Origin of the sequence: Cellulosilyticum ruminicola JCM 14822 (assembly GCF_001311925.1) — a bacterium.
Taxonomy (GTDB): domain Bacteria; phylum Bacillota; class Clostridia; order Lachnospirales; family Cellulosilyticaceae; genus Cellulosilyticum; species Cellulosilyticum ruminicola.
The window spans coordinates 1-57,671 of the sequence record NZ_BBCG01000006.1 but is presented as its reverse complement, the minus strand read 5'-3'; the positions used below and the strand labels follow the sequence as shown (position 1 = coordinate 57,671).

64 protein-coding genes, 2 pseudogenes, 1 riboswitch and 2 other annotated features (1 of these 69 running past the window's edge) are annotated in these 57,671 nt (G+C 32.6%); of the genes and pseudogenes, 64 read left to right on the top strand and 2 right to left on the bottom strand.

Annotation, left to right across the window (positions count from 1 at the left end; all coding sequences use genetic code 11):
- From JCM14822_RS03475 to rplA, 57 genes and pseudogenes are all read left to right on the top strand, one after another.
- Positions 1 to 948, top strand: the 3' portion of a protein-coding gene (locus tag JCM14822_RS03475; RefSeq protein WP_054739765.1) for a homocysteine S-methyltransferase family protein. The gene continues 1,392 nt to the left of window position 1, outside the view; the window shows 948 of its 2,340 coding nt (coding positions 1,393-2,340); its start codon lies off the left edge, out of view; it ends in the stop codon at positions 946 to 948.
- 108 nt (positions 949 to 1,056) lie between these two features.
- Positions 1,057 to 2,208 (top strand): non-hydrolyzing UDP-N-acetylglucosamine 2-epimerase, encoded by a 1,152-nt coding sequence (wecB, locus tag JCM14822_RS03470; RefSeq protein WP_054739695.1) that lies wholly within the window; start codon positions 1,057 to 1,059, stop codon positions 2,206 to 2,208.
- 274 nt (positions 2,209 to 2,482) lie between these two features.
- Positions 2,483 to 2,716 (top strand): AtpZ/AtpI family protein, encoded by a 234-nt coding sequence (locus JCM14822_RS03465; protein ID WP_054739763.1) that lies wholly within the window; start codon positions 2,483 to 2,485, stop codon positions 2,714 to 2,716.
- A complete protein-coding gene (locus JCM14822_RS03460) occupies positions 2,709 to 3,083 on the top strand; it encodes an ATP synthase subunit I (RefSeq protein WP_054739693.1) in 375 nt (124 codons plus the stop codon). Before JCM14822_RS03465 ends, JCM14822_RS03460 begins: the two co-directional genes overlap by 8 nt.
- Before the next feature lie 79 nt (positions 3,084 to 3,162).
- The gene (gene atpB / locus JCM14822_RS03455) at positions 3,163 to 3,861 is read left to right on the top strand and encodes a F0F1 ATP synthase subunit A (RefSeq protein WP_054739691.1); all 699 of its coding nucleotides are present in this window, start codon (positions 3,163 to 3,165) and stop codon (positions 3,859 to 3,861) included.
- A 50-nt stretch (positions 3,862 to 3,911) separates the two neighbouring features.
- Positions 3,912 to 4,172, top strand: a pseudogene (gene atpE / locus JCM14822_RS24380) (ATP synthase F0 subunit C); the annotation flags it as partial.
- Positions 4,173 to 4,178: 6 nt separating this feature from the next.
- Positions 4,179 to 4,421, top strand: a pseudogene (gene atpE / locus JCM14822_RS24375) (ATP synthase F0 subunit C); the annotation flags it as partial.
- Positions 4,422 to 4,472: 51 nt separating this feature from the next.
- The gene (gene atpE / locus JCM14822_RS24370; RefSeq protein ID WP_242861386.1) at positions 4,473 to 4,664 is read left to right on the top strand and encodes an ATP synthase F0 subunit C; all 192 of its coding nucleotides are present in this window, start codon (positions 4,473 to 4,475) and stop codon (positions 4,662 to 4,664) included.
- A 42-nt stretch (positions 4,665 to 4,706) separates the two neighbouring features.
- Entirely contained in the window at positions 4,707 to 4,994 is a 288-nt protein-coding gene (atpE, locus tag JCM14822_RS03445; protein WP_054739689.1) for an ATP synthase F0 subunit C, read from the top strand.
- A 51-nt stretch (positions 4,995 to 5,045) separates the two neighbouring features.
- Positions 5,046 to 5,597, top strand: coding sequence for a F0F1 ATP synthase subunit B (gene atpF / locus JCM14822_RS03440; RefSeq protein ID WP_054739687.1), 552 nt, complete (start codon positions 5,046 to 5,048; stop codon positions 5,595 to 5,597).
- The gene (gene atpH, locus JCM14822_RS03435) at positions 5,585 to 6,130 is read left to right on the top strand and encodes an ATP synthase F1 subunit delta (protein WP_054739685.1); all 546 of its coding nucleotides are present in this window, start codon (positions 5,585 to 5,587) and stop codon (positions 6,128 to 6,130) included. The genes atpF and atpH overlap by 13 nt, the downstream gene beginning before the upstream one ends.
- A gap of 19 nt (positions 6,131 to 6,149) precedes the next feature.
- A complete protein-coding gene (gene atpA / locus JCM14822_RS03430; RefSeq protein WP_054739683.1) occupies positions 6,150 to 7,658 on the top strand; it encodes a F0F1 ATP synthase subunit alpha in 1,509 nt (502 codons plus the stop codon).
- Between the two features lie 17 nt (positions 7,659 to 7,675).
- On the top strand, positions 7,676 to 8,545 hold the full coding sequence (atpG, locus tag JCM14822_RS03425; RefSeq protein ID WP_054739681.1) for an ATP synthase F1 subunit gamma: 870 nt from the start codon (positions 7,676 to 7,678) through the stop codon (positions 8,543 to 8,545).
- Between the two features lie 23 nt (positions 8,546 to 8,568).
- A complete protein-coding gene (atpD, locus tag JCM14822_RS03420; RefSeq protein WP_054739679.1) occupies positions 8,569 to 9,960 on the top strand; it encodes a F0F1 ATP synthase subunit beta in 1,392 nt (463 codons plus the stop codon).
- A 16-nt stretch (positions 9,961 to 9,976) separates the two neighbouring features.
- Complete coding sequence (locus tag JCM14822_RS03415) at positions 9,977 to 10,381, top strand: F0F1 ATP synthase subunit epsilon (RefSeq protein WP_054739677.1); 405 nt, start codon at positions 9,977 to 9,979, stop codon at positions 10,379 to 10,381.
- Positions 10,382 to 10,548: 167 nt separating this feature from the next.
- Complete coding sequence (locus tag JCM14822_RS03410) at positions 10,549 to 11,610, top strand: YecA family protein (RefSeq protein ID WP_054739675.1); 1,062 nt, start codon at positions 10,549 to 10,551, stop codon at positions 11,608 to 11,610.
- A gap of 94 nt (positions 11,611 to 11,704) precedes the next feature.
- A complete protein-coding gene (locus tag JCM14822_RS03405) occupies positions 11,705 to 12,316 on the top strand; it encodes a hypothetical protein (protein ID WP_172674758.1) in 612 nt (203 codons plus the stop codon).
- Between the two features lie 152 nt (positions 12,317 to 12,468).
- The gene (locus JCM14822_RS03400; RefSeq protein WP_054739671.1) at positions 12,469 to 13,020 is read left to right on the top strand and encodes an A/G-specific adenine glycosylase; all 552 of its coding nucleotides are present in this window, start codon (positions 12,469 to 12,471) and stop codon (positions 13,018 to 13,020) included.
- Complete coding sequence (locus JCM14822_RS03395) at positions 12,966 to 13,496, top strand: NUDIX domain-containing protein (protein WP_054739670.1); 531 nt, start codon at positions 12,966 to 12,968, stop codon at positions 13,494 to 13,496. Before JCM14822_RS03400 ends, JCM14822_RS03395 begins: the two co-directional genes overlap by 55 nt.
- Before the next feature lie 200 nt (positions 13,497 to 13,696).
- On the top strand, positions 13,697 to 18,544 hold the full coding sequence (locus JCM14822_RS03390) for a hypothetical protein (RefSeq protein WP_054739668.1): 4,848 nt from the start codon (positions 13,697 to 13,699) through the stop codon (positions 18,542 to 18,544).
- Between the two features lie 25 nt (positions 18,545 to 18,569).
- A complete protein-coding gene (locus JCM14822_RS03385) occupies positions 18,570 to 22,790 on the top strand; it encodes a fibronectin type III domain-containing protein (protein ID WP_054739666.1) in 4,221 nt (1,406 codons plus the stop codon).
- 59 nt (positions 22,791 to 22,849) lie between these two features.
- Positions 22,850 to 23,554, top strand: coding sequence for a YwmB family TATA-box binding protein (locus tag JCM14822_RS03380; protein ID WP_054739664.1), 705 nt, complete (start codon positions 22,850 to 22,852; stop codon positions 23,552 to 23,554).
- A 73-nt stretch (positions 23,555 to 23,627) separates the two neighbouring features.
- Positions 23,628 to 24,548, top strand: a complete 921-nt coding sequence (locus tag JCM14822_RS03375; RefSeq protein WP_054739662.1) for a SpoIID/LytB domain-containing protein — start codon at positions 23,628 to 23,630, stop codon at positions 24,546 to 24,548.
- Positions 24,549 to 24,614: 66 nt separating this feature from the next.
- Positions 24,615 to 25,505, top strand: coding sequence for a M23 family metallopeptidase (locus tag JCM14822_RS03370; protein ID WP_054739660.1), 891 nt, complete (start codon positions 24,615 to 24,617; stop codon positions 25,503 to 25,505).
- Positions 25,506 to 25,655: 150 nt separating this feature from the next.
- Positions 25,656 to 25,910 (top strand): sporulation transcriptional regulator SpoIIID, encoded by a 255-nt coding sequence (gene spoIIID / locus JCM14822_RS03365; RefSeq protein ID WP_054739658.1) that lies wholly within the window; start codon positions 25,656 to 25,658, stop codon positions 25,908 to 25,910.
- Between the two features lie 207 nt (positions 25,911 to 26,117).
- Complete coding sequence (gene mreB / locus JCM14822_RS03360) at positions 26,118 to 27,116, top strand: rod shape-determining protein (protein WP_054739656.1); 999 nt, start codon at positions 26,118 to 26,120, stop codon at positions 27,114 to 27,116.
- A 28-nt stretch (positions 27,117 to 27,144) separates the two neighbouring features.
- A complete protein-coding gene (gene flgF, locus JCM14822_RS03355) occupies positions 27,145 to 27,912 on the top strand; it encodes a flagellar basal-body rod protein FlgF (protein ID WP_054739654.1) in 768 nt (255 codons plus the stop codon).
- Between the two features lie 26 nt (positions 27,913 to 27,938).
- Entirely contained in the window at positions 27,939 to 28,748 is an 810-nt protein-coding gene (locus tag JCM14822_RS03350) for a flagellar hook-basal body protein (RefSeq protein WP_054739652.1), read from the top strand.
- A 15-nt stretch (positions 28,749 to 28,763) separates the two neighbouring features.
- Positions 28,764 to 29,174: a rod-binding protein gene (locus JCM14822_RS03345; RefSeq protein WP_054739650.1), complete on the top strand. Its 411-nt coding sequence runs from the start codon at positions 28,764 to 28,766 to the stop codon at positions 29,172 to 29,174.
- 74 nt (positions 29,175 to 29,248) lie between these two features.
- Positions 29,249 to 29,349, top strand: a riboswitch (SAM riboswitch).
- A gap of 120 nt (positions 29,350 to 29,469) precedes the next feature.
- On the top strand, positions 29,470 to 30,657 hold the full coding sequence (gene metK / locus JCM14822_RS03340; protein WP_054739649.1) for a methionine adenosyltransferase: 1,188 nt from the start codon (positions 29,470 to 29,472) through the stop codon (positions 30,655 to 30,657).
- A gap of 211 nt (positions 30,658 to 30,868) precedes the next feature.
- Positions 30,869 to 32,074: a hypothetical protein gene (locus JCM14822_RS03335; RefSeq protein ID WP_054739647.1), complete on the top strand. Its 1,206-nt coding sequence runs from the start codon at positions 30,869 to 30,871 to the stop codon at positions 32,072 to 32,074.
- Between the two features lie 149 nt (positions 32,075 to 32,223).
- A complete protein-coding gene (gene recD2, locus JCM14822_RS03330; protein WP_242861381.1) occupies positions 32,224 to 34,485 on the top strand; it encodes an SF1B family DNA helicase RecD2 in 2,262 nt (753 codons plus the stop codon).
- Positions 34,486 to 34,526: 41 nt separating this feature from the next.
- Positions 34,527 to 35,255, top strand: coding sequence for a ComF family protein (locus JCM14822_RS03325; protein WP_054739646.1), 729 nt, complete (start codon positions 34,527 to 34,529; stop codon positions 35,253 to 35,255).
- A gap of 25 nt (positions 35,256 to 35,280) precedes the next feature.
- Positions 35,281 to 35,463 (top strand): hypothetical protein, encoded by a 183-nt coding sequence (locus JCM14822_RS03320; RefSeq protein WP_054739644.1) that lies wholly within the window; start codon positions 35,281 to 35,283, stop codon positions 35,461 to 35,463.
- Between the two features lie 32 nt (positions 35,464 to 35,495).
- Complete coding sequence (locus JCM14822_RS03315) at positions 35,496 to 35,690, top strand: hypothetical protein (protein WP_054739642.1); 195 nt, start codon at positions 35,496 to 35,498, stop codon at positions 35,688 to 35,690.
- Positions 35,691 to 35,867: 177 nt separating this feature from the next.
- Entirely contained in the window at positions 35,868 to 36,143 is a 276-nt protein-coding gene (gene flgM / locus JCM14822_RS03310; RefSeq protein ID WP_054739641.1) for a flagellar biosynthesis anti-sigma factor FlgM, read from the top strand.
- Between the two features lie 6 nt (positions 36,144 to 36,149).
- Positions 36,150 to 36,662, top strand: coding sequence for a flagellar protein FlgN (locus tag JCM14822_RS03305; RefSeq protein ID WP_054739639.1), 513 nt, complete (start codon positions 36,150 to 36,152; stop codon positions 36,660 to 36,662).
- 36 nt (positions 36,663 to 36,698) lie between these two features.
- Positions 36,699 to 38,327, top strand: a complete 1,629-nt coding sequence (gene flgK, locus JCM14822_RS03300; protein ID WP_054739637.1) for a flagellar hook-associated protein FlgK — start codon at positions 36,699 to 36,701, stop codon at positions 38,325 to 38,327.
- Between the two features lie 15 nt (positions 38,328 to 38,342).
- Positions 38,343 to 40,265 carry a flagellar hook-associated protein FlgK gene (flgK, locus tag JCM14822_RS03295; protein ID WP_054739635.1) on the top strand — a complete coding sequence of 641 codons (1,923 nt, stop codon included), beginning with the start codon at positions 38,343 to 38,345 and terminating at the stop codon, positions 40,263 to 40,265.
- Between the two features lie 12 nt (positions 40,266 to 40,277).
- The gene (flgL, locus tag JCM14822_RS03290) at positions 40,278 to 41,549 is read left to right on the top strand and encodes a flagellar hook-associated protein FlgL (protein WP_054739633.1); all 1,272 of its coding nucleotides are present in this window, start codon (positions 40,278 to 40,280) and stop codon (positions 41,547 to 41,549) included.
- 8 nt (positions 41,550 to 41,557) lie between these two features.
- The gene (locus tag JCM14822_RS03285) at positions 41,558 to 41,791 is read left to right on the top strand and encodes a flagellin (protein WP_054739632.1); all 234 of its coding nucleotides are present in this window, start codon (positions 41,558 to 41,560) and stop codon (positions 41,789 to 41,791) included.
- A gap of 137 nt (positions 41,792 to 41,928) precedes the next feature.
- Entirely contained in the window at positions 41,929 to 42,369 is a 441-nt protein-coding gene (fliW, locus tag JCM14822_RS03280; RefSeq protein WP_054739629.1) for a flagellar assembly protein FliW, read from the top strand.
- A gap of 2 nt (positions 42,370 to 42,371) precedes the next feature.
- Positions 42,372 to 42,596, top strand: a complete 225-nt coding sequence (csrA, locus tag JCM14822_RS03275; RefSeq protein ID WP_054739627.1) for a carbon storage regulator CsrA — start codon at positions 42,372 to 42,374, stop codon at positions 42,594 to 42,596.
- 170 nt (positions 42,597 to 42,766) lie between these two features.
- The gene (locus tag JCM14822_RS03270) at positions 42,767 to 43,534 is read left to right on the top strand and encodes a flagellin N-terminal helical domain-containing protein (RefSeq protein WP_054739625.1); all 768 of its coding nucleotides are present in this window, start codon (positions 42,767 to 42,769) and stop codon (positions 43,532 to 43,534) included.
- A 233-nt stretch (positions 43,535 to 43,767) separates the two neighbouring features.
- Positions 43,768 to 44,529 carry a flagellin N-terminal helical domain-containing protein gene (locus JCM14822_RS03265; RefSeq protein WP_054739623.1) on the top strand — a complete coding sequence of 254 codons (762 nt, stop codon included), beginning with the start codon at positions 43,768 to 43,770 and terminating at the stop codon, positions 44,527 to 44,529.
- A gap of 97 nt (positions 44,530 to 44,626) precedes the next feature.
- On the top strand, positions 44,627 to 45,895 hold the full coding sequence (locus tag JCM14822_RS03260) for a tetratricopeptide repeat-containing glycosyltransferase family 2 protein (protein WP_054739620.1): 1,269 nt from the start codon (positions 44,627 to 44,629) through the stop codon (positions 45,893 to 45,895).
- Between the two features lie 90 nt (positions 45,896 to 45,985).
- Positions 45,986 to 46,330, top strand: a complete 345-nt coding sequence (locus JCM14822_RS03255) for a flagellar protein FlaG (protein WP_054739618.1) — start codon at positions 45,986 to 45,988, stop codon at positions 46,328 to 46,330.
- Positions 46,331 to 46,346: 16 nt separating this feature from the next.
- The gene (fliD, locus tag JCM14822_RS03250) at positions 46,347 to 47,795 is read left to right on the top strand and encodes a flagellar filament capping protein FliD (RefSeq protein ID WP_054739616.1); all 1,449 of its coding nucleotides are present in this window, start codon (positions 46,347 to 46,349) and stop codon (positions 47,793 to 47,795) included.
- Between the two features lie 24 nt (positions 47,796 to 47,819).
- On the top strand, positions 47,820 to 48,188 hold the full coding sequence (gene fliS / locus JCM14822_RS03245) for a flagellar export chaperone FliS (RefSeq protein ID WP_054739614.1): 369 nt from the start codon (positions 47,820 to 47,822) through the stop codon (positions 48,186 to 48,188).
- Positions 48,189 to 48,268: 80 nt separating this feature from the next.
- Complete coding sequence (locus JCM14822_RS03240) at positions 48,269 to 48,631, top strand: flagellar protein FliT (RefSeq protein WP_054739612.1); 363 nt, start codon at positions 48,269 to 48,271, stop codon at positions 48,629 to 48,631.
- A 2-nt stretch (positions 48,632 to 48,633) separates the two neighbouring features.
- Positions 48,634 to 49,710 carry a glycosyltransferase family 2 protein gene (locus JCM14822_RS03235; RefSeq protein ID WP_054739610.1) on the top strand — a complete coding sequence of 359 codons (1,077 nt, stop codon included), beginning with the start codon at positions 48,634 to 48,636 and terminating at the stop codon, positions 49,708 to 49,710.
- 42 nt (positions 49,711 to 49,752) lie between these two features.
- The gene (locus JCM14822_RS03230) at positions 49,753 to 50,184 is read left to right on the top strand and encodes a hypothetical protein (RefSeq protein WP_054739608.1); all 432 of its coding nucleotides are present in this window, start codon (positions 49,753 to 49,755) and stop codon (positions 50,182 to 50,184) included.
- A gap of 167 nt (positions 50,185 to 50,351) precedes the next feature.
- Positions 50,352 to 50,504, top strand: coding sequence for a 50S ribosomal protein L33 (gene rpmG, locus JCM14822_RS03225; RefSeq protein ID WP_054739606.1), 153 nt, complete (start codon positions 50,352 to 50,354; stop codon positions 50,502 to 50,504).
- A gap of 35 nt (positions 50,505 to 50,539) precedes the next feature.
- Positions 50,540 to 50,728 carry a preprotein translocase subunit SecE gene (secE, locus tag JCM14822_RS03220; protein WP_054739604.1) on the top strand — a complete coding sequence of 63 codons (189 nt, stop codon included), beginning with the start codon at positions 50,540 to 50,542 and terminating at the stop codon, positions 50,726 to 50,728.
- Between the two features lie 19 nt (positions 50,729 to 50,747).
- Positions 50,748 to 51,266 (top strand): transcription termination/antitermination protein NusG, encoded by a 519-nt coding sequence (nusG, locus tag JCM14822_RS03215; RefSeq protein ID WP_054739759.1) that lies wholly within the window; start codon positions 50,748 to 50,750, stop codon positions 51,264 to 51,266.
- A gap of 130 nt (positions 51,267 to 51,396) precedes the next feature.
- Positions 51,397 to 51,822: a 50S ribosomal protein L11 gene (rplK, locus tag JCM14822_RS03210; RefSeq protein ID WP_054739602.1), complete on the top strand. Its 426-nt coding sequence runs from the start codon at positions 51,397 to 51,399 to the stop codon at positions 51,820 to 51,822.
- 83 nt (positions 51,823 to 51,905) lie between these two features.
- Positions 51,906 to 52,601, top strand: a complete 696-nt coding sequence (rplA, locus tag JCM14822_RS03205; RefSeq protein ID WP_054739599.1) for a 50S ribosomal protein L1 — start codon at positions 51,906 to 51,908, stop codon at positions 52,599 to 52,601.
- Here rplA and JCM14822_RS24365 read toward each other — a convergent pair.
- Both JCM14822_RS24365 and JCM14822_RS19915 read right to left on the bottom strand, forming a co-directional pair.
- A complete protein-coding gene (locus JCM14822_RS24365) occupies positions 52,595 to 52,894 on the bottom strand; it encodes a hypothetical protein (protein ID WP_242861385.1) in 300 nt (99 codons plus the stop codon). The genes rplA and JCM14822_RS24365 overlap by 7 nt on opposite strands.
- Before the next feature lie 56 nt (positions 52,895 to 52,950).
- Entirely contained in the window at positions 52,951 to 53,091 is a 141-nt protein-coding gene (locus JCM14822_RS19915) for a hypothetical protein (protein WP_157047603.1), read from the bottom strand.
- A gap of 106 nt (positions 53,092 to 53,197) precedes the next feature.
- Between JCM14822_RS19915 and JCM14822_RS03200 the strand changes: the two genes are divergently transcribed.
- From JCM14822_RS03200 to JCM14822_RS03170, 7 genes are all read left to right on the top strand, one after another.
- On the top strand, positions 53,198 to 53,542 hold the full coding sequence (locus JCM14822_RS03200) for a hypothetical protein (protein ID WP_054739597.1): 345 nt from the start codon (positions 53,198 to 53,200) through the stop codon (positions 53,540 to 53,542).
- A 126-nt stretch (positions 53,543 to 53,668) separates the two neighbouring features.
- Positions 53,669 to 53,968: a hypothetical protein gene (locus tag JCM14822_RS03195; RefSeq protein WP_054739595.1), complete on the top strand. Its 300-nt coding sequence runs from the start codon at positions 53,669 to 53,671 to the stop codon at positions 53,966 to 53,968.
- Positions 53,969 to 54,025: 57 nt separating this feature from the next.
- Positions 54,026 to 54,164: a sequence feature (ribosomal protein L10 leader region), on the top strand.
- A gap of 15 nt (positions 54,165 to 54,179) precedes the next feature.
- Positions 54,180 to 54,665 (top strand): 50S ribosomal protein L10, encoded by a 486-nt coding sequence (gene rplJ, locus JCM14822_RS03190; RefSeq protein ID WP_054739593.1) that lies wholly within the window; start codon positions 54,180 to 54,182, stop codon positions 54,663 to 54,665.
- 74 nt (positions 54,666 to 54,739) lie between these two features.
- Positions 54,740 to 55,111, top strand: a complete 372-nt coding sequence (rplL, locus tag JCM14822_RS03185) for a 50S ribosomal protein L7/L12 (protein ID WP_054739591.1) — start codon at positions 54,740 to 54,742, stop codon at positions 55,109 to 55,111.
- 601 nt (positions 55,112 to 55,712) lie between these two features.
- Positions 55,713 to 55,844 (top strand) — a sequence feature (ribosomal protein L10 leader region).
- 42 nt (positions 55,845 to 55,886) lie between these two features.
- On the top strand, positions 55,887 to 56,372 hold the full coding sequence (rplJ, locus tag JCM14822_RS03180; protein ID WP_054739589.1) for a 50S ribosomal protein L10: 486 nt from the start codon (positions 55,887 to 55,889) through the stop codon (positions 56,370 to 56,372).
- A 71-nt stretch (positions 56,373 to 56,443) separates the two neighbouring features.
- Entirely contained in the window at positions 56,444 to 56,812 is a 369-nt protein-coding gene (rplL, locus tag JCM14822_RS03175) for a 50S ribosomal protein L7/L12 (protein ID WP_054739587.1), read from the top strand.
- Between the two features lie 234 nt (positions 56,813 to 57,046).
- Complete coding sequence (locus JCM14822_RS03170) at positions 57,047 to 57,454, top strand: hypothetical protein (RefSeq protein WP_054739585.1); 408 nt, start codon at positions 57,047 to 57,049, stop codon at positions 57,452 to 57,454.
- The last annotated feature ends 217 nt before the right edge of the window (positions 57,455 to 57,671 follow it).

The window sequence follows — 57,671 nt, the reverse complement described above, 5'->3', positions numbered from 1 at the left end:
CAACAAGAGTTAGTTAAAGAAACGCTCAAAGCTGTAAGACTTGTAAAAGAAGAGTTAGGTGTAAAAACAGTATTAGGTGTAAGTAATGTTTCATTTGGTCTACCTAACCGTCCAATTATTAATAAAACAATGTTAACAGCTGCTTTAATGCAAGGCTTGGATGCACCAATTATGAACCCTGGTGATACTGGAATGATGGAAGCTATCGCAGCATTTAGAGTATTAATGGGAAAAGATGTGAACTCAAAAAACTATATTGAAAAATATTCAAATGTGGAAACTACTGAAGTCAAAACAGCTCAGAATGGTGGACGTATGTCCATAGAAGAAGCTATTCGTAAAGGACTAAAAGAAGAAGCTAGAGAAGAAGTAAATATACTTCTTGAATCTAAATCAGCTTTAGAAATAATAGAAAAACATATTGTACCAGCTCTTGATGAAGTAGGGAAGCTCTATGAAGCACAAAAGATTTTCTTACCACAACTTATTAAATCAGCGGAATCAGCTAAATCAGCTTTTGAACGTCTCCAAAAAGAGATGGTAGCAGATGCAAATAATAATGAAAAGACATCTAAAACAAAAGTTATTTTAGCCACAGTTTATGGTGACATTCATGATATTGGCAAGAATATTGTTAAAGTTATTATGGAAAACTATAATTTTGAGGTAGTTGATTTAGGAAAAGACGTGCCAACAGAAAAAGTTATAGAAGCAATAGAAAAATGGGATATAAAAATTGTAGGTTTAAGTGCACTAATGACAACAACAGTAGCAAGTATGAAGGAAACAATTGAAGCTATAAGAAAAAACTTTAATGATGTAAAGGTCATTGTAGGTGGTGCAGTTCTTACAGAAGAATTAGCTCAATATGTAGAAGCAGACTTTTATGCGAATGATGCTATGGAAACGGTCAGAATTGCTACAGATTTAGTAGAAAATCAGAAATAACTATAGGTTGTATTTGATTTTAAAGTAGAAGTAGTATAAATTAGTACTATGGCAAATAAATGAAATAAAAGAAAAAATTGCACAAAAAAATAAAGAGGAGCAACACAGATGAAGAAGATAAAAGTAATGAGTGTGTTTGGTACTAGGCCAGAAGCAGTAAAAATGGCACCACTTGTTAAGGAATTGGAAAAAAATGTTAATATAGAAAATGTAGTGTGTGTAACAGCACAACATCGTGAGATGTTAGATCAAGTTTTAGAACTATTTAATATCAAACCAGATTATGATTTAGACATCATGAAACAAAGACAAACACTCACAGGTGTAACGACAAAAGTATTAGAAGGTTTAGATGAAGTATTAGAAGAATCTAAACCAGATATCGTACTTGTTCATGGCGACACAACAACCTCTTTCGCTGCAGCACTTGCAGCCTTCTACAAACAAATTAAAGTAGGACATGTAGAAGCAGGGCTTAGGACATATAATAAATATGAACCATTTCCAGAAGAAATGAATAGAAAACTAACAGGTTCACTTGCGGACCTTCACTTCTCACCAACTGCACTTGCAAAAGAAAACTTATTAAAAGAAGCAGTAGATGAAAATAGCATATTTGTAACAGGTAATACAGTAATTGATGCATTGGCAACAACTGTAGAAGAAGAGTATACATTCACGGTTGACGAACTCAATGATATTGACTACGCCAATAAACGTGTGATTACAATGACTGCACATAGAAGAGAAAACTGGGGCGAACCACTTCAAAATATTTGTGAAGCAGTACGTCAAATTGTACTTGAAAATCAAGATATAGAGTTAGTTTATGCTGTTCATAAAAATCCAATTGTAAAAGATGTCGTATACGATATTCTTGGAAATATGGAACGCGTTCATTTAGTAGAACCACTTGACCTCAAAGATATGCATAACCTGATGAAACGCTCATATCTTGTACTTACAGATTCAGGCGGATTACAAGAAGAAGTACCATCACTTGGCAAACCAGTTCTTGTACTTCGTAATGTAACGGAAAGACCAGAAGGTATAGCAGCAGGAACATTAAAACTTGCAGGTATTGAAAAAGAAACTATTTATAATTTAACAAAAGAACTTTTAACAGATGATGAAATGTATCATCAAATGGCGATTGCTAAAAATCCATTTGGTGATGGAAATGCGTCTAAACGTATTGTAGATGCTATTTGTCATAATTTTGGTAAAGAAGTATCAAGACCTAAAGATTATATTGTATAAAGTGTATAAAATAGTAAAGTTGAGGAAAGATAAGGCTACAAATAATTATATGAGTAGCCTTATCTTTAAATATTTTACAAAAAATATATATAATTGTAGTTTAGATGCATGATAAAAATGCACAAAAACTACTAAAATAAATTTTAAATGTAAAAAAATGATTAATTGTGGTAAAATGGTTAATGCTTGAAATTTTGCATAAAGTGCTATAAAGTAAAAAGTACAAGATATTTATTTAATAATTAGATGATATAAAGGGGTGTAAATTGTGAAAATGGGAGCATGGGCTAGATACATAAGTTTAATTTCTCAATTAGGTTTCACGATGATTACACCTATTTTAATTTGTACAGTAGTCGGGGAACTTTTAGATAAGAAGTTAAACACAGCACCATTGTTTATAATTATTTTTATACTTTTAGGAGTAGCTGGAGCCTTTAGAAATTTATTTTTTCATGTAAGAAAAGAAATTAAAAGACAAAATAAAAAAGAGGATAAACATGAATAAAGTAGCTTTTGAAAAAAAATTTATACCTATGGCTATGATAACATTCTCAGTACTTGTTTATATTATTGGTATATTTATAGTGTCAAATAAGATGAGCTGGACATTAGGGCTTGCCTTCGGATTAATATTTTCTTTGTTAAAATTAAAGCTTATGGAGAAAACTATTGGTAAGGCAATTTTATTATCACCAGCAAAAGCTAAAAATTATATGAATATGCAATACATGTTGAGATATGGTTTAACAGCTATAGTACTTATTATAGCAGCATTAGAATCAAGCATAAGTTTACTAGGTGTATTTTTTGGTCTTTTATCAATGAAAATTGGAGCATATGCTACAATTTGGATGAAAAAGAGGCAAAAATAATTTGAAAAATTTAAATAGGCAATAACAGGCCATTTGGCATGTTTGCAATATATATTTTGATGGAAAGGAGTGTAAGCAGATGGGAGAAAACTTAGACTTTGGTTCACAAACCCTAATACCACTTTTTGAAGTTAATGGACAGACTCTAGGAATTACACAAACACATGTAAACACTTGGGTGATCATGGCTGCACTTATAATTTTTGCACTTGTTGTTAGAGCGAAAATTAAGAATTTCAAAGAAGTTCCAGATACAAAATTACAAAACTTGGTAGAAACACTTGTAGATTCACTTAATAACTTTACAGTGAGTACAATGGGTAAACAAAATAAAGGTTTCGCAACCTTTTACGGACCATTATTTATCTTTATCATAATTTGTAACTTATCTGGCTTAGTAGGGCTTAGACCACCAACAGCTGACTTTGCAACAACATTGGCATTCGCCTTAACAACTTTCTTCATGATTCATGGATTTGGTGTTAAAGCTAAAGGACCTGGATACTTTAAGTTCTTAGTAGAGCCTTTTCCATTCTTATTACCAATTAATATCATCGGTGAGATTGCAACACCAATTTCACTTAGTTTCCGTTTATTTGGTAATATTTTAGGTGGAACAATTATTATGGGCTTAGTATATGCTATGTTTCCTTGGTTCCTCACACTCATAGGTGTTCCAGCAGCATTACACATGTATTTTGATATCTTTGCTGGTTCATTACAAGCATTTATCTTTGTAATGCTTAGTATGACATTTGTGTCAGGCGCTATGGAGTAGAAAGGAAGTGAAGTAAGAAAATGTCATATTTTGACCTATTTTTCGGATGGATGTTCAATGTAGATCCTAAAGCACTCGTATTAGCACTTTCTGCAATTGGTGCAGGGTTCGCAATGATCGCAGGTATTGGACCTGGTATTGGACAAGGATATGCAGCAGGTAAAGCAGCAGAAGCTGCTGGTGCAAATCCAGAAGGAAGTAAATCAGCAACAATCGTTATGTTATTAGGAGCAGCAGTAGCTGAAACATCAGGGATTTTCTCTCTTGTTATCGCTATTATCATGCTCTTTGCTAATCCACTTGTAAGTAAAGAAGGAATTGGAATCGTTCTTGCAGCAAGTGCACTTGGTGCAGGTCTTGCAATGATCGCAGGTATTGGACCTGGTATTGGACAAGGATATGCAGCAGGTAAAGCAGCAGAAGTTACAGGTAAAAATCCAAATGTTCAAGGGACAGCTATCCGTACAATGTTAATCGGTCAAGCTGTAACTCAAACATCAGGGATCTTTGCTTTAGTAATTGGTTTATTATTACTATTTGCTAATCCATTTATTGCTAGAGAAGGTGTAAGCATCGTTCTTGGCGCATGTGGTATAGGTGCAGGTACTGCAATGATTGCAGGTATTGGACCTGGTATTGGACAAGGATATGCAGCAGGTAAAGCAACTGAAGCAGCAGGTAAAAGACCTAAATTACAAGGTGCTATTTTACGTACAATGTTACTTGGTCAAGCTGTTGCACAAACAACAGGTATTTATGCACTTATCATTTCATTACTTTTAATGTTCGTGCAAGTATTCTAAGAAATTATTAATGAGTAAATCAAACTCAAGGAGGAAATTATAATGGATAACAATCAAATTGATGGAAGAGCTCTTATTTTAGCATGTTCTGCAATTGGTGCAGGTCTTGCAATGATCGCAGGTATTGGACCTGGTATTGGACAAGGATATGCAGCAGGTAAAGGTGCTGAAGCTGTAGGTCGTCAACCAGAAGCACAAGGTACAATCATGAGTACAATGCTTTTAGGGGCAGCTGTAGCTGAAACAACAGGTATCTATGGTCTTATTGTAGCTATCATTCTTTTATTCGCTAACCCACTTATTACAAAATACATGTCATTAATCGGTTAATTAATATAAGAATTAGTTTTGACATCGACATAGAAAGGAGGGACTTTCCCTTTGAATACATCATTCATTACTGTATTAGCAGCTGAACCAGGAAGAATTATCGGATTTGATATGCAGTTACTTTGGGACTTAGGATTACAATGGATTTCTACATTAATCATTATTGTGATTTTATCAAAACTCTTATTTAAACCTATGACAGAGTTCCTGGAAAAGAGAAAAAATGGCATTGCAAAAGATATCGATGAAGCTAGAGCTTCAAAAGCAGATGCTGTTAAATTAAAAGGTCAATATGACAAAAAATTAGCAGAAATTCAAGTTGAATCAGATGCAATTCTTAAAGAAGCAAGAGCTAAAGCGCTTGCTAGAGAAGAACAAATCATTGCTGAAGGTAGAGCGGAAGCAGAAGCTATCAAACAAAAAGCTTTAAATGATATGAAACTTGAACAAGAACGTGTTAAAGATGAAATGAAACAACAAATGATTGAGGTGTCTACACTCATGGCTAGTAAATTTGTTGCAGTTTCGCTTGATGAACAAAAACATAATGAAATAATTGATGAAATTATTAAGGAGATGGGGGATGTACAGTGGCTCAATTAGTTGTAAAACGATATGCTACCGCCCTATTTGAAATATCTAAGGAAGCAAATGCTTTAGCTCAGTATGAAGCTGAAGTTAAAACAATTGTAGAAGCTATGAAACAAACACCTGACTTTATCACTCTTTTAGGGGATGCTAAAGTAGGTAAAGAAGAAAAAATCTCCTTAATTGAAAATATTTTTGGAGATAAGGTATCTGATGCAATCGTAGGACTTATGGTTCTTATGGTTCGTAAATCAAGAGAAACTTCTATCTTAGAAGTCCTTGAAGGATTTTTAGATATGGTTAAGAAGGAAGCTGGAATTGTTAAAGCAACAGTTACATCTGCCATTGCACTTAGCCAAAGTCAACTAGAACAAATTCAAAGTAAAATCGAAGCTAGCACAAATAGCAAAGTTGAACTAGAAACAATAATCGACGAAAGTATTATAGCAGGACTAATTATTAAAGTAGCTGACAAAGTTGTAGATGCTAGTATTAAAGGCAAAATGCAGACTTTAAAGAAACAGTTATCTGATATTAGACTTGCATAGAAAGGGGTGTATTCAGTTAATGAATCTGAGACCAGAAGAAATTAGTAGTATTATTAAAGACCAGATTAAAAACTATAAATCACACCTTGAAGCAGAACAAGTAGGTACTGTAATCGCTGTAGGTGACGGTATCGCACGTGTACATGGGCTTGAAAAAGCTATGTCAGGTGAGCTTCTTGAATTCCCAGGTGAAATTTATGGTATGGTTATGAACTTAGAAGAAGACAACATTGGTGCTGTTATTTTAGGTTCAGATCAAAACATCAAAGAAGGTGACTCTGTTAAATCAACAGGACGTGTAGTAGAGGTGCCAGTAGGTGACGCTCTTTCAGGACGTGTTGTTAATGCATTAGGTCAACCTATCGATGGGAAAGGTCCAATCAGTACAGAAAAATATAGACCAGTAGAACGTGTTGCATCAGGGGTTATTGATAGAAAATCTGTAGATACACCACTTCAAACAGGGTTAAAAGCTATTGATGCCATGGTACCAATCGGACGTGGTCAACGTGAGCTTATCATTGGGGATAGACAAACAGGGAAAACTGCAATCGCTATCGATACAATCATTAACCAAAAAGGTAAAGATTGTTTATGTATTTATGTTGCAATTGGTCAAAAAGCCTCAACAATTGCACAGCTTGTAAACAGCTTAGAAAAAGCTGATGCTATGAGTTATACAACAATCGTTGTTGCTACAGCTTCAGAAGCAGCTCCACTTCAATACCTTGCACCATATGCAGGTGTTACAATGGGTGAAGAATGGATGGAACAAGGGAAAGATGTTCTTATCGTATACGATGACTTATCAAAACATGCGGTAGCTTACCGTACAATGTCATTACTTCTTCACAGACCACCAGGTCGTGAAGCTTATCCAGGGGATGTATTCTACTTACATTCACGTCTTCTTGAGAGAGCAGCTAGACTTTCTGATGAGCTTGGTGGAGGTTCAATTACAGCTCTTCCAATCATCGAAACACAAGCAGGGGATATCTCAGCTTATATCCCAACAAATGTAATTTCTATTACAGATGGACAAATCTTCCTTGAGACAGAACTCTTCAATGCTGGTGTTCGTCCTGCGGTTAACCCAGGTCTTTCAGTATCACGTGTTGGTGGGGCAGCTCAAATCAAGGCAATGAAACAAGTAGCAGGTCCTATTCGTACAGAACTTGCACAATATAGATCACTTGCTGCATTCGCACAATTTGGATCAGATCTTGATCCAGCAACTAAAAATGCACTTACACAAGGTGAACGTATTACAGAGATTCTTAAACAACCTCAATACTCACCACTTTCAGTTGCACACCAAGTTGTTATCCTTTATGCAGCAACTAGAAGATTCCTTATGGATGTACCTCTTTCAGAAGTAGCTAGATTCCAAAGTGAACTCTTTGAGTATGTTGAAACAAAACATATTGATATCTTTGATGAAATTGTAAAACCAGCTGGTCTTACAAAAGAGCTTGATGCTAAATTAAATGATATCATTACACAATTCAAACAAGGCTTTAGAGCTTAATTTAAAGGGGTGAGTAGATGGCGTCTTTACAAGATATTAAAGGGCGAATCCGAAGTATTGATAGTACAAAGAAAATCACTAGTGCTATGAATCTTGTTGCTACTTCTAAGCTTAATAAAAGCAAAGAGGCAGCTCTTAGAACAAGACCCTTTTTTAATAAGATACTCTCTACTATGCAGTCTATTGCCCAAAATGCAAAAGGACAAGGCTCTCCTTTCCTAAAACCAAATGGTTCTGATGTTAAAGCATTTATTACTTTAGCATCAGACAAAGGTCTTTGTGGTGGTTACAATGCTAACATTTGTAAGCTTACAATGAGCCACATCGAAGATGCAGCCAAATCACACTTAGTGGTTGTTGGTAAAAAAGGTATAGACCAATTCAAAAGTAGAGGTTACGAAGTAGCTAAAGAAGTAGTTGATATCTCTGAAGAACCAACTTACAGAGATGCAAAAGAAATTGCAGACTACATTACAGATAAATTCTTAAAAGGTGAAATTGGAGAAGTTTATTTATCATATACAAACTTTAAATCGACTATTCAGCAAGAGCCAGAGATGGTTCGCCTTTTACCATTAGATATAAATAATATTGAAACAAAAACTGAAAGTGAATCAAGTCAGCCAAGCGATCTTTTAATTTATGAACCATCACCAGAAGCTGTACTTGGATATGTAATTCCAAGATATGTAGCGGATGTTATTTATGGGGCACTTTGTGAAGCTAGTGCTAGTGAAAACGGAGCAAGAATGACAGCCATGGATTCAGCAACAGAAAATGCACAAGAAATCATGGATAAATTAAGCATTCAATACAACCGTGCTAGACAAGCAGCAATTACACAAGAATTAACAGAAATCGTAGCGGGGGCAGGAGCACTCAAATAAGTAATAAAGGAGTGAACAAATAAATGGCACAAAATGTAGGACATATTGTTCAAATCATCGGTCCTGTACTTGACATTAAGTTTAGTGCAGAAAATATGCCAGCTATTTACAACGCTATTGAAATCAAAGAGCAAGATGGTAAAGTACTTGTAGTAGAAGTTGCACAACATCTTGGAGACGATATCGTACGTTGTATTGCCATGTCAGCTACAGAAGGTTTAGTTCGTGGCATGGAAGCTGTAGACACTGGAGCACCAATTTCAGTTCCAGTAGGTAATGAAACACTTGGACGTATCTTCAACGTTACAGGGAAAGCAGTAGATGGAAAACCAGCTCCAGAAGGTGAAAAATGGCCAATCCATAGAAAAGCACCTTCATTCGAAGAGCAAGCAACATCTGCAGAAATCTTAGAAACAGGTATTAAAGTAGTTGACCTTATCTGTCCATACCTTAAAGGTGGTAAAATCGGTCTTTTCGGTGGTGCGGGTGTAGGTAAAACTGTACTTATTCAAGAATTAATTCGTAACATCGCTACAGAGCACGGTGGTTTCTCTGTATTCGCAGGTGTAGGTGAACGTACTCGTGAGGGTAATGACCTTTACCATGAAATGACAGATTCAGGCGTTATCGCTAAAACTACAATGGTGTTCGGTCAAATGAACGAGCCACCTGGTGCGCGTATGCGTGTTGCTTTAACAGGTCTTACAATGGCGGAATACTTCCGTGATCAATCAGGTCAAGACGTTCTTCTATTCGTAGATAATATCTTCCGTTTTACACAAGCAGGTTCTGAGGTATCAGCCCTTCTTGGACGTACACCTTCTGCTGTAGGTTACCAACCAACACTTGCAACAGAGATGGGTACACTTCAAGAACGTATCACATCAACTAAAAAAGGTTCTATTACATCTGTTCAAGCTGTATACGTTCCTGCCGATGACTTAACTGACCCAGCTCCAGCTACTACTTTCGCTCACCTTGATGCGAAAACAGTACTTTCACGTGCTATCGTAGAACAAGGTATCTACCCAGCAGTAGATCCACTTGAATCTTCATCACGTGTACTTGATCCACAAATCGTTGGGGAAGAACACTATGAAGTAGCTCGTAACGTACAAGCTATCTTACAACGTTACAAAGAACTTCAAGATATTATTGCAATCTTAGGTATGGATGAACTTAGTGAAGCTGATAAAGCTACAGTTAACCGTGCTCGTAAGATTCAAAAATTCCTTTCTCAACCATTCTTCGTTGGGGAAGTATTCACAGGTACTCCAGGTAGATATGTACCAGTTAAAGAAACAGTTCGTAGTTTCAAAGAAATCCTTGAAGGTAAACATGATAGCCTTCCAGAAAATGCTTTCTACATGGTTGGTACAATTGAAGATGCCATTGAAAAAGCTAAAACTCTATAATTAGGAGGAAGAAGCTATGGCAAACAAAATGAGACTTCAAATTATCACACCTATGCGTTCAATTTTAGATGAAGAAGTTGAATCAGTGATCCTTAACACAACAGAAGGGGAAATGGGTGTATTATATGACCACGAACCAGTTGTAGCTCTTCTTGGATACAACAAACTTGTTTATACACAAGATGGTGTTAAAAAGGAAGCAACAACATTAGGTGGTTTTGCAGAAGTAACTATAGATAAAGTTGTTATTTTAACAGATGCATCAGAACTTGCTGATGAAATCGATGTTGAAAGAGCAAGAAAAGCTAAAGAGCGTGCAGAAAAACGTCTTCAAGGGCAAGATGTTAATGTAGATAGAGCTCGTGCAGAAATTGCACTTAAGAAAGCTATCGCACGTATTAACTTAAGCAACATGAAATAATGAAAAACTGTTACAAGGTGTACTGATGTACACTGAGTGACAGTTTTTTAATTTACAGTACAAATATTACGCGTTTTTAATTAGGTACTATTTACCATATATATATATTAATGTTATAGTAAATAGGTACTAGATTAAGGATATTAGTAATAGAATGGGGTAAAATGATGAAATTACAATTAAAGAAGAGAACAAAAGATGAGTTAAAAGAACTCGTAAAACTGTACGGTTTAAAAGGTGTATCAAAATTAAATAAAGATGCATTATGTGATGAATTAATGCCTGTAATTTTACAAGAAATTAAAAGTTGGGTTGTTTTATTTGATGAATCACAATTAGCAATTGTACAAAAGTTAGTAAACGAAGGGCAGATTAAAGATTGTACAAATCCCAAAAGTGTCTATGGGTTCTTAGAAAGTATTGGACATGTTGAGATTTCTAAAGATAATGTAGTAACAATTTCTGAAGAAATCAAAGAAGAATATAAAAGATACTTTGAACAAAAAGAAACTAATGCTCTTGAATCAAAGTATTTACAATATGCTAAATTCCGTAAGTATACATTAGCAGCACTTCACTTATATGGAATGATTGAAATTGATGTATTTAAAGATTTATATGAGAAATATGAAAGTGAAACACTTGATTTACAAGTATACTTTGATTGGTTTAATTTAGATGCAAAATTATCAAGACCATATGATTATGTAGACGGATATCTTGTAGCTGAATGTTTATACTTTTTTGAAATGCAAGGTTTCAATGAACTTATTCAAAATACACAAGGAAAATCATATTATATACCAGCTAAAGAAGAGTTTTTACGTTATAGTGATGAGAATTATTATGAACATACACTTCATATTGAACGACTTAAAACACATATTAAAACAACGTATAAATTAGATGATATAAAAGTAGAAGAAGCTATTTTTGATCTTTCATTAGGGCAACAAATTACAACTAAGTCAGGAGACCAAATATTACAACATACATTAGCACATTGGAATGTAATGGGTATCTCACCAAAGAGCATGGAAGAAGTAAATAAGTTAGTTGGATTAGTTATAAAAGTGATGAATACAACACGTATTTGGTTAAATAAAGGATTTACACCTGATGAAGTAAATGGGGTAAAAAGTGAACCAATTAATAAAATTAAAGTTGGTAGAAATGAAATTTGTCCATGCGGAAGCGGGAAAAAATACAAAAAATGTTGTGGAAGATAACAGGGTCGGGTTGCACGAAGGTGCGCCTGACTTTTTTTGTTTTTAGAATTTATTAAGAGTGGATTATAGAGAGATTAAGTATGAGATGGAAATATTGATTGTTAGAAAAAGTAGTAAAATATTAATTTATCATATTAATAGATATTTAAAAAATCGTGATGAAGTAGCCTCTTTATCAATAGATTTGAAACAACTTGTAAAAGAAGAAAAAGGAATTAAAATTTTAGAAAAAAGTATTTATGATATATATCAGGAATATCCAATTGAAGATAATTATGAAGATATAAAACCTGATAATTTAAAGTATATTGTATCTTTAAATAATGTAGCAGGATTTGGAATTGTAGGTGTAGGTTTTGGTATTCAATATGATAGAAAGGTAGAGGCAGGTAAGCAGAAAAAAGCATTATTATATTTGAGTACGGTAAGTGAAACTTATAAAGATGAAATAGAAAATGAAGCAAATATTTATAGTCTTTATAATGAGAAAACTGGAGAAGAAATAAATTGGATTCAAAGCTCATCTAGTGCAGGAATGGATGATAGAAATTTGGAGGAAGGTATTCAAAAAGAGTTTGATGTGACATATTATGAACTGACTAATACAGATAAGCTTAAGCATATACGACCAATTGTGAATTATACAAAGAGAGAAGTAAAAAGTAAGAGTGAATGGCATTTAGTAGTTAATACAAAACCGGAGTGATTTAAAATAGAGGCAAAAAATAAATTTTCCTAGGAAATATTGGCGAATATGGTTTCATTGTATAAATAATAGTTTTCTATCTAAAAATAATGTAAAATAAAGACAGTTATTTTATAGCAAGGTTTAAAAGCTTTGTTTTGATGGAGGATAAAGTGAACAGTAAATATGCAAAACTAATGTTAGAGTGGTTTGATGAGAATAAGAGAGATATGCCATGGAGAAGAACTTCTGATCCTTATGGAATCTGGGTTTCTGAAGTTATGTTACAACAAACACAAGTAGATACTGTAATCCCTTATTACATAAAGTTTATGGAACGTTTTCCTACGATTCATGATTTGGCAATAGCAAGTTTAGAGGAAGTGCATCATTATTGGCAAGGGCTTGGGTATTATAGAAGGGCAGAGAATTTACAAAAAGGTGCTAAAATGATAGACGAAAAGTGGAACGGCATATTCCCCAATGACCCTAAACTTGTAAAGGATATTTCAAGCATAGGGCCATATACATTAGGGGCTGTATGTAGCATTGCTTTTCATATTCCACTTCCTGCAGTAGATGGAAATGTTATGCGTATCTTAGCAAGACAGTTTCGTATCTCAGATGATATAGGAGTGGCTAAAAATAGGAAATTTTTGAGGAAAAGGTCATGGAGCTTATGCCAGATGATCCTAACCGTTTTAATCAGTCACTTATGGAATTAGGTGCATTAGTATGTACGCCAAAGAATCCTAAATGTGATATTTGTCCGGTACGTACAATTTGTGAAGCACATCGTTATGGTGAAGAAGAAAAGTATCCTATTAAAGAAAAGAAGATAAAAGCAGTTAAAGAGCAATATCAAGTAGTACTTCTCAAAAAAGGTCAAAGATATGGCCTAGAGAAACGTCCAGCAGAAGGATTACTAGCAAATCTGTGGGGAACACCGATGATTGAACACAAAGTGTGGAAGAAATGTGGATTAAATACCTATGAACAACGTGAACTTTCAGAGGTTATCCACATCTTTACACATAAAAAGTGGCAGATGACACCGGTAGTTATTAATTGGTCTCAAAAAGCTGAAATACTTTTAAAAGAGGCTAAGACAAATAGTGAGCCAATACAATATTATGCTTTAGAAGAAATGGAAAATATCCCGGTAGCTACTGCATTTAAAAAGATTTTACAAAAATTATAATTGATAAGAAAAACCCTTAAGAAATTTAAAGCTTAGGGGTTTATTGTTATATATTGCTTTAGCCGATTTTTAGAGTTTATATTACTCATGAATAAGTGGATTTTAGCCGATATCTTAAGAAGGAGATAATGTCTAAATATAAAAATATTCTTGAACAAAATTGTATTTAGTTACATGAAATACAAGAAGGAGGAAAGTGTATGAGGAGAGTGTTAGCGCACATGTTAGTGTGCGTCATGTTATTTACTGTTTTTCAAGATTTAACAATTTTGAAGGCAGCAACTACTAATCCATTAGGTTTTGAATTAATAAGAGAAATGTTAAAAGAAGACTCTACTGGATTAACTAGAGGAGATAGGGAAAAGAATACAGAAGAGACGGCACTTGTTAAGTTTGAAGCTGGAACGGCTGCTATTTATGAGTTGAATTATTATATAGAGGCCTTGCAGGATAGTTCTCAGGATACAGTAACTAGAAAGGTTAACTTAAAATTTGAAAATACAAATACAAAAGATGTTAAATTAAGTGTAACATTATCAGATACATCTACGATAAGTTACGTACCACGTAAATTTAATAACTCTAATTTTACATGGGGAAGCGGAGAGGCTGAGACAGTAACAAGTGAGATTGTTAAAGACTTTAAATTAGGAAATGATCAAAGTCGTGAAAATCAAGAATTTAATATAGAGATTACAAGTATTAGAATGCAACTTAGTAATGGTAGTCAAGAAAATCTTAAGCTTAGAGTGAAAATTGATGGTCAAAACATATTTGTTTATACAACTGGTATTGTCAAAGGGAATATTACACCTTTTACATTAACTTCAGGAAGCATACGCGTTGCAGGTGAAATGTTTAATGGACCTAAGAATTATGCAATCACACCTACTCACTTATATTCAGAATCTGGAGAACTAAAGAACCTAGATTATATTGAAGATATTTCACAAATTAAGCCAGGTGTTGTACCAGGAGTAAAAGTACAATTTGAGCAAGTGAAGAAGATTGATAATGAGAAATTTACGTATGTAGATGATATCACTGGAAATGAAGATGAAATTACATTGCAGATTGGGACAAGATATACATTAGATACTATAACAAATTCCATTCGTTTAGACTTTATCCCAAGGGATAATGCAAAAGTCAGATTGAACTTAGAGGATGTAGAAGAATATAATAGTGGTGTTGTTAAGGTAAAGAATAATATTGTTTCTTTATATTTATCACAAACAAAATTAGAAGGTGTGACTACACGTAAAGTTATTACATGGGATGTGTTAGAGACAAGTACAATCATAGATGGTTCTTTCCAATATGGACGACAAGCTGAAAAGTATTGGCCAGCAAATAAAGGGTATACTTACTTGGGTTATACATTACATAGAACAAATGCAAACCAGGTACAAGTTAATATTCAACCTTATAATATTAAAACAAGTACTACTTATGCTATTTATGTACTTAATAATAAGGATTCAGAACGTGGTAAACCAGCTGTTATTTATGAGTATAATCCAAATGAAACAGAGACAAATAATATTACAGCTATTGTTCCAGCAGGAATTGAAAGTTATTTCCAAGTTGTAGCCATGGTTAATGCAGATAATCCAGATACATTTGAATCACAGATGGTATTCTATAAACCAAGTAGATTCCCAATAACACCAGAGACAACTCAAATTTCATCAATTGATAATGTATATGTAGTACCTAGTGAAAATACAGAAGTATTAGGTGCTAAACCACAAGCTATTGGTTTTGATATGACATGGAACGCACCAGAAGGTGTAGCACGAATATTACAAGGTGGAAATTTATATTATGAATTATTACTTCGTAAGGATCCAAAAGATTATGATCCATTAACAAATACAGGTAATAGTACACAGGATATATATGCGACATATTCTAAAGTATTTGAAGTATCATTAGAAGATGAAAAAGTAGTTGTAAAACCAGTAGCTGGTACGGCGGGTAAAGATAAAAATGCAATGCCAGATGTACGTTATAATGAAATTAATAATACTTTTAGTATGGAAAATATATCAATTTTAAATTTTGGACAAAACAAATGGGAAAAACTTGATATACCTGCTAATCATTTAAGTGTAAAATCAGGTGAGTATTTAGGAAGTATTACAGGAAAAGAATCTGAAATTATAGAAAACCGTCCAGTGCCAGGAACCTATTATCTCTCACTTAGAACAGTATTAGTTTCAGATGATGATACATTACCAGTTGTATATAGTGAAGAGTCTAATATGGTATCTATTGCATTAGATATTACAAATGATATTATTTCAGTACCTAGTAGTATTACAGCTGAAGATATAAGTAATGAAGATAAAACAGTTATTTCAGAAAAAGTTATCATCAATAACGTTGATATTCAAAACTATGTAAATAAAATGTTAGAACCTGCAAATTTATCTCTTTATAAAAATGCTGACAAAACATCAGGACGCTATAGCGGGGAATATGAGGTTTACCTCTATCAAAAATCAGATAAATTGACAAGTACAGTTTCTGATGTAGAAAAAGGAAGAATAACACCTATTAAAGTAGATAGGGAGCATAATAAAATAGTATTAAATGATTCTAATGCATATATTGAAAAGCTTAGAAATGGTGGAGTAGTAGCGATTAATGTGGCTTCTGATTCACTTAGAGGTGAAGGTGAAGAGAACTTTGAACTAATAGGGCTTGATCCTAACGAAGTATATTACATGCAAGTGCGTGTGAAATTAAATCCTTGGAGAAATGATATAAGTGAAGCAGGGACAACGATACCAAATCGTTATTCTCTATTCTCTAAAGAAGTAACATTTACAACAACAACAATGCCAATTCCTCCAACAGATGCAGATAAGGTGCCTCCTACACCAGAAAAAATTTGGGTAGAAGAACAGCCTAACAATACAACAGCAACAATAGGTTGGGCACCGGCAAAATTTGAAGAAGATAAAGATGTTACAAAGACTTACTATGAGTTTATTAGAACAGAATTACAATTAACTCAACAAGAACAAAGTAAAACAGTAGAAGAATTAATAGATGCTGATGATAAGCGCATTGGTTTTAAATCAGATTTACCAGGTGAGACAAATCCATTTATTAGCACTTACACAAGTAAAAATAAAGTATGGACCAATCTAACACCAGCACAAGAATCAAGTAGATTTTTATTAACAGATAATACTTTAAATCCGAATACAGTTTATTACTACTATGCTAGAACGGTATGTATTATTAATGGTAAAGAAATTAAATCAGGTTGGATTATGATACCTGTAACTACAGCACCAGTATTACCACCAATTAATTTAAAAGTAGAGCTTGTAAAAAAATATGATTATGATCCAACTAAAGAAACAGTTATTAGTTTTGATGCGCCGGTACCATCTGATTCACTAGTACCATCAAGCTATAGTTTTGATATTGCAGTTGAGGGTGAAATGGATGAGGAATATTCAATCACTAAATATAGTTCTACAAAATTAACACCAAAAGAAGCTAGTCCAATAACACCGGATGGTTATACACACTTTGTATATAAAATTACAGGTTTAAAACAGAACAAACGATACTATATCAAAGTAAGAGTAGTAGACAAAACAAAGCCTATTTTAGACGGTGGAAGTTATCCAACTTCATTATATTCAGAGAAGGTAATGACACGAACAGAATTCGATGAAAAAGAAGATAACAAAGATAATAAGTATGAAGAGTATCTTAAAAAATATGATACAGAAATAGAGAAACTCAGAAGAAGACCTTATTGGGAAGTAGAAAAAGATTCAGTTTATAAATATCGTGAAACTTATGTTAAGACAGATGTAGGGCTTCAAAATGAATATGATTTAGTAGTTGGTGAAAAGGCGAAAGATGTATATTATTATATGCCAGCAAGCTTATTTACTTATGAAAATGATTCAAAAACAGTATTAAAAATCACGTTAGATGATTATACAGCTCATATTAGACCACATACATTAACAGAGGATAATGAGCAAATTAAAAAAGCTGTTGAGTTAATGGACGAGAATAGTATTGAAGATTATTATGTAGGAATTAGTTTTAAAATTAATAATACAACAGATAGAATTAATGGTGAGTTACCGATTACACCAAAAATGTCAGTAGATATGGAGTTAGTTTATACTAAAGAAGCAGACCGAGATGTGGAAGAAAATATTATGATAGCACTTAACGATATTGCTGACAAAGAAAGAAAAAGTGTTATAACTAAACTTGAAAAGAAAATTTATAATGGTACCATTGCTGATGATGCATTAAATGAAATTATCAATGATGCATTAGATGACATTAAAGATGAACACATGAAAAAGGTTGAAAGAATCATGGAACGTACAACTAAGCGAGAAGTAAGAGTAGATACCATTGATAAATCAATTCTTTTAATGGCTAAAGTAGATAGTTATGCAGCAAATGCATATTATTTAATTCAAAATTGGTACCAAGTAGATAGTTATGCTATAGGAAATGGGTTTGGTATTGAAGCGAATAAGTTAGGAACATATATTTTAACAGGACAAGTTTCTTTAATTACAACGGCACCAAGTTTAGCACCATATCAAAGCTTTATTGCGAAATATAATTTAACAGACTTCTTTACAATTAATAGTAATTCGGTTAAATCAGCAGCAACAAAAGAACAGGTTTATAATGCAGTGGCTAGAATCATTGGTGCACCAAGAGGTACAGATTATGTTGTCTACCTTAAAAACAATGGTGTCAAAGGTGTAAATGGTGTGGGCAAAGGAAATGCTATTAGACAAGATGAAGCTATTTTTATCATTATGCAAGGTTATGAAAAGGCACATAAACGTCCAGTAAATAGTATTGTTGTTAAAAATAGACAGAGCGTTCAAAATATTGGTGCTTTTCAAACAAAATATAGATCATATGTTTATGCAGCCGTTGAACTTAAGATTGTAAAAAATCCTAATTCAAAAGTAGTGCCAAGTAAACAACTTAGCATAGAAGAAGTAATTGCAATGCTGTATAAATCACAATTATAACCCAAGATTGAGAGGAGGAAGAATAATGAAAATTAAAAAGCGTATTGCTGGAATGCTAGCATTTGCTATGTTAATGAGCAGTACAAGTGTACTGGGAAATCCTCAAGAAAGATTACCAAGTGATGGGATTGAACCGATTAAGATTGAACATTATGCATATGCAGAGAAGGATGACATTAATCCTAAAGTTCAAATTACCTTCTCAGCTGCAAAAAATATCATGCCAGACAATTCTGTACCAGCTAATATAAATAATAAAAAGGAAGCTGAATATTACAGCTTCCTTTTAGAAGACATAAATGGTGAATCATTTGAGTCAGATCGTTTTCGTGCCACTGCAGGGAAAGAAAAGTATGTAGAACTTATTGAAGAACATTTAACTGGAACTCAAGAAATTAAAAATGGTAACTTATATAAGGTAAAGGTCAAGCCAGGACATTTACACCAAGATGCACAAGGAAGGGAATCTGAAGCGGAACTTTCTAGCATTATTAATTCAGAGCCAAGTAAGTATTTCTTAACAGACTTTAATACAATCATGAGAGAAAAAGATGATCAAATTGAGGTTGTATGGGAGTATATACCAGGGGCTACCTATAAACTTGTGTATATTGATAAAGATGTAAATACTAAAGATGGTGTTGATGGAAGAGATGGTAGTGAGCAAGCTGGAGTAGGAACACAAACCGTAGTTATCAAAGATGAAGAGACAAAAGTCGTAACAGAAGGCGGCGTTAAGAAAGTAAAATATATTATTCCAAATACAATTCCAGGAGAAAAATATTCAGCTTATGTATTAGCTACAGGTATTAGTAATAAATTTTTACGAGATGGTTGGGAAAAAGTTGGTAAGAATATAGATACACCAAAGATAGCACAAGTCTCTAGAAGTGTAAATTTAAAAATCTTCAATATTGGTAAAAAAAGAGTAGAACTTCAATGGCAGCTTGGTGCTTGGGCAGATAACAATACTTTAGAAACAACAAAAATCTATCGTAAGTTAGAGGGCGAAAGTTCTTATAGATTAGTAGGGACACTTAATAATAATATGCTTAACCCAAGAGATCCGAGAAGATTCGAACATGATGAACCTAATAAAAACTGTACATATTATGTAGAATTTGTCTTTAAAGGTGGAGAAGTAATATGCACGAAAGAGCGTTCATATTTACCATATGAATTAAGAGAACAGCCACTTAAACCACAGGTGCCAGCACCATATTCAGATAAGTTAAGAGATCAAGAAGGATTTGAGAAAAGTGATTATCTGGTAACAGGGGATGAGGTTAGTGCGGATAAGATGAAAGCAAACACATTTTATATGAAATATAAGAATCCTTTTGTAATACAACTTGTTTGGGATGCACCTAAAAAGGCAGATAGAACAATTGAACATGAAATGAAATATGATATTTGGGTAGCAGAAGAAGAGGCAATGTTGTCAGATACTACAATAACCCCAATTGTTAAAGACCTATCGATTAGTAAGTATTCAGATGATGAGCTAATCTTTAAACAAGATAAAAAGACCATTATTGGTTTTAAAACAGAATTAAAAGACTATATTACAAATGATGGGCAAGTAAAGCCTATTATCTCTAATAAAACTTACTATATTAAAATAGTAGCAAAACGTGATTATAGTGGAACAGAGAGTGTTTCTCAGCCAACAATTGTGGCAATTACAGTAGATAAAAATGGTGACATCTTCACCCCACCAATTTTAGCTAAACCACCACTTAGAACGCAAGAAAATGGGGTTGATACAGAGAGTATCACTATTGAATGGTTAGAAAAATGGTATGAAATTATAGCAAATTATCCAGAAAACTATACAGATGAAGAAGAATATTTCTTTGCTAGATTATGGAATAGTAGAGTTTTCACAGGCGGTACACCAGCAATTAAATTTAAAGGTGAAAATAATCTTAAGGAACATATCTTAAAGACAAAAAATGATGTAGAAGCAGTTAAAAATATTGTAGGTAATGACTATAGTAAAAACTATAGAGATAGGGAAGTAACATTAGGTAATGATATTCAATATGAAATAAAAACATTATCTTATGATGAAATTATTAAAAAAATTAAAGACCAAAATACAGCTGTGACTACAGCAAGTGCTATTAGTTTAGAAAAATGGATTGTACAAAATGAAAGTACCACAGTTGATGGTTGGACTACGATTAAACCAGGAAACGTAAATCATAGCGATCAATTACCTTGGAAAGATTTTAAAGTAACAGGGCTTAAACCTAATACACGTTACGTTATTTTAATAAGAGCTTATCGGGTGTTAGATTCAGGTCAAAAGCTTACACAAACCTATCCAAGCTATATCATTGGTACAACTAATACAGAGTTTGAATCACCACAAGCTAAACCAACTGTGCCGGTTTTAAATGCAAATGGTGTAACAGATGATAGTGTGTCTGTTTGGTGGACATATAATAAAGACTTTGATTACGAACTTGTTTATAGTAGAGTAGAAGATACAAATACAGCAAAAGTATGGCCATTTGAGATTTCAGATAAACCAGGAGATAAAGAATACGTAGCAAATGGTGAAAAGGCCGTTATTACAATTACAGGATTAATGCCAGATACAACTTATCATGTATGGATTCGTGCTAAGCAAAAAGAAGGCAATGAAGTTTCAAGCTGGAGTAACCCAGTATCACAAAAAACACTTACAATTGAAAATCCAGATCCACCAAGAGGTCTTGGAAAAGCAGATTATCAAAGTATTTTAGCATTGGGACAAGAATTCTTACCAGTGACTAATGAGTGGATTACTGTAGACTGGTTACGAGATGTAGAAGATTTAGAAGGCGTTGAAGCTGAAAATCACAATCTAAATAAAGTTTATTCATATGTTGTGGAATTCGCTGATAATGTCGAATTTCTAGATAGTATTACAGTTAATACTACTGAGCCTGGTGAAAAAGGTAAATATGAAATAATAGACAAAACGATGATTAAATTCACTGAATTACAAGCTAATAGGCCATATTATGTAAGAGCTAAAACAATTTTAACATTTACGGATCCAGAAACAGGTAGAGTAATTGTAAGAGAATCTATGTTTACAAAATATGTAAGATTGATGACTAAAACATCTGAAGGCGAATTTGATGGTGGGGAGAATGATAATGTTGTTGTTTATCCAGAACCAATTGTTCAGTCATATAAAAATGATATTTGGACATGGGAGATTGTAGATACAAATAAAATTATTACACAAATCCAAGCTAAAAAAGATTACTACTATACAGTAGATATAGAACTTTATAAAAATAAAACAGATGCCAAAGTCAGAACAATTAAGATGGCAAAATCAGTTTTAGATACATTAATTAATCAAGGCATGGCACTTAAGATTGAAACAAAAGTTGGAGAATATGAAATTCCAGCTAAAACTCTTGAATATTATAGTAAGAAACATAGTGCAAAAGACAAAGTTCAATTTGATTTAACAACGGCTAATAATGCTGATATGTATACTTATCAAAGAAGTTATCCAGATATGATGGTAAAAGGTGAACGCTTAGAAATCAGATTTAGAGGTGATAAATTTACTTCAACAGTCAATAAATTAGATGGATATGCAATGGTTAAATTAAAATTAGATACAGTAGAATCTTATAGGTATGAAGATTTATATACATATACTTATTATTATGATTCTGCAAGATGGGTAAAAACAAATCATACAATTGAGACACTTAATAATACATATTTAAAATATCAAACATCTCAATTAGGACTTTTTGGTCTTTATCAAAAGAATATTGCAAGCTCAGGAAATGTAAGCTATACAATGGGTAAATTAATCAATGCTTATAATATTAATGGTTTAGGTACATTATATTTTAGTAAAGACTATGTATATCGTGATCAATATGTAGCGCTTCTAATGGGCATAGCACAAAATAAATCAAAAATCGATTTAACAGTCAAACCAAGTACTGAAACATTTAATAAGGCTAAATCAACAGGCATTTATAGTGGCAATAGTAATACCACAATTACAGAAGAACAGGCAGTAGCTGGACTTATAAAACTATATGAATTAAAGACAGGTTATAAGATAAAACCATCTAATGCAAGCTTCTCAAATGTCAGTGCAAATTATCGTGAAGCTGTAAAAAAAGCTTATGCAGCAGGTTTAATCACAGATATTAATCCAAAAGCAAAAGTAACGTATTCGAAATTATGTGATATGCTTACACAAGTAATTGAATAGAAAATAAAAAAGCGTCTATACTCTAAACATAAATAAGTGTTAAGAGATGGGGGCTTTTTATGGGAAAGATAAGAATGAGTAAATATTTTATGCTAGTGATTGGAGCAGTATTATCTATAACATATATAAGTGCAAGTAGTAACATAGTAAATAATGAAGTAACACAACTTTACAAGTTGATTAGTTTAAGTCATATTACATATGAGAAAGTTATAGTGGGAATTAAAGGCGTTACAGAAAGTGAAAAAGCACCAGTTGAAATCATAAAGATGCAAAAAACAGCAGTAGAAGAAGCACTACAAAAATTAGGTGATAATGGGAATACAAAATATTGTTTAACTATTAAAAATGAAATGAGAGATAAGAATACTACAGTTTATAATATAGAAATTCAAGGGATAAAAGAGTTAAATCAAATAGATGATATGAAAGATAAGGTAAATAAGCTTTTTAAAGATTGGCATATACAGACAAAAGAAACAATTAGTTTTATTGGTTCTATAAAAGGAGATTTAAATAAACAGCAGAAAGAAATGTATAAAAATCAGTTGTTTAAATCATTACAAGGTAAGTACACAACATCTTATCAAGATGATTATAATATAGGAACAATAGCATATTATGGATATACTCCTTTTGTAGAAGAATATACTAAAACTAGTAACGGTACAAAAGTTAATGTACAAATTACTTTTATATATAATGAAGTTCAAGATACTACCCAGGTTATAATAGCTTTTCCGTTCTATAATGCTCCTTATTAGAGCTTTTACACATATATATTTTTATGTGCTCATATAATGTAGTAATGAGTACAAGTTAGATGGGGGGAGTAGGATGAAGCAGCTAATAAAAGAATGCGCTGTGGTAGGTATAAGTTTGTTTTTGATTCCAATCATTATTATATATAGCAGTGGATATAATAGACAAAATATATTGACGGAAATTAGAGCGGAGCAGGTAGGACAAGTGGAGCAAGAAGCAACACTTTTAGATGAATCGTTAATTATGCCTATTTTAGCCAAAGAAATATCTTATAAATATGAGTATGAAGCAATTAAGGCACAGGCAGTTATCATAAGAACATATATGGCTAGAAGAGCATTAGGTATGCAAGTAAAAGCTGAACTGAGTGGTTATACGGAAGAAGAGATGAAACAGCTTTGGCAAAATGAATATGAGAGTATTTATGAGATGTATAAAGAGGCTATAGAAGAAACTAGTGATGAAATGATGTTTTATAATAGACAACCTATACAGCCTTTGTATCATAAATCTAATGGTGGACTTACAAGGAATGCAAAAGATGTATATGATATAGAAGTGCCGTATCTTGTAAGTGTAGAAAGTCAAGACGAAACAAACAATACGCAGATGAAACTAAGTAAAAATAGTATTGTGGAAGCCCTTTCTAAAAAATATCCGGAATTAGTAGCTGATGAGAAAAATCTAGAAAATCAAATTCAAATTATTGAAAAGGATGAAGCTGGATATATTAAAAGTATTCAAGTTGGGAACGTTATTTTAAGTGGAGAAGCCTTTAAAACGCTATTAGGTTTAGAGTCTAGTAATTTCAGAATCTATTTATCAGGAGACCATTTTATATTTGATGTTATAGGCAGTGGCAGGGGGCTTGGACTAAGTCAAAATGGTGCAAATGAAATGGCCAAGCAAGGGAAAAATTATAAAGATATATTAGCATATTATTATTCAGGAATAGAAATAAAAACATATAATGAAGTGAGTAAAAATAATTAAAAAAATTTATTCATTTGAATAATAATGGAAAACTCTGGCGATAATTAAGATGTCGGAGGTGTAAATATGAAAATGAATAAAATTACACAGTTTTTAAAAAGAAATGTATTTTACATTTCAATGGGAGTTGTGATTGTTGGTGCACTCGTAGCTGTATTACTTTTACCAAGTGACGGAAATGTGCAACCTGATGCAAATATCCCAAATAAACAAGTCGCAGGAAAAGTATCAGATAACTATGAAGGTGAAAAAGTCATTGTAGATGATAGTATTCCAACTGAAGAAATGACATCCCAAGATGAGACAAATAGATTAGATGAAGACTCTCTTCAATCAGAAGATATTCAATCTGAAACACAAGAAGGACAGAAAGTAGAAACAGATGAAGTATCAGAAGTGGCACCTACTTCAGAAGCAAGTGCAGCTCCAGAAGCAGAGAATACAAATGAACAAATATTGGTTAGTGATGAATCAGTATCTTTATTTGTAAATCCAGTAGAAGAAAATACTCCAGTAGTAATTGATTTCACTGGAGACAAAATTGATAGAAATGCAAAAGGTAATAAAACAGGGTTTGATCACTACTATGGCGTTTATTATAATGCTGGTAATGGAAGTAATATTTATGCAATTGCGGATGGAACCATTGAGGCAATCAAAGAAGACAGTAATGATTTGAGAGAAATGTATCGCAACTTTGACAGTTTAGTACCTATTGTAGGTCAATGCTTAGTTTTAGATCTTGAAAATGGTGATAAAGTAATTTATGGTCTTTCAGATGGTAAAATGAATAGCGGCCTTCAAGAGGGGCAAAAGATTACAGCTGGTACAGTAATTGGTGAAGCAGGAGATTTTATGCATGGACTTGAAGCAGAAAAAGCAAATGTCTTTTTACAAGTAATTCATGATAATAAGTCTCTTGACCCAATTAAATATTTAGAAACGGTTGAGAAATAAGGAGAACAGGCTAACACTTAAAGAGTGGTAGCCTGTTTTTTATGAGTATAATTTTATATGATTTTTATAGGCAATAAACCTTAATTTGTAATAAGTGGGAAGTGCTGTGCATACATATAAATCAAGAGTTGTGTTAAGGGGGACCTTTTCTTGAAAGCGTATATAGAAGAGAGAGCAGTAGAGGCTGCCAAATTTATCATTACTTATAACGCTACTGTAAGAGAAACTGCTAAGAAGTTCGGTATTAGCAAAAGTACAGTGCATAAAGATGTAACTGAGCGACTTGAAAAGATAAATCCAAAGCTTGCTAATGAAGCTAGAAAAGTTTTAGAACTTAACAAAGCAGAAAGGCACTTAAGAGGGGGACTTGCAACTAAAGAAAAGTATTCAACTATTATGAAATAGCTTAAGGATGGGGCTAGTAGGTTTGTGGTACAGAAAACCTACTAGCCTCATTAATTATTTTATAGGTAAAAATACTAAGAAATACATATAAGTTTTATGCAAATTAGAATGAATAATGCTATAATATTTGAGGAATTACATATAGAAGAAGTTAATCAAAGAAAATATAAAATATATAAGAAATTATTATTAAAAAGGAGAAAATTTATGTTTGGAATGGGCGCTGATATAGGAATAGATTTAGGTACAGCATATGTACTTGTTTATGTAAAAGGAAAAGGAATTGTACTACGCGAGCCATCAGTAGTAGCAATTAAAGAGAAAACAGGAGAAGTGATTGCTGTAGGTGAAGAAGCAAGAGCAATGATTGGTAGAACACCAGCAAATATTAGAACAATTAGACCATTAAGACAAGGTGTTATTTCAGATTATGATGCAACAGAAGCTATGCTCAGATACTTCATTCAAAAAGCAATTGGTCATAGACTTGTAAAACCAAGAATTGGAGTATGTATTCCAAGTGGGGTAACAGAAGTAGAGAAGAAGGCAGTGGAAGATGCCACAAGACAAGCAGGAGCTAGATTTGTAGATACGATTGAAGAGCCTATTGCAGCGGCTATTGGGGCTGGAATTGATATTTCTAGACCATGTGGTAGTATGATTGTTGATATCGGTGGAGGAACAGCTGATATTGCTGTTATCTCATTAGGTGGTGCTGTAGTTAAAAGATCACTTAAAATAGCAGGGGATGAATTTGATGATACAATTATCAAATATATGAAAAAGAAATATAGCATTCTTATAGGGGAAAGAACAGCAGAAGAAATAAAAATTAATGTGGGAAGTGTATATAAAAGAGAGGTTCCTGCCGAAATAGAAATAAGAGGTAGAGATTTAGTATCTGGACTTCCTAAACATGTAACAGTTAATTCAGAAGAAATTAGAGAAGCATTAGAAGAAAGCGTTCAAGGAATTATTGATGGTATTCGTAGTGTGTTAGAAGAAACACCACCAGAACTTTCTTCTGATATTTCAGATAGAGGAATTGTACTTACAGGTGGCGGCAGTCTGATATATGGACTTGATAAACTTATTACAGAAGTAACAGGTATTCATACAGTAATTGCTGAAGATGCTATGAGTTGCGTTGCTATAGGAACAGGTATGTGGGTTGAATATAGATACGCAAAAGGTAGTAAGGAATAAACTATTAAAAATAGAGGGTGGATGAAATATGGTTAAGGGTTTGTATACGGCAGCAACAGGAATGAATGTACAATCCAAAAAAATGGATGTCATTTCTAATGACTTAGCCAATGTAAATACAACAGGATACAAAAAAGATACAACGGTTATTAGTTCTTTTAAGGAAATATATATGAAGAGAATTAATGATATGCAACATAATCAGCCTAATAATGAACAGATTGGTACAATGTCATTAGGTGCGAAGGTTGCAGAGGTATATACACAATTTACACAAGGTTCAGTAAGAAATACTGGTGAAGTTTCAGATATAGCGATTCAAGGAGATGGATTCTTCGTAGTGAATACGCCAAATGGAGCAGCTTATACACGTGATGGGAATTTTAGTATTAATCAAAATGGTGACTTAGTAACGGCAGAAGGTTATAGTGTTATGGGGCAAGAAGGCCCTATTAGCTTTGGTGAAGACTTCATGAGCCAAGGTGGAAATGTTATTATTAGAGAAAACGGAGAGGTTTATTTAAACTCTGAATATATCGATACGTTGGACTTAGCGAATTTTGAAGATACAAGAGCATTAACTAAAATGAATGATAACTTATATAGTAGTAGTGTACCAAGAACACAATTCACAGGTGAATTATTACAAGGATTTTTAGAGACTTCAAATGTTAATTCAGTAACATCCATGGTAGATATGATTACAGTTTCAAGAGCATATGAAGCTAATCAAAAAGTATTGCAGACACATGATTCATTATTAGGTAAAGCAGTTAACGAGTTAGCTAAACAATAGAGGATAAAATAGGAGGTAAATAAACAATGGTAAGAGGATTATGGACAGCTGCATCAGGTATGACAGCACAACAATTAAATGTAGATACAATTGCCAATAACTTAGCAAACGTTAATACAGTAGGTTATAAGAGAGAAACAACAAACTTTAAAAGTTTATTATATGCTAATTTAGCAAGTACAGCAGATGATACTGCACCATCTACATCACAAGTAGGACATGGGGTACGAGCACTTGCAAATTCACGTAACTATTCAACAGGTACACTTACACAAACAGATAATCCAACAGACTTAGCAATTCAAGGTGAAGGCTTCTTTGTAATTGATAAAGGAAATGATAACATTGCATATACTAAAGATGGTAGCTTTAGAATGTCTTTATTAGCAGATGAAGGTGCATATGCACTTGTAACATCTGATGGGAATGCAGTTATGAGTACAGAGGATGAATCTATTATTATTGGGTCAGATATACCTATTGATAAAGTAACAATTAATCCAGATGGAACATTATATTATATGGATCTAGAGAGCAATACAAGAATGGATATTGCCCAAATTAAGATGGTACAGTTTGCTAATAGACAAGGGCTTGAGGCAATTGGAAATAACTATTATGTAGAAACGGCTAACTCAGGAGAACCTTTAGTAGAAGGCGAAAATGATGAACTTAAAAGAAGTACAATTCGTACAGGATATCTTGAAGGTTCTAATGTACAGGTAGCTGATGAAATGGTTAAGCTTATTGTGGCACAACGTGCTTATGAACTTAATTCAAAGGCTATTCAAACAGTAGATTCAATGCTTCAACAAGCTAATGAACTTAAACGTTAGTTAGGGGGAGAATAAGTGGATATTACAAGTATTCAAAGTGTATCTAGCTTACAAAAAGATTTGATGACACAAAATAATAAAGTTGTAAGTAGTGACTTTAGTAATATGTTAGAAAAGGCTATGGAAAAGCAAGATACAGATGAACTCAAGAAAGGCTGTAAAGAGATTGAGACATATATGCTTTCTTATGTTTTTAAAAAAATGAAAGAATGTATGTTAACAGATGAAGGAATCACTGAAAAAGGTGATTATGAGAAAATGTTTGAAGATAATATGATAGATGTTTTGTGTGAAAATATGGTTGAAGCAGGTGGTGTTGGACTTGCAGATAGCATGTATAAACAAATGCTTAGTACATATCAAGTGCAAAATAATTTAACTAACACACAAAATAGTCAGTTAGATGAAATTGACAAAAAAATATAAAGTAAAAAGTTATTGACAACTAATAAATGTGTGGTCTATAATAATATAGACTTGAAATTTAATAAAATTAATAATTCTTATCCAGAGAGGTGGAGGGACAGGGCCCTGTGAAACCCGGCAACCTAGTTTATACTAAGGTGCCAATTCCCACGTATATACATACGTAAGATGAGGATCAATGAACGGATAGCAAACCTCATTCTTAGAATGAGGTTTTTTATTTTTAGAAAATAGCCTTTCTAGGCTGTTTGCTTGACTTCAGGAATCCTACAAAAGAAAAAGGAGGCTATGAAAAATGGCAAGAAGATTATTTACATCAGAATCAGTAACAGAAGGGCATCCAGATAAAATTGCAGACCAAGTGTCAGATGCAGTTTTAGATGCGATTTTTGCACAAGACCCAAATGCACGTGTTGCTTGTGAAACAGCACTTACAACAGGGTTAGTATTAGTAATGGGTGAGATTACTACTAATTGTTATGTAGACATTAACAAAGTAGTAAGAAATACAATTAATGAAATTGGTTACAACGCACCAGAATATGGTTTCGATGGACACTCTTGTGGTGTAATTGTTGCCTTAGATGAACAATCAGCAGATATTGCTATGGGTGTAGATAAAGCACTTGAAGCTAAAAAAGGTGAAATGACAGATTCAGCAATCGAAGCAATCGGAGCAGGAGATCAAGGTATGATGTTTGGTTTCGCATGTGACGAAACCCCAGAACTTATGCCAATGCCAATTTCACTTGCACATAGATTATCAAAAAGATTATCAGAAGTGCGTAAAAATGGTACACTTTCATACTTAAGACCAGATGGTAAAACACAAGTAACAGTAGAATATGATGGTGATACACCAGTTAGAATTGATGCAATCGTTGTTTCTACACAACATGCAGATTCAGTATCTCAAGAACAAATTCATGAAGATATTATGGAATATGTTATTAAACCAATTGTACCAGCAGAACTTTTAGATGCTGAAACAAAATTCTTCATTAATCCAACAGGACGATTCGTAATCGGTGGACCAGTTGGAGATGCTGGACTTACAGGACGTAAAATTATCGTAGATACTTATGGTGGATACGCAAGTCACGGTGGTGGAGCTTTCTCTGGAAAAGATCCAACAAAAGTAGACCGTTCAGCAGCTTATGCAGCAAGATATGTAGCTAAAAACATTGTAGCAGCAGGACTTGCTAAACAATGTGAAATTGAACTTGCTTATGCAATTGGTGTGGCTAAACCAGTATCAGTACTTGTTAATACAAAAGGTACAGGTATTGTAAGTGATGAAAAACTTGTTGAACTTGTAAATAAACACTTTGATCTTAGACCAGCAGGTATTATCAAAATGTTAGACCTTAGAAGACCTATCTACAAACAAACAGCAGCATATGGTCACTTCGGTCGTACAGATGTAGATTTACCATGGGAAAGAACAGATAAAGCTGAAGCATTAAAAGCTGAGATTCGATAGCAATAATTGAGATTTATATAGTAATATTGAGAGTTAGTATAGGGTAATAGAGTATATGGAATGGCTATGATAGAAAAATCATAGCATTTTTGTATGGGTATAAAATAAAAAATTGAAGTTATAATAAATTTGAAATATGGTTTTATATTGAAAAAAATTTAAAATTAATATAATATTTAGAGTGTAAATATTAATAAAAGGAGAATAGCATATGAAAAAGAAATTATTAGCTTTAGTTATGGTAGTTTTAACAGCTATTATGATGATTGGTTGTAACAAAACAGGCTTAAGTTTACTTGATGAATTGAATAAATTCTATGCTTGGGATGCTAGCGAATATAAAGGGGATTTTGTATTTACAGTAGAAGCAGATGGTACAAAAGTTAATGTTTATGCAGAAATGAATGGTTACTCAAATCAAAAAGATGGAATGGATGAAGCTACTTTAACACTTAAAAAAGTGGAAGCAGAAGGGGAAGTATTAGATTTAGCTAACGATATTAAAATTGCACCTATTAGAGTTATTGTAAATGATAACAAAGTATATATGAGTAAATCATACTTTGAAGATATCTTTAATTTAGCAGGGCAAGAAACAACTAAGGAATTTAAAAATATTAAATCTGAGTACATAGGACTTGAATATCCTAGAATGAATATGTCAAAAGAAACAGTTGTTTCATATATGAACATGTTCAAAGAAATTAAAACTGATGTAGCGATTGCTCAAAGTGATAGAAAATATACAATCGAATTAGCAGATGAAAAACTTATTGATGCAGGAAAAGAATTTGTATCAGTATTCTGCACAAGTGATGTATTTAAAGCAAGTATGCTTGCAACAGGACAAATTACAGAAGAACAACTTGCTGAATTTGAAAAAGAATTAAAAGTTGGTATGGATGAAGCAGTAAAAACAATTAGTCCAATGCTTAAAGGCAGCAATGCAAAAGCAGAATATCAATTTGCAGATGACAGTTTAAAAATAAATGATGAACTTAATCTTGTATTAACTGTAGATGAAAAAAAAGTAACTGTTACATGTAAAGTTACAGCAGAATACAAAAAAGCAGCAGCTAAAGAAGTAAAGGTTCCAGAAAATACAAAAGTATATACAATGGATGAATTTACTAAAATGATGGTACCAAAAGTAGCTTACCTTGATGAAACAGAAGTAATCGTTAAAGGGAATACCGTTTATGTGCCACTTAAAGATACAATGAATCAATTAGACCTTCAAGTAAAATATGATAGTAAAACAAAAACAACAAGCGTTGTAATTGATGGGAAAACAGTAAAAGTAACAACAAAAGTTATTAAAGGTGTATCATACGTTACACCAGCAACACTTCAAAAATTAGGTTTCACATATGAAGATGATACAGAATATGGCCTAATTACAATCACACAAAATTAATAATAAGATGACACGAGTAAGTCTAAAATAATAAAGAACCGGTTATAATTTTTTTATAACCGGTTCTTTATTATTTAGGATTCCATTTTTGCACCACTTATATATATATGTTATACTGACAAAAATGGAAGGTAAAGTGGTGAATAAAGTTGAGTGAACAAATTGTCTTAGAAGCAACAGTAGAAGATATTATTTTTCAAAACCAAGAAAATGGCTATACCGTTTGTACAATTGAATATGAAGGTGAAGAAATCTCGTGTGTAGGTGAAATGGCAGGAATTCTTGCAGGTGAGGAAGTTAAGATTGTAGGAAGCTGGAGCAATCATCCAATCTATGGGAAACAGATTAAAGTAGATCTTATTGAGCGCAGCATGCCTAAAACTGTACAAGGGATGGAAAAATATCTAGCTTCTGGTGTGATTAAAGGCATAGGCGCCAAAATTGCTAAAAAAATCGTAAAACATTTTGGGTTAGATACTTTTCGCATTATTGAAGAAGAACCTTTAGTACTTGCACAGATTAATGGGATTAGTGAGAAAAAAGCGGCAGAGATTGGTGAAGTATTTCACGCTCAATATGAACTTCGTAAAGCAATGCTATTTTTACAAGAGTACAATATTACAGCCACTTTTGCGGTTAAAATTTATAAACAATATAAAGATCAAACAATGGAGGTTGTTAAAAATACACCTTACCGTTTGGTGGATGATATATTAGGGATTGGATTTAAAAAAGCAGATGAAATTGCCCATCAAGTAGGCATAGCTAATGATGATCCGCATCGTATTAAAAGTGGAGTCTTATATATTTTGTCCAGCTTTGCTAATAATGGACATACTTACGTCCCAAGGGCGACTTTAATGGAGGATGCTATTAAACTTCTATTATCAGAAGAGTATAATGCTTATCTAGTAACAGGAAAATTTGAACATCCTTTAATTGAAAATGCCCTTATTGAGTTAACTTTTGCAAAACAGGTTATCATTAAAACTTATAATGAAGTACCTTGTGTATTTTTATCTTATCTTTATTATAGTGAACAGGCAGTAGCTAGAAAACTGATTGATTTAGCAAGTCTGTATCAAAAAGATACACATTTAGATGTAGAGAAAGAATTAGTACAGACGGAGAAGGATTTGGGAATCGAGCTTGTAGAAGAACAAAAAGAAGCTGTACGCAGTGTCCTTTCTTATGGTGTTACAGTGGTGACAGGAGGACCTGGTACGGGTAAGACAACAACGATTAATGCTATTTTACACATGTTAGAAAAAGCCAGTGAAGATGTCCTTTTAGCAGCACCAACAGGACGTGCAGCTAAACGTATGAGTGAAGCTACAGGTATGGAAGCGCAGACTATTCATAGACTCTTAGAGATTAACTACATGCGTGATGATAGTGCAAAACAAATGTTTAATAAAAATGAAGATAATCCTTTAGAAGCTGATGTAATCATTGTTGATGAGATGTCAATGGTAGATATTACACTAATGAATGCTTTGATGAAGGCCGTTGTAGAAGGACAACGTTTGATTTTAATTGGAGATGCAGACCAATTACCATCTGTAGGGGCTGGTAATGTACTTAAAGACATTATCAAAAGCGGGCGTATTCATACAGTAAGATTAGTTCAAATCTTTAGACAAGCTTCAAAAAGTGCGATTGTTATGAATGCTCACCGTATTAATAAAGGAGAATATCCAGTTTGTAATGAAAAAGGATCTGATTTCTTCTTTATGAAACGTGGTGTACAAGATGAAGTGAAGTCAACAATTATTGAACTTATAAAAACGAGACTTCCTAAATATCAAGGGTTTGATAGTTTGAAAGATATTCAAATTCTAGCACCGATGCGTAAGGGAGTAGTTGGGGTTAATGAGCTTAATAAAGCAATTCAAAATGCAATCAATCCTTTTCATGAATTAAAGGATGAGAAAGAATATCGTGGTGTAGTTTTTAGAGAAGGCGATAAGGTTATGCAGATTAAAAATAACTACAATACACCATGGAAAATTCTTGGAAAGACGGGTATGCCTATTGAAGAAGGTACAGGAGTATTCAATGGAGATTGTGGAATTATTACAAGCATAAAAGAAGAAATAGAAGTATTAGTTGTAACCTTCGATGATCAGAAGGTTGTGGAATATGAATTTAGTCAGTTGGACGAGCTTGAACTTGCATATGCTGTTACAATTCATAAATCACAAGGTAGTGAATATCCAGTGGTCATCATACCTGTACACAGTGGACCACCAATGCTTTTAAACAGAAATCTTCTTTATACAGCAGTTACACGTGCTAAGAAATTAGTAGTAACTGTAGGTCTTGAAACAACATTACAAAAGATGGTTGATAACAATAAGGAAATTGAGAGATACTCAAGTTTAGCATTACATTTGGCACAAATGTTGTAATACTGCATGTAAAGAAAATAATAGATAGGAAGTGATATGCTATGCAAAAGAGTCTACAGTGGTTCCATAAGCTAAAGCAAATTATTTATCCTAGAAAATGTACTCTTTGTAATACAATATTAGATCAGTTAGAAGTGGATTGCTTATGTGGAAAATGCTCACATTATCTGTTGAAAGAGCATACATGTCCTAAATGTGGTAGGCCGTATCATTTAGGAAAGGAAAGATGTTTGGTTTGTGAGCAATTAGAGTTAAAGCATATTGAACGTATTATTGCATTATTTCCATATAAAGAGGTCTGCAGGGAATCTGTATTAAGATGGAAATATAAAGGAATAAGACAATACGCTAGAAGTTATGCTAGCCTTTTTATTAATGAAATAGGGTTATTAGATAAAATACAAGTTGATGGGTTAATTCCAGTACCATTAGCACCTAATCGCTTAAGAAAAAGAGGTTTTAATCAAGCATTAGATTTAGCAAATGAGATGAGTATTCTTACAGGAATTCCTGTATATGATTGTTTAGAACGTACTAAAAAAACAAAACCACAATCTCAATGTAGTAGAGAAGAAAGATTAAAAAATATAATTGGAAGTATAAAAATTAAGAAAAATAAAATTTTTTACCCAGAGTTAAAGCAAGTAGCGATTATTGACGATATATATACAACAGGTGCGACAATTAAAGAATGTGTAAGAGTAATAAGGGAGAGTTTACGCCTTAAAAATGACAATGTCTATGTTATTGTTGTTTGTATAGGAAAATAGTCATAAACTATCAGGAGGGGATTAGATGGAAGTAAAAGTATGTGCGCGTTGTAAAAAAATGTATCAATATATTACAGGACCTAATGTATGTCCTAAATGTAAGCAAATCGAAGAAGAGCAGTTTCAAAAAGTAAAAGAGTACTTAAGAGAAAATCCTGGTGCTAATATGAATAAAGTAAGTGATGAGACGAAGTATCAGTTAAATTAATTCAAAGCTTTTTAAAACAAGGACGTTTAGAAGTGGTACCAGGTTCACCAATGATGTTAACATGTGAAAGATGTGGTGCGTCGATATTAACAGGTAAGTACTGTAATAAGTGTAAGGCGGAGTTAGTAGGAGAATTATCTGTAGTAGCACATGATATGACGTCTGTGCAGAAAAAATTAGAGCATACTGAAAAAATGCGATTCCTTAAATCAGATCGTATTCATTAATATAGGTTATAAAATAATAAGCAGGGGAGTAGATATTAATAAATTAATGTCAGCTTCCCTGTTTTTGTTATATATAGATTTACTTGGGATAGGAGAGCTTAAAATTACATTAAAGAAGCATTGAAAAAAGACGATATAATATACAGAAGTACAATAAGTAGTAAAGGAGCGGATAATATGAGGATAGATGCAATTAATAAAATGTATGAAACATATAAAACAAATGGTATCGCAAGCTCTAGCAAAGTGAATAAGACATCAAGTAAAGATGAAGTTGCTTTATCTAATACAGCAAAAGATTTTAGAGCAGCATATAAAGCTTTAGCCAATGTACCAGATGTAAGACAAGATAAGGTGGATGAAATCAAAGAGCAAATGAATAATAATTCTTATAATGTAAAAGCGTCAGCGGTTGCAGAAAAAATCCTATCTAAATATAATGTCAGAGGTTAAAGTTATATGGCAGGAATAATATATGAATTTGTAGACGTTTTAGAGGCACAAATTGAATGCTATGAAGGTTTAAATCAATTAGCACAGTATAAACAACAAGCAATTATTGAAAAAAACATAGAACTTTTAGAGGAAGTAACAAGTACAGAAGAACAATTTGTAGGCAGGTTAGGTATCTTAGATAAAAAACGAGAAGTTCTTATGAAAGATATTGGAATAGTAACGGGAATGAATTATAAAGAAATAACGCTTACCACTATAGCCGCTAAATTAGGTGAAACCAATGAGGTGAGTGGTAAGCTTATTTCTTTAAGGGATAAAATAAAAGAAGAACTTACGACACTTAAGAGGCAAAGTGAATTAAACAAAGAATTGCTTAATCAATCATTAGAATTTGTAGATTTTATGATTAATGCCATAGGGAGTACTAAAGGTTACACTCATGTAGGAAATTACGGCAAACTAGGAGAAGGACAAATGCTTGAAAGGCAACAAAGCGTCTTTGATCATAAGCAATAATATATAAATAGGACAAAATAGCAAAGGAGAAAGACCATGTCATCGATTTCGAGTTTAGGGAAGATGGTATCTGGACTGAAGGCTGGACAACGTGGCTTACAGGTTACAGGACAGAACTTAACCAATATTAATACTAAAGGTTATACTAGACAACAACTTTTGCAACATGAGACAGGCTACTTAAATGTAGGGTCTAATGGTGGTTATAACTTACAAGTTGGTTTAGGTGTAACTTGTACAGAAATTAGACAAATAAGAGATGAACTTGCAGATAAAAGATTAAGACAAGAAAATTCGGCATTAAGTTATTATCAAAATCTTACAGCTGCAAGTAATGAGATAGAAGCAATTTTTGATGAACCATATGGTGACACAGTAAGTGAAATGCTTAGTGACTTTTGGGCACAAACACAGAAACTTAAAACAGCACCTAATGGGGTAGATGAACGTTTAAGTTTCATCAAGTCAGCACAAGTACTTGCTGAAAAGTTAAATTCTATATCAAGTAGTTTATCCGAATATCAACAACAAGCAGATAAAGAAGTAGAAAAATCTATAACTAGAATAAATCAGGTTATAAAAGATCTTCAACAATACAATGAAAAAATTGCTAGTGCAGAGGTAAATGGTGATAATGCCAATGACTATAGAGACCAAAGAAATTTATTATTAGATGAATTATCTACATATGGTAGAGTAAGCTATTATGAAGAACCAGATAATAGATTAGTTGTAAAATTTGAAAGACATATTGTAATTGATAAGAAATTTATTAATACATTAGAGTTTAAGCAAACAATAGAAGGAAGTCCATTTAATAAACCTATTTGGTCAGATAGTAAAGAAGATGTATTTCCAATGAATCAAGAAATTACAAGTGCTAATGGAAATGATACAGGTGGTTTAAAGGCACTTTTACTGGTTCGAGGGGATAACTATGTAACTTCAAAAACAACATGGGATGAGATTGCCTTAAACGACAATTTCAGTGTCGATAAACAAGGAAATAGTTATATGATTCCTAAGTATCATAAAATCCTAAATGACTTTACAAATGAACTTGCAGTTATGGTCAATGATGCACTTAATGGAAAAGGCCTAAACAATGAACAAGGAGTTAAGGTATTTGTACCAAAGAATGTGCCATTAGAGGTAAGAGAGCCTAGGCTTAATGCCACAGAAGAAGAGTGGGATGCATATCATAAGGCTTATAATGCATTACTTGTACCTGGAAATATTCAAGTAAATCCAGAGCTTTTAAAAGAAGGTGGATATAATCACTTAGGCACAGTAGATCCACGTGGTGAAGCAAATGATGTAGGTAACAATACTAAGATTATTGAATTACTTGATCAGTGGGAAGAAAATAGAGATTGGTATAAAGATGATATTAAAACATCACCATTAGCTAAATGCGTTAACATTAAAACATTCTTTTCTGAATTTATAACAGACTTAGGGACTGATGGAACAGAACATGCTGCAAAAGCATCTGAGAAAACTATTAGTGTGGCAAATATAGAAAATGAGAGACAAGCTATGGGCGGCGTTTCACAAGATGAAGAATTTGCAAGTATGCTGAAGTATCAATATGCATACAATGCTTCAGCTCGTATGATTACAATGTTAGACGGTATGTTAGACGTAATTATTAACAAAATATAGAGAAGGGGAATAGAGATGGCATTCTTTGAATTTAATATCGCAATGAGTGGCTTGTTTGCAGCACAAAGAGGATTACAAGTTACTTCTAATAATATTACAAATGCGACAACAAAAGGATATTCTAAACAAGAATTACAACAACAAGCATCTACTCCTCTAAGTGGTGCAGGAACAGGAATGTTGGGGACTGGTGTGTCTACAACAGGGATAACTAGAATTAGAGATTCTTATATAGATTCTAAATTATGGTTACAGAATACAAAACTTGGTGAATACAATATTAAGGTGACTCAAAATTCACTCATAGAGGGTGTATATGGTGAACCTAGTGAAAGTGGTTTCACAACGGCATTTAACAATATGTTTGATGCCATAAGTGATCTTAGTAAAAATCCTACTTCTGGAGAAGCTAAAATAGCATTAAGACAAGAGCTTATTAGTTTTTCAAAGTATTTTAATAATGTTTCAATATCCCTTAAACAGTTTCAACAAGATTTAAACTATGAGTTAAAGGCAACAGCACAAGAAATCAATACTTTAGCAACACGTATTCAAAGTTTAAACAAAGAGATTTTTCAAGCTGAATTATACGGGGACGATGCCAATGCCTTTAGAGATGAACGAGATTTATGTATTGACCGATTATCACAAATTGGAAATGTAGATGTCTCTGAGTATGAAGAAGAAATTGGAGGTACCACAGTAAAGAAGTTTAAAGTAAGATTTGCAGGACAAACATTAGTAGATCATGTTCACTTAAATACTTTATCTGTACAAGTACGTGGTGAAAGAGAAAAAGCTATTGATAAAAGAGTAAAAGAGATTAGCGGTTATTATAGTGAAATAAAAAAAGAAAAAGAACAAACCCCAGTATCGGATAAAGCGATTAAGGTGCTTGAAGATAAGATTAAAAAAGTTGAAGAAGAGTTGAAAAAAATTGATGCAGATATCGAAATAGAGGAGAAGAAGATTAAGTGTGCTGGTAAAGAACTTCTCAGTATTGATCAAACAGGTGCACAAAATGTAACAAAATTATTTACAGGAAAACAAAACGAAGAAGATATTGATGATATCTATGACGTTGTGTGGAATACTGGGATACCATTTGATTTGACTAATGAAAATCTATCAGGTGAACTCAAAGGTATCATTGACATGCGAGATGGTGCAGGAACAGGTGCTGCAGTGAAATATAATGGTGTGCCATATTATATTAAACGTATGGATAACTATGTACGAGAATTTTCTAAAGCAATGAATGAACAATATAGCAAAGATAAAGACGGTGATATTGAAATCATTCCTATTGCAGTAACAGGTGGTAAAGAAGTAAGTTATGTAAAAAAAGATGACAAGGGTAATGTAATAGCTTGCTATGATGCAGATAAAAACGAGCTGATATTAGATTCAGAGGATTTGAAGAAAGTTAAAGCAAATTATAGTACAAAGTATAAATTATTTACATATAGTACAGGAAATACATTAGGCGAGCCTGAAGATGGAACACATATTCTAGGAGGAGACTATACTAAAATAACAGCAGAAAACTTTAGTGTTTCGAAAGAGATATTTGATGATATTAATAATATACATACTACATATGATCCAGAAAATGTATCAGATACAAGTTTCCTTCTTGACTTATCAGCTCAAAAAAATAATAAGCATATGTTTAAAGAAGGGGATCCTAAAGAGTATATGATAGCAATCTTTAGTGAGCTAGGTATTAATGCTAAAGAGGCTAAAATGTATCAAAGTACACAAGTAGCTGTAACGAATACAATAGAAAATCAAAGACTTTCAAAGTCACAAGTAGATTCAACAGAAGAATTTACAAATCTTATAAAATATCAACAAGCGTATCAATCAGCTGCTAAGATTATGAATACGATAGATGGTATTTATGAAACAACTATTTTTAAATTAGGTAACTTCTAAGGAGGAAAGTAAATGCGTGTAACGAATGGGATGCTCATTAATAATACATTAAGTGGGCTTTATAAAAATATGAATAATATGAATAAGCTATATGCCCAAATGTCTACAGGTAAGAAGATTCAAACAGTATCTGATGATCCGATTATTGCAGGACGTACATTAAAGCTAAAATCAACAATTTTAGAAGCAGATCAATACGAAAGCAATGCAAAAGAAGCAGAATCTTGGATGAATGTTACAGAAGTTGCTATGGATAATATGACAGAGATTTTAAAACAAATCCGTACAAAGCTTTTACAAGGTAGCACATCCACTTTAGCTGAAAAAGATAAGTTGGCTATTAAAACTGATGTTTCACAACTCTATGAACAAATTCTTCAAGAAGCTAATGTAACTTATGATGGAAGATATGTTTTTTCGGGATATAAAACAAATGATTCATTAATACTTACAAATGAGAGAACTTTAGATAAGGACTTAAACGTTGTAGCTAACATGACAGTAAAAGAAGGCACAAAACCTGCTGCAGAAAGTACTATAAAACAAGGTAGTACATTGACACTAAATTCTGTTATAGGTGCAGGTACTGAAATTCCAGCAGGAAGTAAATTAGCAAAGGGGACAATTTTATCAGCGGACGATGCGAAGGATTTATTAGGTATAACGCCATCTGATACAACATATGAATTAGATGCTGATTATACTATTCCAGCAGGAACTAAGCTTTCTAAACAAACAGCCCAAGCATTAGGGTTAACAGTAGGAACTGAAGAAACTTATCTAGTAGAAGAAGGCGGCTATGAAGTAGCAAAAGGAACAACTTTACCAAAAGCAGCAGCAGAAGAAGCATTAGGCGTAAAGGTATCTAAGGATAGCTATACAATAACAGAAGACATTACATTAGCAGCAAATAAAACATTAGATGGTAAATTAATCTTAGGTGAAGGATGTCAAATTAACGGAGATATGGTGCTTAAGGGAAAATCGGAATTAGCGGTTGGAACAGTATTGGCTAAAGATTCAGTACTTAAGGCAAACACAATATTGCCAAAAGGTTCATTTAATCCGGATGTATATGGAAAGATAGATGATCAAAAGATTTATTTTGAAGTAGGAACTAATAATACCATAGATATTAATATAGCAGGTATGGATACTACTATAAGTAACATATTAACAAGCTTAGGGCAAGTATATAATGCAGTAGATGCAGCCTTAATGGGAATGCTAATTTTACAACTGAAAAATTACATAGTGTATTTAACCAAGCTATCAAAGAAGTAGATACACACTTGGCAGATTTATCACAAAAAACAGCAGACTTAGGAAGTCGTATGTCACGTATTGATTATGTGAAAAGCAGATTGACAGAACAAAAAACTACATTTAAAAATTTACTATCTGAAACAGAAGATGTAGATATAGAAGAAACATATGTAGAATTTAATACACAGTATGCAACTTATCAATCAGCACTTAAAGCCACATCTAAAATTATTACAAATACATTAGCAGATTATTTATAAGAATGTACATAAACAATTAAGAGGAGTTATCTAAAGCGATGCTTGCTTTAGGAAACTCCTTTTTTTATAAATATTCATAATAAGGTGGTTAAATATAATGTATAATACCTATAAATATAACTAGGAGGAGCATATATATGAATATAGTAACAAGAAACTTTGGAGAAGTAGAATTTACAGAAGATCGTATAATTAATTTTAAAGAGGGGATTCCAGGATTTAGAGAATATACAAAGTATATTATTATTGAAGAAGAAGAAAATTCATTTGCACATTTACAAAGTATAGAAGATGGCAACTTAAGTTTTATTGTAATTAATCCTTATATATTAAAAAAAGATTATAGTATAGATATTAAAGATCAATATGTAGAAATGTTAGGTGGTGGCGGCCCAGAGAATTTTAGTGTATACGTAGTTACAGCTATTATAGATAAAGTTGAGGATGCTACAGTAAACTTAATAGCACCAATTATTATTCAAAATGAAACAAGAGAAGGAATGCAGGTTATATTAGAAAATACAAAGTATACAACTAAGCATAAGATAGTAGATTTACTTAAAGAAGGAGGTTGTTAAAAATGCTTGCATTAACACGTAAAAAGAATGAAGCAATTATAATTAACGATAATATAGAAGTTAAAGTGTTAGAGATTATAGGAGATAAAGTTAAATTAGGTATATCTGCACCAAAAGAAGTTAATATTTATCGTGAAGAAATTTATTTTCAAGTGCTAGAAAGTAATAAAAATGCAGCGAAAACACCTAAAAATGTATTAACTGGAATAAATAAACTATTTAGATAATGTTATCTATAAAAATTTTAAAAAAAATTTTAAAATAAGTATAAAGTAATTTCGTGAACATTCGATATATATAGTGAAAATTAAAGTTAGATGGCCAAATAGCTTTAGATCAATATAATTAATTAATAATAATGGCATGGATGCCGCTTAAATTCAGGGAGGGATTTATTATGATTATTAACCACAATATGAACGCTATGAATGCTCATAGAAATAGTACTTTAAACATAACAGCTACAGGAAAACATATGGAAAAACTTTCATCAGGTCTTCGCATCAACAGAGCTGCTGATGATGCTGCAGGTCTTTCAATTTCTGAAAAAATGAGAGGTCAAATCAAAGGGTTAAACCAAGCTAAAAGAAATACACAAGATGGTATCTCTTACATTCAAACAGCTGAAGGTGCTTTAACAGAAGTATCTGATATGCTTACAAGAATGAAAGAATTAACAGTTCAAAAAGCAAATGGTACATATAACACAGATGATATTTCTAACCTTGAGTTAGAAATGACACAACTTGGTGGACAAATTGATAAAATCATCGGTGATACAAAATTCAATGGTATTAATGTATTTAGTGGAGAAATCACAATCGTTGTAAACGATGCAGATACTAATACACTTACAGTTGGTACTACATTAGCTGCACAAAATTTAGGTGCTGCTTCTACAACAGCAAATGTAGAAACTTCTATTACTACTATTAACCAAACAAGATCTACTCTTGGTGCTCAACAAAACAGACTTGAGTACACATCTAATAACTTAGGAACAACAGCTGAGAACTTAACAGCTTCTGAATCTCGTATCCGTGATACAGATATGGCTAAAGAAATGGCTGAATTCTCATCTAAAAATATTATTACACAAGCTTCTCAAGCTATGCTTGCTCAAGCTAACCAATTACAACAAGGTGTACTTAGCTTATTAAGATAATTCTTATAAGTGTACATATATAGAAGCGGTGACTCGTAAGAGTCGCCGCTTTTGTTTTGCATAATTAAATATAAAAATACATGGGAAAAATACCTTATTAAATAAGAAAAGTAAAAAATGTCGAAAAAGGGTATAAAGTTCTTGCTTGTTCTTCTGATATATATAATGATAAAGCTAATAAGATTTAGAACATAAGGCAAGGATGCCAATTAAACATCAAGGAGAACACAAACATGATTATTAATCACAATATGAATGCAATGAATGCACACAGAAATGCTAGTCTTAACACAACTCAAGTAGCTAAATCAATGGAGAAACTTTCATCAGGTCTTCGTATCAAGAGAGTTGCTGATGCTGGTCTTTCAATCTCAGAAAAAATGAGAGGACAAATCAAAGGGTTAAACCAAGCACAAAGAAATACACAAGATGGTATCTCTTATATTCAAACAGCTGAGGGTGCTTTAACAGAAGTATCTGATATATTTACAAGAATGAAAGAACTTACAGTTCAAAAAGCAAATGGTACATACAATACAGCAGATATCGAAAACCTTGAGTTAGAAATGACAGAACTTGGGGCACAAATCGATGATATCATTGAAAAAACAAAATTCAATGGTAAAGAAGTATTCGCTGGAACAATTGATATCGTTGTATCAGATAATGATCAAGAAACACTTATAGTTGGTAAAGCATTAGATGCACGAGACTTAGATCAAGATAGTACAACAGAAGAGGTAGAAGCTACTATTGACACAATTAACCAAACAAAATCTCAATTAGGGTCACACCAAAACAGACTTGAATATACATCTAACAACTTAAGAACAACATCTGAGAACTTAACAGCTGCTGAATCTCGTATCCGTGATACAGATATGGCTCAAGAGATGACAAAACTTTCATCTAAAAACATTATCACACAAGCTTCTCAAGCTATGCTTGCTCAAGCTAATCAATCACAACAAAACGTACTTTCTTTATTAAGATAATTAGTATTAAATATATTTGAATTAATGCAATATATTTAAAATTTGTATAAAAAGTCGATATATAAATGAAGATGATAAGAAAAGCTAGGAGGAGATTATGAAACTTTCTTTATGCATTATTTGTAAAAATGAGGAGAAAAAAATAGCACGTTGTATTAACAGTGTAAAAGAAAAGGTAGATGAGATAATAGTAGTAGACACTGGGTCTACAGATGAGACTATTCAAATAGTAAAAAAACTTGGGGCAAAAGTATTTGAAATACCTTGGGAAAATGATTTTTCAAAAGCAAGAAATTATGCGATTGATAAAAGTAAGGGGAATTGGATTATTTTTCTAGATGCAGATGAATATTTAATGGATATGGATTTAAAAGGATTAAGAAATCAAATATTAACGGCTGAAAATATGAAAGGTGAAGCAATTTTTTGTAATATAATTAATGAAAATAGTGACAGCATACAAAATATATTTAAGACGATTAGGATATTTAAACGTGATCCTAAGATTAGATATACAGGAAAAATTCACGAGCTTTTAAATAAAGAAGATGGACAGATACAATTAGTTGATCTTGCTGATTATATACGTATACGACATGATGGTTATAGTCAAGATACTGTAGTAGAAAAAAATAAAATGGATAGAAATTTAGAAATGCTTCTAAAGGAATATGAGTTAAATCCTACAAGTAGTGATTTATGCTATTATTTAATGGAAACATATCATGGAACAAGGGAATTTGAAAAAGCATGGTCATTTGGGCAGAAGGTATTAGAATATAATAATGATACACTTAGTGGCATTAGACAAAATACATATAACAGATTACTAGAGCTAGCACCTAGAATTAAAAAGACATCTGAAGAGATTAAAAACTTATATGAAGAAGCAATTCAATATGATAATAGTTATCCAGATTTTGATTTTAGATATGCATGTTATCTTTATGAACAAGAAAAATATGATCAAGTAATTGAGTATATACAAGTATGTCTCGAAAAAATGGAAACTTATAGTGGGACTGCTGCCTCAAAAACTATGGGAAATTTAGTTGGAGTACTCAAGATATTGGTACAAAGTTATATAGTGAAAGAAAGGTTCCAAGAAGCAGTTCCGTTATTAGTTAAGATTTTACGTATTGATTTATATGACTATACAACTTTGTATGCATTCATTCAGATATTAGACAAGACAGAAAGTGGAGCTGCAATAGGCGAATTCTTATGTAAATTATATGATTATACAAATATTAAGGATCAAATGGTGCTTCTTAAAGTTGTTCATAAAATTGGAAACTTAGAACTTTTAGAGTATCTTATGAAACGAGCAAATCCTACTGTGTTACAGAAAATAGGGTTAAAATAATAGGTTATTTAAAGCACTTTATCTAAAGAAACCATTAAGAATGACCGATAAATGAATAGAAGTAAATAATGACAGGGGAGGCTATATGATATGAATATTAGTAATACACCTGGAATGACTAATATAAGTGGGGGAAAAGAACATTATGTAGCACAAGGTAAAACAACACAAGGAAATATTGGACAAAGTACAACAGGAACATATGGTACTAATGTAGAAAAAGAATTAATTCAAGCTATAGAGAAGGCTAATCACCTTCAAAAGGGAACAACCGAATGTCAATTTTCAATACATAAGGATACAAAACAAGTAATGATTAAAATTGTTGATACATCTACAAAAGAAGTGGTAAGAGAAATTCCATCAGAAAAAATACTAGACATGTTTGCAACTATGTGTGAAGTAAATGGTTTATTCGTAGATGAAAAAAGATAGTAAGGAGTGAGAGAAGATGGGAAGTGCAATTAGATTTTCTGGGTTAGTATCTGGAATGGACACAGAAAGTATTGTTAAAGCTATGTTAACTAATCAGCAAAGCAAGATTGATAAGATTAACAAGAATACAACAATGGCTGAATGGAAAAAAGATGCTTATAAAGAGATGAGCTTAAAAATTAATAAATTTAAAAGTGAATCGCTTTCAAAACTAAAAGCAACTAACTTTAATAAGCCTAAAACGACCATGTCCCAAGAAGGAGCTATTAAAGTAACAGCTGATAGTAGCACAACAGAGGGAACACATAAGATTGAAGTAGAAAGTGTAGCAAAGAAAGCAACAGTTAGCACAAAAACAATTAAATCTGAATCAGGAACAAAACTTACGAAATCAAGCTTAATAACAGATATAAAAGATATGCCACGTAGTGGTAGCATTGGGATTTGTGGGGTAGAAGTAGCATTTGATGAAACAATGACTATAGAAGGGTTTCAAAACGCCGTCAAAGAGAAACTTACAGATATGGGGAAAGATGTAAGTTTCAAATTTGATGAAAGTGCAGGAGCATTTATCATCAATAGTAATGAAACAGGAAAAGATCAATCTATCACATTGGAAGATGGTGGAACAGGTATATTAGCTGCTATGGGTGTACAAGAAGTAAATGGTGGCTATACATATGAAGGTACAAATGCAAAGGTTATATATAATGATGGTGTAACCATTGAATCAGAATCTAATGATATAGAAATCAATGGCCTAAAATTTACAGCAGTAACACAGACAAGTCAACCAGTCACTGTATCAATTAGTAAAGATATTGATACAATGGTAAATAGTATTAAGTCATTCGTTCAAGATTATAATGACTTATTAAGTGAAATGAATAGTATGCTTAATGCTGATTCTGCTAAAAGTTATGAACCATTAACAGATGAAGAAAAAGAAGCTATGACTGATAAGCAAGTTGAACAGTGGGAAGAAAAGATAAAAGGTGCTATTCTAAGAAAAGATAGCGGCTTAAGTGATTTAACAAGTCTTTTTAGAACAACAATGTCAACAGATTATGCAAGCCAAGGATTAAATAAAAATTGTAGTATGCTTTCACATATTGGAATTGGTTCAACAAACTGGTCAGATAGAGGAAAACTTACAGTAAACGAAGAAAAATTAAAGAAAGCACTTACTGAAAATGGTGATGATGCTGTTAAATTAATTACAACTATTGCGAATAAATTAGAGAGTGAATTAGTAAAACGTTCAACATCAACAGAACTTAGATCATACAATCAATACTTTAGTGACAAGACATTAACATCAAATATTTCTAAGTATAAAACAGAATTAGAACGAGCACAAAAAAGATACGATTCAGCAGAAACGGCACTTTATAAGAAGTTTACAGCCATGGAAACAGCAATGAATAATATGAATTCACAAAGTTCATTATTCTCATTACTATAAATTAAGGACACTTAGGAGGAAAGTATGGTAGGAAATCCATATGCAAAATATCAAGAGAATAGTATAAATACAGCATCAGGTCCAGAGCTAACACTTATGTTATATAATGGTGCAATTAAGTTTTGTAATATCGCAGTAGAAGCAATTAACAACAAAAATGTTGCAAAAGCACATGAAAATATTATCAAGGTAGAAAATATAATTATGGAGCTAAGAGCAACATTAAATAAAAAATATCCTATTGCATTAGAAATGGATCAAATTTATGAGTATATTTATGAAATCTTAGTACAAGGGAATATAAAAAAAGATCCAGAAAAAGTTGAGGAAGCATGTAAGCTTATTCGTACATATCGTGATGCATGGCAAATTGCTATGAAATCAAGAAGGTAATTTATAAACTTATAAAAATAGGTCTCATTAAAGATGGGACCTATTTTATTATATGTAATGATTTAAAAAGGAGGTCACTAATGACAAAGAGAGAATTAATAGAAGAACTTCTAAGATTAACACAATTACAAAGCAAAAGTTTAAAAGATGGAAATGTAGATGGATTTATTGCTTTATTAGATAAGAGACAAATTATATTAGATGAAATTCAAAAGTTACATGAAGAGAAGACTGAAACGAAAGAGCAACATGAAGAAGATTTAGTTACAATGCTTAAAGCCTTAGATGAAGAGAATCGAGTGGAATTTGAAAGACAGTTTGAAGAAGTAAAAACGAAACTTAGACAAGCAAGACAACTTAAGCAACGTGAGCAACATTATAATAATCCATATGATATGTCATGGGAAGAAGGCGTATTTTTTGACAAGAAGGAGAGAAGATAAATATGAATACTACAATTTCACTTGTTATGATTGTTAAAAATGAAGAAGCAAATTTACCAAGATGTTTAGAAAGTGTACAAGGGATTGTAGATGAAATCGTTATTGTAGATACAGGGTCAGAAGATAATACAAAAGAGATTGCAAAACAATTTGGTGCAAAAGTATACGACTTTGAATGGTGTAATGACTTTAGTGCAGCAAGAAATTATGCACTTAGTAAAGCAACAGGAGATTGGAATCTTGTATTAGATGCAGATGAATATATTATTTCAGGTACTAAGTCAGATTTGGTAAACGGTTTAAAAAAAGGAACAGTAGGGCAAATATTACTTATAGATGTATTTAAGGATAAAATGAATAAGGAAGAAGAATTGAGTTATTCTAAAATATATTTATCTAGAATAATGAGTAAAGGTACAAAGTATATAGGAAAAATTCATGAACAGATTGACAGTAAATTGCCAAGGGTTAAAGTAAATCTTGAAGTAGGACATGATGGGTATTTACATAAGGACAAATCAGAGCGTAATTTAGCCATCTTATATGATGTAATTAAAAAAGATGAAAAAAATAGTTATATGCTATATCAATTAGCACATACGTTATTTGTAGCAGGCAAGAATGAACAAGCTATGATGTGGTATGAGAAGTACTACAAAGTAAGTAAATTAAATGAAGGCTATAGGTGCTCAGCCATTGTAGATTATTTATATAGTATGATTCAAATTGGAAAACTTGAAAAAGGTATAACAATTATTGAGAAGGAAAAAGCTAATTATTATGATTCACCAGATTTTAATTTTGTATGTGCCACATTTTATAGAGAGTTAGTACTTTCTAATGTAGAGAAATATATTAATTATTTACCACTCATTGAAAGTTATTATATAAATTGTCTAGAAATAGGAGAGACAACCAAGTACACTAGTGTAGTAGGAACAGGCAGTTATGCAGCAGCTTATAACCTAGGGGTATGGTATGAAGTAAGTAAGCAATTTGATAAAGCAAAGGTTTGTTATGAAATGGCCATAGAATGGGGATATGAAAAGGCTGCAGAGAGAATAAAGCTTTTAAAGTAGAAAAATAGGAAATATAAAATTATAAAGTTAGGAGGCATCAGTATGGATGAATTAATAAAAATGCTAGAGCAGATTTATGGGCTATTAGAACAGATTAGTACAATTACAGTGAATCAAACGACAGTATTGTTGCAATCAAATGAAACAATAGATGAAGCCAACGATGCCTTAGAAATGCTAGAAAGCATGGTAAGTTATAAGGAAGAGATAACAGATGAATTGGTAGCCTTAGAAAAGCATTTTGATACCTCTTATGATCAATATAGAGGTAAGATTACAGAAACCGCCTATGTGCAGCTTTTTAAAGAATGGGTTGGTCGTATCATGGCAAAGAAACAAGAAATCGTAGATGCTGAGAAAAATAATGTTATGATTATGCAGACGCTTACTCAAAGAAAAGTAAAACGTATGGAGATTCCTAAGGCAGCAAAACAAGTAACAGATGCTTATAAAAGGCAACAGCAAAAATATTAAAATAGCAAGACGATAAAAGCACTAAATTAAAACCTAAATTTTACAAAAAAATATGATATGATAAGCTTGACGACCTATTTGTGAGTATGATATATTTAGTTTGTACCTAAATAGGTCTTTTTTATGGCAATTTTTAAGAGATAAAGCTCAAGTGGAGGTGTCAAAAAATGAGAGTACAAATTACTTTAGCTTGTGAAGAATGCAAGCGTAGAAACTACAATATGACTAAGGATAAAAAAGCTCATCCAGATCGTATGGAAACAAAAAAATATTGTAGATTCTGTAAAACACACACATTACACAAAGAAACTAAAAAATAATTTGTGTTAATCACACACCAGGGAGGAAGTAGATTATGATAGGATTTTTTAAAGACTTCGTTGCAGAAAGCAAAAGAGTTGTATGGCCTAGCAGACAAGAACTAACTAAATTAACATTAAACGTTCTCGGATTATCTATCATTGTTGCACTTATAATTTACGCAATGGACTTCGCCATCGGTGGTGGAATTCAAGGCCTTATGTATTTAAGAGGTTTATTATAATATGGAGGAACAAGGTATTATGGAAAAGGCAAGATGGTATGTAGTTCATACATTTTCTGGATATGAGAACAAAGTAAAAGCGAATATTGAGAAAGCGATTAAAAATCGTGATATGGAAGAACTCATCCAAGCTGTAGAAGTTCCTCTGCAACAAGAAGTTGAGGAAAAGAATGGAGTTAAGAAAACTGTTCAACGTAAAACATTCCCTGGTTATGTACTAATTAAAATGATAATGACGGATGATACATGGTATGTCGTAAGAAATACCAGAGGGGTTACAGGATTCGTAGGTCCTGACTCTAAGCCAGTTTCACTTTCATTAGAAGAAGTAAAAAACATGGGAATAGAACTCTATGGAGCTGCATCTAACGTAAATATCGGTGATGCCGTTACTTTACTTACAGGTGCATTTGAAGGCTCTGAAGGGATTGTTAAAGAAATTCACCAAGCTAAAGGTACTCTTGTAGTAGCTGTTAGCGGATTTGGTAGAGAGTTCCCTGTTGAGATTAGCATTGATCAAGTAGAAATATTTGAATAATCTAATCGAGAAGGAAACTACACTTAATCTAAGATGTAGACTTCAATGTATGAGTAATCATTAAATTACAAACGCGCGAGTGGGAGGGAATTCCCCGCGAACACCACATTTTTTTAGGAGGTACTGTAAAATGGCAAAAAAAGTTACAGGTATGATCAAATTACAAATTGCAGCTGGTAAAGCAACTCCAGCTCCACCAGTTGGTCCAGCTCTTGGTCAACACGGTGTTAATATCGTTCAATTTACAAAAGAGTTCAATGAAAGAACAGCAAAAGACGCTGGTTTAATTATCCCAGTTGTTATTACTGTATATCAAGACAGAAGTTTTTCTTTCATCACAAAAACTCCACCAGCAGCTGTATTATTAAAAAAAGCAGCTAAAATCGAGTCAGGTTCACCTAACTCAATCAAACAAAAAGTAGCTACAATTTCTAAAGAAGAAATTACAAAAATTGCTGAATTAAAAATGCCTGACTTAAACGCAGGTAGCCTTGAAGCAGCTGTAAGCATGATCGCTGGTACAGCTCGTTCAATGGGAATCACAATTGCAGAATAATTTTTAAGTAGAACAAATTTTAGGCGCGTAACTATTTACGTGGGAGGGCACAGACCCCGATAAGACCACAAGGAGGTAAAGTAATGAAAAGAGGAAAAAAATATATTGAAGCTGCTAAATTAGTAGACCGTGCAGCGGTTTATGATCCAGCAGAAGTATTTGCATTAGTAGAAAAAACATCAACTGCTAAATTTGATGAAACAGTTGAAGCACACATCAAATTAGGTGTAGACAGCCGTCACGCTGATCAACAAGTTCGTGGTGCTATCGTATTACCACACGGTACAGGTAAAACTCAAAGAGTTTTAGTATTCGCTAAAGGAACAAAAGCTGATGAAGCTTTAGCAGCAGGTGCTGACTTTGTTGGTGGCGAAGACCTTATTCCAAAAATTCAAGGTGAAGGTTGGTTTGAATTTGACGTTGTAGTTGCAACTCCAGACATGATGGGTGTTGTTGGTAGACTTGGTCGTGTACTTGGGCCAAAAGGTTTAATGCCAAACCCTAAAGCTGGTACAGTAACAATGGACGTAACAAAAGCAATCCAAGATATCAAAGCTGGTAAAATTGAATACCGTCTTGACAAAACAAACATTATTCACGTTCCAATCGGTAAAGTATCATTCGGAGCTGAAAAATTACAAGACAACTTCCACACATTAATGAGTGCAGTTATAAAAGCGAAACCAGCTGCTGCTAAAGGTCAATACCTTCGTAGCATCTCTGTTTCAACAACAATGGGTCCTGGTATCAAAGTAAACCCAATGAAAGTTGATCAATAATTATTGAGATAGATATACAAGAGCACGATACTTATCTTTTGATAGGTATCGTGCTTTTTTATGATTATTGATTGATATATATAAAGTGCTGAATAATATTGGAATGATTCAATACAGGTGTTATCATAGGGACAGCCCTTATGTCTATAACTTAGCTGATATTTTTTTGTGGTTTCACGATAAGCTTTTGAAACATATTGACTTCCGCAGCCAGAATGTAGAATTAATGGAAGGTCAGTGTTACGTTTGGCTTCAGCTTCATTAATTGTATCAACTACGTAGGAGACTTCCATCGTTTTAGATAGTGTCCAAGCGATAATTTTACGTGTATAAAGATCCATAATGCTTGTTAATAGACAAAGCCGTCACGTGTCCAGATATAAGTAATAGCAGTACACCAAACTGCATTAGGACAATCAGGGTGTTCACTTACATATTGAATTGCATCTAGTTTGAATTGTTTATCGTGTTGATTGCTTTTACGTGGCATGATGGAATCCCTCCTTATTTCTTGATTAGCCCACAAAAAGGCTAGTTTTTAAAACTACTTTACATTATTATGGTATAATTAAGCAAAAAACAAAGGGGATAATTTTATGTTTCGTAAAAATACAGTCCAACAACTTAATCTTGGGAATCCAACAATTAATCTACCTAAATATCTTCGTAAAAATCTTGAAAAAAGCTGGGCTACCCCTTTTAATCAATATATTTTTTCTAACATTAATGAAACAATCTATAGAACGCGTGATAAAGATGCTACAACTAAGTTAGAATATTCCATTATTTTAAAGGAGGTATGTTCAAAATATGATACTCAGATTTTAGAATGTGAAGCGTTTAAATTATTAAAGCGTCTTCTAGAAGAACAAGTAGAAGTAAATGAAGAAGGTAAAACTGTTCCTAAAGATGCAAAGAGCCTTCATTCTGAAATACTTTAAAATCCAAGTGATCCAGATGCAACTTATAGAGAGAAACATAGTGAAAATGTAACTATAATAAGATTTCAAAAACGTTAGTTTAATCTTATTATATAATTGGAGGGAAAAACTAGGTAAAAACATAATATGGCACAATATTTAGAGGGTAAAGGATATAAAAAAGTTGCAATATATGGGTATGCAGATTTTGGGAAATTGGCTTATAACGAATTAAAAGATAGCAACATAGAAGTGAGTTATGTAATCGATCGTAATGTGAAAAATATACAGGCACCTATAGAAATAGTTGAGCCAAAAGATATTAATAAACAAGTAGATGCAATCATTGTAACTGCATTCAGAGACTTTGAAAATATTGCCTGTATCATTAAAGCACAGATAGAAACAGATGTTTTAGCATTAGATGATGTGATTTTAAAAATGTAGGTCAACTGTGAAATAAAAGTTGACAACCTATATGTCAAATGTTATACTCTTTTATGTTAACAAATAAATACTGTACCGCAGACAGTAGGTGCCACTAAGGCATAACGTATACAACCTACCGAGGTCTTATATAAATGGACGGATGTATAGCCACTTTGCCTGCGGGAAACAGCAAAGTGGCATTTTTTGAAATATTCAAGGAGGTGTAACAATGGCTAAAGTAACACAAAAACAAGTAGTTGTTAATGAAATTAAAGAAAAACTTAACGGAGCTTCTTCTGTATTATTAGTTGACTACCGTGGTCTTACAGTAGAACAAGATACAGTTCTTCGTAAAGAACTTCGTGAAGCAGGTGTTGAGTACAAAGTATACAAAAACACTATGGTAAAATTTGCTATTGAAGGAACAGAGTTCGAAGCAATCGCTAACGAACTTGAAGGACCAACAGCTATCGCTATTTCTTATGCAGATGCAACAGCTGGTCCAAGAATTCTTGCAAAAGTAGCTAAAGCTAATGAAAAATTAGAATTCAAATCAGGTGTAGTAGAAGGTACTTACTACGATGCTAAAGGTATGATGGCTATCGGTAATATCGCTCCTAGAGAAGAATTACTTGGTCGCTTACTTGGAAGTTTCAAATCACCTATTGCAAGCTTTGCACGCGTTATCAAACAAGTTGCAGAGAAGGACGCTTAATTTTATTAAGTGCTTAAGAGTTACGACTCAAATTAGATTTATATAAAAATACAAATAAACGGAGGATGCTTACAATGGCAAAATTATCAATCCAAGAAATTATCGATGCAGTTAAAGAATTAACTATCTTAGAATTAAACGAATTAGTAACAGCTTGTGAAGAAGAATTCGGTGTATCAGCAGCAGCTGGTGTTATGGTAGCAGCAGCAGGTGCAGGTGCAGCAGCTGAAGAAAAAACAGAATTCGACGTTGAATTAACAGACGCTGGTTCAGAAAAAATCAAAGTAATCAAAGTTGTTCGTGAAATCACAGGACTAGGATTAAAAGAAGCTAAAGAAGCTGTAGACGGATGTCCAAAAGTTCTTAAAGAAGGTGCTTCTAAAGAAGATGCAGAAGCAATCAAAGCTAAACTTGAAGAAGTTGGCGCTAAAGTAACATTAAAATAATTAATAACGTTAATTGTATTAATAAAGCTTAGAAGGAGTAGTCGTATAGATACTCCTTTTTGTTGTTTATAGAATAGATGAAAAATATTTATAAAAAATTATATATATAATTAGGGACTAGTGTTTTTGATAACATGTATAAGGATGTAGAGAGAACACTAATATCTAAACGGTAATAATAGAAGGCTTTAATCATAAACCAGCAGTGTGATATCTAACCAATGAGGGCGAGCATTATCTAACTAATGGCAGGGATGATGCCAAGAAGCTAAGATTAGTACGGTTACTGTGAAGATTTCTACACCAATCCCAAATAAACTGATTAAAAAAACAGATTGCCTTAATAACTTGTAGGAATCCAGATTCTAGTGATGATTTAATTAGAACATAACATGTTAGCAAGTTAAATACAAGGGTTAGAGAAGGTGATTAAAAGAATAACAAAAAACAGTAAGATGTAGAAATACATTTGCCGGTTTTTTGTGTGGATATAATAAAGAAAAAGGGATTTATAAAGCTAATTGTTAAAATAAATAATAAAAATAACATTAAATTGATAAAGATATTGAAAAATTAAAATGAAAGGATTATACTAATATATGTTGAAAGAAATACTGTACCGCAGACAGTAGGTATGCCACTGGCATATAAAACCTACCGAGGTCTTAAAAATGGACGGAAGTGTGAGCTACTTTGCCTGCGGAAATGAGCAAAGTAGTATTTTTTGCTAGTTTATCTAGCTCAATGATTTGTGACTAAATAAGGAGGTGTAACAATGGCAAAAGTAGAACAGAAAAAAGTAGTTGTTGATGAAATTAAAGAAAAACTCAATGGTGCTTCTTCAATTTTATTAGTAGATTACCGTGGGCTTACAGTAGCACAAGATAGTGCACTTCGTAAAGAACTTCGTGAAGCCGGTGTTGAATACAAAGTATACAAAAACACAATGATTAACTTTGCTATTGAAGGAACAGAGTTTGCTGAAATCTCTAAAGATCTTGAAGGACCAACAGCTATAGCTATTTCTTATGAAGATGCTACAGCAGGCCCAAGAATTCTTGCAAAAGTAGCAAAAGATAATGAACAATTAACATTCAAAGCAGGTGTAGTAGAAGGTAACTACTATGATGCAGCTGGTATGATGGCTATTGGTAATATCGCTCCTAGAGAAGAATTACTTGGCCGTTTACTTGGAAGCTTCAAATCACCTATTTCAAGCTTTGCACGTGTTATCAAACAAATTGCAGAAAAAGACGCTTAATTTTATTAAGTGCATAAGAGTGTTTACTCAAATCGTTACATATTAATTAAAAAATTACGGAGGTGCTTATCATGGCAAAATTATCAATCCAAGAAATTATCGATGCAGTTAAAGAATTAACTATTTTAGAATTAAACGAATTAGTATCAGCTTGTGAAGAAGAATTCGGTGTATCAGCAGCAGCAGGTGTTATGGTTGCAGCAGGTCCAGCAGCAGCAGCTGAAGAAAAAACAGAATTTGACGTTGAATTAACAGAAGCAGGAGCAGAAAAAATCAAAGTTATCAAAGCTGTTCGTGAAATCACAGGTCTTGGCTTAAAAGAAGCTAAAGAAGCTGTAGATGGAGCTCCAAAAGTTCTTAAAGAAGGCGTAGCTAAAGAAGAAGCAGAAGCAATCAAAGCTAAACTTGAAGAAGTTGGTGCTAAAGTAACATTAAAATAAGGATTAAACAACTTATATTAAAATGTTAAATATAAAATGCACTCTATTTAGTAGTTATTAAGCTAAATAGGGTGCATTTTTTATTATCGCGGATATAAAGATTTAATATTATCAATATTTTTATTATTTTAAAAATATTGATAACTAATTTTCTTGATGCTATACTTACTATATATTATGGTAAATTTTATGAAATATTGGATAAGTTAATTAAAAGAGAGGTAAAAGGGAAAGATGAAAAGAAGATGGTGGCTGTTTGGAAGTAGTGTAGTATTAGCGTGTATATTAACATTTATACCTGTAATGATAAGTAGATATAGTCATTGCATAAGTAGTACGAGCGTAACAGAACAATACAATATAAAAAAAGGTCAAGATATTATAGAAAGCTATGGCTATGATATGAAGGAAGATTGTGAAGGCGTAAGTTTAAACGTTAAATTAAAATTAATAGAAGGTCAAGTGAGATTTGTACTTAGAAATCCAGATGGCAAAATAGAGTGGGAAGATACGATTGACAGTGGAATAGACTTTAATGAAACAAAATCATTTGATAAAAATGTGGGATATTGGACATTAGAATTTGAGAATATTAATAGGTTAGCTGAAGGGGAACTAGCATTAGAATTTAAGAAAAAATAAATTAATTAAGAGGGATTAAAGCATGAGGATATTATATAAATTTATTCATAGTCATTAACTTAAGACTAAGTTTTTCCAGCAACAATAAGTTGTTCTAAATAACCTTCTATTTTAGAATAGGTGGTTTGTCTTAAACGTTTTTCATACAAAGCCAACTTTCCTATTCTTTGAACTAAGTTAGAAAACGTCTCGTAAGTATGTAGTGTGATTCTTTTTG

Bases quoted from the DNA above. Each gene is read 5' to 3' on its own strand.
- fliD (WP_054739616.1), top strand. From the start codon at position 46,347: ATGGGAAGTGCAATTAGATTTTCTGGGTTAGTATCTGGAATGGACACA.
- rplL (WP_054739591.1), top strand. From the start codon at position 54,740: ATGGCAAAATTATCAATCCAAGAAATTATCGATGCAGTTAAAGAATTA.
- atpE (WP_054739689.1), top strand. From the start codon at position 4,707: ATGGATAACAATCAAATTGATGGAAGAGCTCTTATTTTAGCATGTTCT.
- JCM14822_RS03370 (WP_054739660.1), top strand. From the start codon at position 24,615: ATGAAAATGAATAAAATTACACAGTTTTTAAAAAGAAATGTATTTTAC.
- flgM (WP_054739641.1), top strand. From the start codon at position 35,868: ATGAGGATAGATGCAATTAATAAAATGTATGAAACATATAAAACAAAT.
- JCM14822_RS03385 (WP_054739666.1), top strand. From the start codon at position 18,570: ATGAAAATTAAAAAGCGTATTGCTGGAATGCTAGCATTTGCTATGTTA.
- rpmG (WP_054739606.1), top strand. From the start codon at position 50,352: ATGAGAGTACAAATTACTTTAGCTTGTGAAGAATGCAAGCGTAGAAAC.
- metK (WP_054739649.1), top strand. From the start codon at position 29,470: ATGGCAAGAAGATTATTTACATCAGAATCAGTAACAGAAGGGCATCCA.
- JCM14822_RS19915 (WP_157047603.1), bottom strand. From the start codon at position 53,091: ATGCCACGTAAAAGCAATCAACACGATAAACAATTCAAACTAGATGCA.
- rplA (WP_054739599.1), top strand. From the start codon at position 51,906: ATGAAAAGAGGAAAAAAATATATTGAAGCTGCTAAATTAGTAGACCGT.
- JCM14822_RS03390 (WP_054739668.1), top strand. From the start codon at position 13,697: ATGAGGAGAGTGTTAGCGCACATGTTAGTGTGCGTCATGTTATTTACT.
- JCM14822_RS03195 (WP_054739595.1), top strand. From the start codon at position 53,669: ATGGCACAATATTTAGAGGGTAAAGGATATAAAAAAGTTGCAATATAT.
- JCM14822_RS03240 (WP_054739612.1), top strand. From the start codon at position 48,269: ATGACAAAGAGAGAATTAATAGAAGAACTTCTAAGATTAACACAATTA.
- JCM14822_RS03270 (WP_054739625.1), top strand. From the start codon at position 42,767: ATGATTATTAACCACAATATGAACGCTATGAATGCTCATAGAAATAGT.
- JCM14822_RS03460 (WP_054739693.1), top strand. From the start codon at position 2,709: ATGAATAAAGTAGCTTTTGAAAAAAAATTTATACCTATGGCTATGATA.
- JCM14822_RS03255 (WP_054739618.1), top strand. From the start codon at position 45,986: ATGAATATTAGTAATACACCTGGAATGACTAATATAAGTGGGGGAAAA.
- flgK (WP_054739637.1), top strand. From the start codon at position 36,699: ATGTCATCGATTTCGAGTTTAGGGAAGATGGTATCTGGACTGAAGGCT.
- JCM14822_RS03375 (WP_054739662.1), top strand. From the start codon at position 23,628: ATGAAGCAGCTAATAAAAGAATGCGCTGTGGTAGGTATAAGTTTGTTT.
- JCM14822_RS03235 (WP_054739610.1), top strand. From the start codon at position 48,634: ATGAATACTACAATTTCACTTGTTATGATTGTTAAAAATGAAGAAGCA.
- flgK (WP_054739635.1), top strand. From the start codon at position 38,343: ATGGCATTCTTTGAATTTAATATCGCAATGAGTGGCTTGTTTGCAGCA.
- JCM14822_RS03410 (WP_054739675.1), top strand. From the start codon at position 10,549: ATGAAATTACAATTAAAGAAGAGAACAAAAGATGAGTTAAAAGAACTC.
- rplL (WP_054739587.1), top strand. From the start codon at position 56,444: ATGGCAAAATTATCAATCCAAGAAATTATCGATGCAGTTAAAGAATTA.
- JCM14822_RS03200 (WP_054739597.1), top strand. From the start codon at position 53,198: ATGTTTCGTAAAAATACAGTCCAACAACTTAATCTTGGGAATCCAACA.
- JCM14822_RS03350 (WP_054739652.1), top strand. From the start codon at position 27,939: ATGGTAAGAGGATTATGGACAGCTGCATCAGGTATGACAGCACAACAA.
- JCM14822_RS03170 (WP_054739585.1), top strand. From the start codon at position 57,047: ATGAAAAGAAGATGGTGGCTGTTTGGAAGTAGTGTAGTATTAGCGTGT.
- atpE (WP_242861386.1), top strand. From the start codon at position 4,473: ATGATTGCAGGTATTGGACCTGGTATTGGACAAGGATATGCAGCAGGT.
- JCM14822_RS03325 (WP_054739646.1), top strand. From the start codon at position 34,527: ATGCAAAAGAGTCTACAGTGGTTCCATAAGCTAAAGCAAATTATTTAT.
- atpB (WP_054739691.1), top strand. From the start codon at position 3,163: ATGGGAGAAAACTTAGACTTTGGTTCACAAACCCTAATACCACTTTTT.
- flgF (WP_054739654.1), top strand. From the start codon at position 27,145: ATGGTTAAGGGTTTGTATACGGCAGCAACAGGAATGAATGTACAATCC.
- mreB (WP_054739656.1), top strand. From the start codon at position 26,118: ATGTTTGGAATGGGCGCTGATATAGGAATAGATTTAGGTACAGCATAT.
- fliS (WP_054739614.1), top strand. From the start codon at position 47,820: ATGGTAGGAAATCCATATGCAAAATATCAAGAGAATAGTATAAATACA.
- wecB (WP_054739695.1), top strand. From the start codon at position 1,057: ATGAAGAAGATAAAAGTAATGAGTGTGTTTGGTACTAGGCCAGAAGCA.
- JCM14822_RS03265 (WP_054739623.1), top strand. From the start codon at position 43,768: ATGATTATTAATCACAATATGAATGCAATGAATGCACACAGAAATGCT.
- fliW (WP_054739629.1), top strand. From the start codon at position 41,929: ATGAATATAGTAACAAGAAACTTTGGAGAAGTAGAATTTACAGAAGAT.
- atpA (WP_054739683.1), top strand. From the start codon at position 6,150: ATGAATCTGAGACCAGAAGAAATTAGTAGTATTATTAAAGACCAGATT.
- JCM14822_RS03395 (WP_054739670.1), top strand. From the start codon at position 12,966: ATGGAGCTTATGCCAGATGATCCTAACCGTTTTAATCAGTCACTTATG.
- rplJ (WP_054739589.1), top strand. From the start codon at position 55,887: ATGGCAAAAGTAGAACAGAAAAAAGTAGTTGTTGATGAAATTAAAGAA.
- JCM14822_RS24365 (WP_242861385.1), bottom strand. From the start codon at position 52,894: ATGGAAGTCTCCTACGTAGTTGATACAATTAATGAAGCTGAAGCCAAA.
- JCM14822_RS03230 (WP_054739608.1), top strand. From the start codon at position 49,753: ATGGATGAATTAATAAAAATGCTAGAGCAGATTTATGGGCTATTAGAA.
- rplJ (WP_054739593.1), top strand. From the start codon at position 54,180: ATGGCTAAAGTAACACAAAAACAAGTAGTTGTTAATGAAATTAAAGAA.
- flgL (WP_054739633.1), top strand. From the start codon at position 40,278: ATGCGTGTAACGAATGGGATGCTCATTAATAATACATTAAGTGGGCTT.
- JCM14822_RS03465 (WP_054739763.1), top strand. From the start codon at position 2,483: ATGGGAGCATGGGCTAGATACATAAGTTTAATTTCTCAATTAGGTTTC.
- secE (WP_054739604.1), top strand. From the start codon at position 50,540: ATGATAGGATTTTTTAAAGACTTCGTTGCAGAAAGCAAAAGAGTTGTA.
- atpD (WP_054739679.1), top strand. From the start codon at position 8,569: ATGGCACAAAATGTAGGACATATTGTTCAAATCATCGGTCCTGTACTT.
- rplK (WP_054739602.1), top strand. From the start codon at position 51,397: ATGGCAAAAAAAGTTACAGGTATGATCAAATTACAAATTGCAGCTGGT.
- JCM14822_RS03260 (WP_054739620.1), top strand. From the start codon at position 44,627: ATGAAACTTTCTTTATGCATTATTTGTAAAAATGAGGAGAAAAAAATA.
- JCM14822_RS03415 (WP_054739677.1), top strand. From the start codon at position 9,977: ATGGCAAACAAAATGAGACTTCAAATTATCACACCTATGCGTTCAATT.
- JCM14822_RS03335 (WP_054739647.1), top strand. From the start codon at position 30,869: ATGAAAAAGAAATTATTAGCTTTAGTTATGGTAGTTTTAACAGCTATT.
- csrA (WP_054739627.1), top strand. From the start codon at position 42,372: ATGCTTGCATTAACACGTAAAAAGAATGAAGCAATTATAATTAACGAT.
- JCM14822_RS03320 (WP_054739644.1), top strand. From the start codon at position 35,281: ATGGAAGTAAAAGTATGTGCGCGTTGTAAAAAAATGTATCAATATATT.
- nusG (WP_054739759.1), top strand. From the start codon at position 50,748: ATGGAAAAGGCAAGATGGTATGTAGTTCATACATTTTCTGGATATGAG.
- JCM14822_RS03380 (WP_054739664.1), top strand. From the start codon at position 22,850: ATGGGAAAGATAAGAATGAGTAAATATTTTATGCTAGTGATTGGAGCA.
- atpG (WP_054739681.1), top strand. From the start codon at position 7,676: ATGGCGTCTTTACAAGATATTAAAGGGCGAATCCGAAGTATTGATAGT.
- JCM14822_RS03305 (WP_054739639.1), top strand. From the start codon at position 36,150: ATGGCAGGAATAATATATGAATTTGTAGACGTTTTAGAGGCACAAATT.